Raw genomic sequence first — 57,671 nt, 5'->3', positions numbered from 1 at the left:
ACGCGATCTGCGAAATAGGTTCCTCTGGGCTGTATTCCGATTAATACAGTATTAGAAAAATCGTTGTGGTTCTCAATTAATTGATGACAAAGTCGCTTAATTGTGATTTGGAATTTCTGACCGTCTAAAAGAGTTCTTTTTTGCATTGAACAAGGATTGCGCAAATATAGAGAAAAAGTAGGAAGTAAAAAGTGGAAAGTGAAAAGTTATCCATAAGTCCTGCTAAAGTGTTTGAGTGTTAAATTGTTAGATTTCTTAAAAAGGATAGTTTTATTATTACATAAACTATGAGAGCGGAACCCGCGTAAATTAAACCCGATTGCCGTGGAAATACTTTTTACAATTCCCCTTCAGGGGAGATTATAGGTAAAAAGATTGCAACAGAAAGCGGGGCTACAGATGCTATGAAAAATTGACTTTCGTTTCCAGAAAAATAAATTCATCAAACATAAATCAACATTTAGGGTTATTAGTGTTCTAAACCCTAAACTATGCGAAATACTACGCTCATTCAATATTTTCATTGGTATTACAATGAAGAAGAAAATTTATGGACCAAAGCTCGTAACGAGGCAGATAATTTAGCACAATTAGGTATTACCGGTGTTTGGTTTCCGCCAGCGTATAAAGGCACAAATGGCGGGTATTCTATAGGTTACGATACGTATGATTTATACGATTTAGGTGAATTTGACCAGAAAAATAGCGTTAGCACAAAGTATGGTAGCAAAGAAGAATATTTAGCTGCAATTAATGCTTTGCATGAAAAGGGTATTTCTGTTATTGCCGATACCATTTTTAATCATAAGGCGGGTGGCGATGAGCTGGAGAAAGTTACCGTAAAACGAGTTAATGAAGAGGATAGAAACGAATTTATTTCTGAAAATTTGGAGATAGAGGCTTGGACAAAGTTTACATTTCCGGGTAGGCAAGGTAAATACTCTGAGTTTATTTGGGACTTTAGATGTTTTAGCGGAGTAGATTGGGCCGAAGATTTGAAAGAGGCGTCGATTTTTGCAATCCAAAACGAATATGGAGAAGGTTGGGAAGATGTACCGTCTAAAGAAATGGGTAATTACGATTACCTGATGTACAATGACATCGATTTTAGAAATCCGGCTGTACGCGAAGAGCTTAAAAATTGGGGTAAATGGTATTTCGAAACTGCAAATTTAGATGGCTTTAGGCTTGATGCGGTGAAACATATTTCTACAGAATTTTTAAACGAATGGATTGATGCCATGCGTGAGGCTTGCGATAAGGAGTTGCTAATTGTTGCGGAGAACTGGGTTATAGATGATATAGCGGAGTTGGAAAGTTACGTAGACGCTACTGGTGGCCGAACCCAACTTTTTGATTCGCTTTTACACCATAACTTTTATTTGGCTGCGCAAGCTGGTAAGGAGTATGATTTAACAACAATTTTTGATAATACATTGGTGCAGAACAACCCTTTAGTTTCTGTAACTTTCGTAGATAATCATGATTCGCAACCTTTACAATCTTTGGAGTCTTTTGTTGAAGAATGGTTTAGGCCATTAGCTTACGCCATGATTTTATTGAGAGAAGGTGGAATTCCTTGTGTGTTTTACACAGACCTGTACGATGCTAGTTACGAAGAGGAGGGAAATAAAATTGATTTAAAGGCAGTAGCTAGTTTGCCACAGATGTTAAAAGTAAGAGATTTGTTAGCATACGGTTTGCAACGCGATTATTTAGATCATCCGAATTGTATTGGGTGGACTAGAGAAGGGGACGAGGAGCACGAAAATTCTGCGCTTGCAATTTTACTAAGCAATGGCGAGGAAGGGTTTAAAACGATGGAAGTAGGGGCGAAGTTTGCTGGCAAAACTTTTATAGATGTTTTAGGTTACCGAACCGAAGAGGTGGTGATAAATGAAGAAGGTTTCGGGGAGTTTTTATGCCCTGCCGGAAGTGTTTCTGTTTGGATTCTGAAGGTTTAGTTCGATGTTCGTTTTTCGTTGCTCGTTTAAAATGATAGACGAACAACGAGAAACTAATTTATTTTTTAACAGAATTAACATTTACAAAGCCTACTAACTCATCCCAACGGCCTCCAGGTTTTTTGTAGTAAACCAAAACCTGGTAAGTGTTGTCGGTCTCAAAAAAAGAGCCCTCAAAAATGGTATCGTCATATTTTCCATTTTCGTCAACCCAAACGTACTTAAAATCATATAAGCCTTGTTTTAACTTTAAGTTGGTGTAATAACGTTGCCTGCTGGCATCGAAAGACAGTTTACTGTCGTCTGTTAGCATGTAATTATTAAATCGCCCGGCTAAATAAACATTACCTTTTGCGCTTTGCGGATTTGCTTTTAAGGTGAATAGCACGTTTGCGTAATCACTATCGGTAACATTGTCTCTTCCATCTTGATTGCGGATAAAAAAGTTGCCATTTTCATCGAACTGATTGCTGTATTTACTGTTTCCGTACGGTTGATCGGTAAAAAGAATTACCGTTAAGGCAGTGTCTCTATAAATATCTTGTACATGTTCTGCTTTATACCTAAAACTTCTTGTGTCAAACTTTCTAAATTCGTTGCCGGCCCAAAATTCGTTGGTATTTAAATCGTTGTAAACTAAAGCGCCAGGTTTTACAAAAGCAGGTTTAGTATTTAGTATAGCGGTTTGCGGGTTTGCATTTTGCATTACTACCGCTTTTATATCCATATAAGGGTTGGCAATAGGCATTTGATGAAACACAGAAAAGTTTACTTTTTGTTTGCTGTTTCTGTATTGCACCTGATTACTTGGAACTATGTCTGCACCCACATTTACCGCATTATTACTTACGTAAAAGCGTTGCGTAACTACAACTTGCTTCGGGTTTCCGTTTTCGTAAACCTTTAATATGTAATTGCCGGCAAGTTTTGGTTTTATTTGCTCGTTTGGTAAAGTGAGCTGATAATGCGTAAACTTCTGTAGCGTGTTAAAAGAATACCTATAGTTAAAAATAATATCCTCCTTAAAAGATTCGAGATAATCCATCGCATTAATTTTCGACGGCTTCCAATCGTAAGTACAGTGTTCGATGGTGTAGTTGTAGTTTTTGTTGCCACCGCGTAAATCATCAAAGGCAAAAGTTATGGTTTCGCTACTTTTTAAAGCGATGATGGGAAATGATTGTTCTTTTTTAGAATTATAACACTCAACGGTTTTAATGTTGGGCTGATAGATTTTGTTGTCGTAAACCAAAACTGGATTTTGCGCAAAGCAACTAAGGCTACACAACAGTAATAGAAAGAATCCGAAAAATAACTTATACAATTTACCCATTTTAAATTTCTATATCTACCTACTTATTCGTAATCAATATGGTTGAAATAAAAATGCACAAAGAAATAAATCCGTGTGCATCCTTATATCTTTGGTTAAAACTAAAAAATTATCCCTCCAATTCCATTATTTCATTTGCTAAATCTTCCCAAGTTTTTTGGGCATGATCTAACAATGCTTTTTCGGCCATGTATTTTTTGTTGGCTTCGTCTAATTTATGCTGATTTGAAAAAACTTCCTCCTTAGCCAATTCAGCCTCGGCATCTTTAACGCTTGCTTCAAAAACCGAAATCTCTTCTTCGGCTTTTTTCAACTTATCGTTTAGCTTTTTTAATTGCTGTTGCACATTTGCAGGAGCAGGTTCGGCAGGTTTTTTCTTCTCTTCGGTAGTAGGTTTTACCGGAATCGGTTTTGGCGCAGGAATTACCCTTTTACTGTTCCACTCCTCGTACTCGGCATAAGTTCCTGGATATTCCTTAATTTTTTCTTCTTCTATAAACCAAATTTTGTTGGCCACATTATCTAAGAAATACCTATCGTGAGAAACAGATATAAACGTTCCTTCGTACTGTTGTAAAGCCTGAATTAAAATATTTACCGACTGTATGTCCAAGTGGTTGGTAGGCTCATCCAAAATTAAGAAATTTGAGTCTGTAGTTAACGATTTGGCTAAGGCAACTCTAGATTTTTCTCCTCCAGAGAGCACTTTAATTTTCTTGAAAACATCATCGCCAGTAAACAAGAAACAGCCTAAAATACTACGTAGTTCTGTATCGGTATGTTTTGGGGCAAAGGCTTGCAACTCCTCTAAAATCGTATTGTCTAAGTGCAAAGATTCTAATTGGTGCTGTGCAAAGAAAGTTGTGGTAACGTTATGTCCGGTTTCAATTTTTCCTTGAGCAAAACTTTCAGCTCCAGCAATCATACGTAATAACGTAGACTTACCTTTACCATTAGCTCCAATTAAGGCAATTTTGTCACCTTTTTCAATCAGACCATCGGCGTTTTCCAAAATATCGATATTCGGATAAGCCTTGGTAACATTTTCCACCTTAATTACATGCCTGCCACTTGGTTTAGTAAATTTAAAGCTGAAGTTAACGGTTGGGTTGTCATCATCAACATCCTCAACACGCTCCATTTTATCTAAAGCTTTCATACGCGACTGCGCCATTTTGGCTTTGCTCGCTTTAGCTTTAAAACGTTCAATTAAACGTTCTTCTTGCTTAATCTTAGCTTGCTGGTTTTTAAATTCGCCTTTCTGAATCTCGCCTCTTAAAGATTTTTCTTCAACATAGAATGAGTAATTTCCGGCATAAACAGTCAGTTTACCTTTTCTAGATTCAACTGTTTTACGAACAATTTTATCTAAGAAATACCTATCGTGGGATACGATTACGATTGCGCCTTCAAAACTACCTAGATATGTTTCTAACCATTTAATAGATGGTAAGTCCATGTGGTTGGTAGGCTCATCCAGTAATAAAATATCAGGAGTTTGCAAAAGAATTTTGGCCAACATTACACGCATACGCCAGCCTCCAGAAAAGGTATTTAAAGGGCGATGCTGATCAGCTGTGCTAAAACCTAAACCCGCTAAAATTTCATTAGCTCTGTATTCGATGTTATAGCCATCTAATGCCTCAAACTCTTGCTGTTTATCGCTTAGTTTATAAAGAGTCTCTTCACTGTAGTCGGTCTCAATTTTTTTTAGCAGTTCTTCAATCTCGTCGTGCAATTGATTTTGGCGTTCAAAAGCCTCCATTGCAACGTGTAAAATGGTGTGGTGAGATTCGTACGAAAGTAAATCTTGGTTCAAATAACCAATTTTTAGATCCTTCGCCATAGAAACACTGCCCGAAGAAGGCGCATATTCACCTACAATTATCTTTAATAACGTAGATTTTCCGGTACCATTGGCGCCAATAAGTCCAACTCTGTCGCCCGGTTTAATATGCCAGTTCGCTTCGTCGTATAAGGCTCTAGAGCCAATTAAAAAGGTTAAGTCGTTTATAGAAATCATTTCAGCGCAAAAATACGATTTTTATTGCCGTTTTAAAGGATAAGTTTTTGAAAACGAACCCTAGTAAATTTGGGCAAATCCAATTGCGTTTTATGGAGCAATCTCAAAGGCATGTGTAGCTAATTTAACTAAAGCCGGTTTGGTGAAAGCTGAGCTGTTGCATTTTTTTTTGCTAAAATTCTTCAGATTCGAAAATAACACCTACATTTGTACTGTAATAAAAATAATTACAGAATGAATAACGGAAGATTTGCTATCGCTTTGCACCTATTAACTTTGCTAGATCAAGCAAAAGGCGAGCTCTTGTCTTCTGAATATTTGGCTGGCAGTATTAATATCAACCCGGTTTTGGTGCGTAAAGAGCTAAGCAGTTTGCGTAAGCATGGTTTCGTACAGAGTAAAGAAGGTAAAAATGGAGGCAGTACACTAGCTGTTTCGGCCAAAGAAATTACTTTGGCAGCAGTTTATAATAGTGTTAAGCAACTTTCGTTATTAGGCCACCAAAAAAATACACCCAACCCTAAATGTCCGGTTGGTAAAGACATTAACAAGCATTTAAATAATTTATATAACGATACAGAAAAGATTTTGATTGATCAGTTGAATAAAAAAACACTGGCTGATTTCAGTCAGCAATTCGAATAAAATTTTTTTGATGTAAACTGTAACAAATAATATTACAATTAATTAATTTATAAAACAGATGAGTGAAATTAGCCTCAGAATGCAAATTCGCTTATCGCAATACTAAAAAACATGAAAGTAGCAGTAATAGGAGCCACAGGTTTTGTCGGCAAAAATTTAGTAAACGAGTTAACTTCTCGCGGTCATGAAGTTGTAGCAATAGCTCGTAGTACGGAAAAAATAGAAAATGAAAACGAAAAACTTACGAAGGTAGCGGTTGACGTTTTGGATACCGAAAAGTTGGCGCAAACGCTAAAAGGCGCCGACGCTGTTGTAAGTGCATTTAACGCAGGCTGGACTAATCCAAATCTTTACAACGATACGGTTATTGGTGCAAACGCCATTCAAAAAGGTGTAAAAGCATCGGGTGTTAAGCGCTATATTTTTATTGGTGGTGCTGGTACCTTGCAAATAGATGGAAAGCAATTAGTCGATGGTCCTGATTTTCCGGCCGAAATTTATCCTGGGGCATCTGCAGTGAGAGATTATTTTAATACGCTAAAAGAAGAAACAGAGTTAGATTGGTTGTTCTTTAGCCCGGCTATTGAAATGCACCCAGGCATAACAACTGGCCGTACTGGTAACTATCGTTTAGGCAAAACAAGTCCAGTTTTTAACGAGCAAGGACGTTCGATCTTGTCTGGCGAAGATTTAGCTGTAGCAATTGCCGATGAGTTGGAGAACAATGCCCATCATCAAGAACAGTTTACGGCAGCATATTAGTACCGACGCCATTAAAAATTTTAGAAAAGGCTAGCTCTGCTGTTATTAGACGGCAGTCCCGCTTTTTATTACAAGTCCGCACTCGTAAACTCGTTTGCGGGCTTTTCATTTCAATCGGGTTTAGTTAACACAGGTCATTTTCAATAGGTTGAAGTGAAATCGGAGGTTTTGAAGAGGTTAGCTTTTTTGTCAGTCAGTTTAAGGATGATATTTTTGGTTGCTGGCTCTAATAAGAAAACTTATTTTGAACATAACGACTTGAGTTTACGATACCGGCTTTGTATAATAAACCTTGGCGACGCGGTTATGGCAAGCGTAGCGCCAGCCATTTGAGCAGAGCAAAGGACTGTTTTTGCCATTGATGATGCTGTTGCTTTTCAAAAAAATAAATACTCAAATTTAACTTTTGATTTTTTATTTATCTTCGTGCCATGTATCGCCTAATCAAACCTGTTTTTTTTAAATTTGACCCTGAAAAAGTCCATCACTTTGTGGTAAAACGCTTAAAGTGGTTCAATGATTACTTCCCTTTGGGCAAAACCATTATTAGAGGTAGTTATGATATTAGCATTAAAGGTTTAGAAAGGGAAGTTTTTGGTATTAAATTCAAAAATCCGGTAGGTATGGCCGCTGGTTTTGACAAAAACGGGGAATATGTTGAGGCATTAAGCAATCTGGGTTTTGGCTTTATTGAAGTTGGCACCGTTACGCCGCTCCCTCAGCCCGGAAACGATAAGCCACGTATGTTTCGTTTGCAAGCAGATGAAGCTATTATTAACCGTATGGGCTTTAATAACAAAGGAGTTGATGTGATGGCGGAACGTTTGCGATTGTTGAAAGAAAGCCATCCTCATATTGTGGTTGGAGGCAATATTGGCAAGAACAAAGCTACGCCTAACGAAGACGCGGTGAGCGATTACATTAAATGTTTCGACCGTTTGTTTGATGTGGTAGATTATTTTGTAGTTAACGTTAGCTCGCCAAATACCCCAGGTTTACGTGCTTTGCAAGAAAAGGAACCTTTAATGCAATTGTTAAATACCTTGCAACAACGAAATAAGAAAAATGATATTTCGAGACCTATTCTGCTTAAAATTGCACCCGATTTAACAGACGAACAGCTGGATGACATTGTGGAAATTGTAAAGGAAACCGGTATAGCCGGCGTAATTGCTACAAACACAACAATTGATAGGAATGGACTTTACAGCGAAGAGAAAGTTAAAAACGAAATGGGCGGTTTGAGCGGTAAACCACTTACAAAAAGATCTACAGAAGTAATTAGATATTTAGCAGAAAAATCTAATAAATCTTTCCCTATTATTGGGGTAGGAGGCATACATTCTGCAACAGATGCAAAAGAAAAAATAGAAGCTGGTGCAAGTTTAGTGCAACTGTATACCGGTTTTATTTACGAAGGGCCAGGATTAATTAAACAAATTTGTAAAGCTTTGGTGAACTAAACACCATGGCTTTTCTACTTCTTTTTTAAATTTTCATCCACTCTAAATTTTGTAATTCTTGCAATCAATTCTAAGGGCATAGCTTCCTTTAACGGAAATTGTACCGATCCTTTTCCTTGTTTGTATTTAGATAATTCATTGACAAATGCTTCGTGGCCAGTTGGGGTTGCGTAAAAGCCGATATGGTTTTTAAGTCCTGCAAAATAAACCAATGGTTTTCCGTTTAATTTAAATGCTGGAATACCATAGCTGATACTTTCCGTTGCATCTGGAGCCACTTTCTTAATCGTGTGGTAAATTTGGTTAAGTAGGATTTGTGTTTCCTCTGGAAAGGATTTGATATAATTGGATATGGTTTTTATTGTTTCCATTGTTTGGTTTTAAACCAAATTTAACTTTTTAATCTTATCCGTATTAACCTATCGGGATTTTTTTTACTAGTAGTAATTTGAATTATCGCATAGAAACGTAGCAAAGCTTGAGTTGATTATTTTTTGCTCGCCACGTTTCTATGCGTGTTGTTTTATCCTTCGATATAGTTTTTTAATGCATCGTGCATAAAATAATTCCAGCCTTCTGTAAAGCTTTCTTTTGTAAACTCTGGTCCTGCTTCTGCAAAAGTTTCCAATCCGGTATGGGTTAATCTAAGCAAAGTCTTTTCGCCAACTGGTTTAAGTTCCCAACAAACGGTAGAATTTCCTGGATAATTGTCATATCTCCAAGTGTAAGCCAGTTTTTTTTCTTCCTCTACCTCTGTAACTTCGCAAAGGTGAAAAAACTTTTTCTCTTCGCTACCAGCTAAAAAATCAAATGTAAAACCAACTTTCGGTTCAAATTCTTCAATATCAAAATACCATTCTTTTAATTCCGAGTTGTCGCTAATTGCGCTCCAAACTTTAGCTATAGGCGTATCAAATGTTCGCTCAACCAGTACACTTTCTTTTTTCATAATTATAGTATTTAAGTATAACCTTAGTGTTTTATATAATAAGGAATTTGAGAATGGTTTGGTTTTGATTTTTTCAATAAATCAATTCATTTCTACTGCGGTAGTAAGAAGAAAGTAGAGATTTATAGCTAAAAAAACATTAGCTAAAGCGAGAATTTTAGAAAACCAGGAAGCTTTTTTAGAAATTTAAAAGCATAAAAAAAGCACCTCAAAAATATTTGAAGTGCTTAAAGTTTTTTAAGAAAAATCTAAAACTATGCGCTAGCTACTAATTTAGCTAATACAGCATTGTTTTTAGCCAACTGATCTTTTGTAGATTGTTGAGAACGACTACCTAACTCTAGGTTAGTAGCTAATTTTAAGTTTTTAACTTCTAAACGAGAAACGTTTTTATTGTATCTGTCTTTTCTTTTTAATCTTGTTACTGCCATGATAATTAGCTTTATATCTTTTTTAATAATAATCTGAGGTCGAGAGCGGATTCGAACCGCTGTACAAGGTTTTGCAGACCTCTGCCTAGCCACTCGGCCACTCGACCTTTTAAATTCAAGGTTGCAAAAATAGTAATTAATCTTTATGATGCAAAGCAGAAATGCTTTTATTTCAAATTAATTATTTCCTCTTTTAATTTCGCTACAAAATATTGCAGCAGATACTGCCACATTTAGCGATTCTGCATCTCCAAATCTAGGGATAGTTATCGGTTTGGTAATTTTTTCTATCAGATTTTTGTTTATTCCGTGCCCTTCGTTTCCTAATAAAATAAGTCCTTCGTTACCCCAGTCGGTTTTGTAAATGTTATTTCCTTCTAATAATGCACCAAAAATGGGAACTTTTGTATCAGCCAGAAAACTATTTAAATTGGTATAAAATAAATTAACCCTGCAAAGCGAGCCCATGGTAGATTGTACCGTTTTAGGATTATAGGCTTCTACAGTATTTTCGGAGCAGATAACATTTTTTATTCCAAACCAATCTGCCGTTCTAATTATTGTGCCAAAATTCCCTGGATCCTGTACATCATCCAATACTAAGGAAAAACAGTTTTGCAAACTTTTAGGTTCTAATTTTTGTTTAGCAGGAATATTTACCAGAGCTAAAATACCTTGTGGCGTTTGCAACGTACTAATCTTGCCTAATTCGGCGTTGTTTACTTCAAATAACTTTATATTTGCTGTGTTTTTAGGCAATAAGGGCGCAAATTGTGCGGTATAATATATGCTATGTAATTGGTAATCTGAGTTTATGAATTCTGTGATAGATTTTATACCTTCAATAATAAAAATTCCACTTTCTTTGCGATACTTTTTTTGATGAAGAGATTTTATAAAACTGATTTGAGATTTTGAAAGCATATAAGTTTAACAATAAGCCACAGGTACCATTTATTGCAAAATTACTATTTATTCTTGTTTTCTTGGCAGGATGCTCTTCAACAAAATATATCGAAGATTATCAATCTATAGTTAAAAAGGTTAAAATAGACAGTTTGGACGAAACTTACCAAGAGCAAGCTTTTAATTATGTGCAAAAAGATATACGGCCATCTGGTGGTTTAGGTATTAACGTTGCCATTTATAATATTTTTAACACTAAAGATGGCAAGTATAAAACCAGCAATATAAAGCCATTAGGCTCGCCGCCACCAATTTTAGATAGTGCTTTGGTAGAAATATCTAGAACACAGATAGAAAAATTCTTGAAAAGTAAGGGTTTTTTTATGGCGAAGGTAAAATCTGAAATAAGTGTGGAAGATAAGAAAGCCAAACTACGTTTCGTAGCGCAACCTGGCCCGGCTTTTTTTGTAAATAAAATTACTTATCAAATTCCAGATACCAACCTAAAAGCAATTTACCTGAACAAGAAACCAACTTTTACGCATTTGCGTGAAGGTATGCAGTATGATGAGGATTCGTTGAGCTATGAGCGAGAGCAGATTTACCAGGTAATGCGCCAAAGTGGATATTATGATTTCGTACGTCCGTATGTAAGGTATTCGCCAGATTCTAACCAGAATAATAGCAAGGTAAGCGTAAAGTTAATTATCGATAACCCGATAGATAGTTTAGCGAAAAACCATAAAGTTTATACCATTGGCGAGTCGCACATGGTAATAGCGCCAGACTCAGAAGGCTTTCCTGAAAACCTAAATCTCGACAGTTTAAAAGGCGAGTTTAAAAATTTTAGAGGCTTAACTTTTATGGATATGTCTGGTAAATTTAGACGTAACCCCATTGTGAGGTATAATTTTGTTCGCGAAGGCGAAACATACGATATAAACAAAGAGAAGCTGACCTATGATAGGCTTTATGAACTTAACGTTTTTAAAAACGTTAAAATAGATTACCGCAAAGACCCAGACAGCACCAATACTTTGTTGCCGATTATAACGCTTATTCCTCAAAAAAGAAGAAGTAATAGGATTGAGGGCGAGTTGCCTTTTAATAGTGGTACCATTGGTTTTAACATCAGTAATACTTATACCGATAATAACTTTTTAAAAGGCGCAGAGCGATTTCAATTTCAGATAAAAGGAGGTTTGCAATCTCGTATTTCTAAAAATACTTCTATCTTTTCTGATATCTACCAGCGAGATTTTGCTATGAGTGCAAGTTTATCTGTACCGAGATTAATACTGCCTTTTTCGATTCCGCGTATGGGCAAAAACGGAATGCCTTCTACCACTTTCTCAACTAGTTATTTGTATGCTTTGCAAAAAGATATTGCGGTTAGAAGGGTATTTATAAATTCGGTAACGTACGATTGGGTAGAAACAAAATCTAAACTTCACTCTTTAACGCCATTAAATTTCGAATATCGTTTTGGTAATGTACTGATAGATCCGCAAAACTCAGATGCTAACCAGGAGTCGTTATCAAATAACATATACAACATTCTGCTCTTGGGTAGAAAAGACTTTACGTTAGGTGTTAAGTACGCTTATTCGTTAAACGCAGATAAGCTGTTGGCTAATAAATCCTTTATTTATTTTAGGGGTAATATAGATATGGCCGGTAACTTGTTGCAATTAGCTAATAGAGCTTTGGGTAACATACACGACGCCAAAAACGACGACTTCGGAACGGTTTTCGGTTTGCCGTTTAATCAATATGTTCGTCCGGAGGTTGATGTGCGCTGGTACAAAAGCCTGGGGCCTGATAAACAGTTTATTGCAAGAATTAATACCGGCGTTGGTTTTGCCCATGGAAATTCGGTAACCGTTCCATTTGAAAAGTTATTTTTTGCAGGCGGATCTAGCGGTATAAGAGCTTGGCAGGCTAGAACATTAGGACCAGGAAATTACAACAGAGCTGTTTTGGCTACACCAGAGTTAAGAAATTCGCTTTTTGGATTAGATCAATTAGGTGATATACGTTTTGAGAGCAATCTGGAGTACAGGTATATGTTAAGTAGAAACTTTTTCGGAGGCAAGCTTAAAGGTGCAACTTTTGTTGATATGGGAAATATTTGGAATCTATCTAACGATGATTTACAGAATAACGCAAAATTCAGCCTAAAAGAATTGCATAAACAAATTGCTATTGGAACGGGATTCGGCCTACGTTACGATGTACAGTTTTTCGTATTTAGATTTGATGTTGGTGTAAAGGTTAAAGATCCGCAGTTTACAGGTTCTGAGCAGTGGGTAATTGGCAAGCTTTTAAGTGGAGGAAGAGATTTTAAACGAAACTACGCCATAACTAACGCTCCAGATACCTATCGTTTTCTTCAATACAACTTCGGTATAGGAATGCCTTTTTAACTTAGTATTAATAAGCTATTTTACCTAAGTAGGCCGTGGCGTTTAATTCTAAGTTGTTAGTTTAGATAATGCTTTAAATACCTATCCCTTGCAATGTTTCAAAAGCGCTTTTTGCGTGGTACTATAAACCGGATTGAAGCGGGCACGAAGTAAAGCGTAAAGCCGGACTACAATTGCCGATGCAAACGAACTTTGTTTTTCTAAAAAATCTATACCAAATTCTTAAGGTAATCGAATGTAGTTTCGAAAAACGTAGAAATATTTAAACCGTTGCTATAGCTAAAAATGAAAAATATAACCAGTAGAAATATGGCGATGTAGATGAACTTTTTAAATGCAAAAGCCAAGAAAATTATTAACAAGGGGATAATAATTAAAAAGACACGGCTGATGGTAAAGGGATTTAAGTTTTCGTCTTTTTTGTAAACATAAAGCAGTTTACTATGTGTACCTAAATCGTTGCGGTGTTTAATGTAAACGAAAGTAGATTTATCTACTTGCATAGGTAAAATGGCCACTCCGTTGTTAAAATTAAGTTGTTGGGTAAATCCACTAACACTAAAAGTATATGAACCATTGATACTTTCGATGGGTGTTTCTAAAGAATCGGCAGCAATAATGGCTAACTTGCTGTTTTTTAAAAGGCTTTCTTTTACTATAAAATTATTAATGGCGGCGGTTTGGCTAAAGGCTGTGCCAGATATTAGCATGAAAAAAAGTAGCGTAATGTTTTTCATCGGTTATTCTATAGATCGTTTATTATAAATTAAGTAGCCTAAATGTAGTAATACTCCATGTCTTTTTATAGGATCGTTGTACAAATTATAGCTAAAACTTATGGGGCCAACTGGTGTATGGTAAACTAAACCAGCGGTTCCGGCATAGCGAAACTTGCTAAAAGATTTTGTTAACCTAACAGCTTGTGGTCCGTTTTGTTCAAATTCTTTATAGGGAATAAACGTGTAAGCTTCTAAACGGAAATCGAAATTACGTTTTAACGCGAAGACATTTTTTAAGCCGCCCGCCAAATAACTCGACGCTCTAAAATTTTCTAAAAACAGCGATTTGCTATCTTGCAGTGGGTAAAATGCAGGCGAAGCTAACATAGTTGCATAATAATTTAGAAATAAAGGCTGATTGGAAGCAACGCCTTCTAACAAGTAACCTAAAGTGTAGTTTTTAGTATGGAAGAAATATTGTTCGCTACTTACTTTAACATGTCCCCATTCTCTAAAGCTTCTTTGAACTGGATCTGGATTGGGCAGGGAACCGTTATTAATAAGGATATTGCCGGGAGTAAAGTTTTCTCTGCCGGTATTATAATTTATACTTACTAAAAAATTACGACCTCGGTTAGCATACTGTTTTCTGTTTAACGAGTTTTTCTCGAAGTTTACTCCGATTCTTAGTCCATTAAAAACGGTTCTATCTAACACATCGCCCACAGAAAAAGTATTGGTGGGGCTATAATTATCGTTGTTGTTTATAAAAGCTACATTGGCAATTAAACGGGCGTTTCGGTTAAGCGGCATACCTAACTTTAAGTCTATTTTTCTATCGCCTTGCTCAATATAGGTTGGTTTTGGGTTTTCTATAAAAATTTGGCTGGTATTGTAGTAATTCCAGTGGTTGTATGTAATTTCTGCAGCCAAAAATAGTGGCACACCAGATGGATAGTCTATACGCCCATTTAACTGTGCCGATTCGTAAAACCTGCCCGAATAAACGTTTGCACCGAAGGTATAAGCCTTACGATTTAGGTAGCTGTATTGCAAACCCAAATACACATTGCTAATTGGCCTGGAGGAAATATTACCGCCAAAATCTATTTTAAGACTCTTTTTTGGTTGAGCTACGATTTCAAAAGTATAACTGTCTGATAAAGGTTCGTAGGCGATTTTTGGATAAACTGATTCAAAAGTTTCATCGGCAACAAGCTTATAGAAGCCTCTTCTAATATCGTCTAAGTTAAATGTAAGTTGATCGCTTTTGAAAAGTCGTTCTACGTATTTTTTTTGAGGATTGTTAACGCCAGATACTTTTACGTTACTGAATTTTAAATCGGGTTTTCTTTGGTTAAAAGCCTGCCTTTTTATTTGCAGTTCTTCTGGTGAAACTCTTCTGCTAACCCGAGATTTGATATTTTCCATGTCTGCCATGGTTGCGTCGTAACCCCGTTTTATAAGTTCGGCAACTGGTGCAAAGTTGGTAACACTATAATCAGATAAATCTGGTTGGATGTAGACACCATTTTCGCCAACCAACGTAGAATCTGATTTGGATAGGAACATGTAAACTAATAAGCGATTCATCAAACGATCGTCGTTTTTTGGGTATTCGTTAAAAGTTTTTGATGAAACGTTAGCGCCAATTACAAAGTCTGGTTTAAACTCTGTTTTCATAACATCAGCAGGGAAGTTGTTGTAAAGACCACCGTCAAAAACATATTTGTCGTCTAATTTTATTGGGCGATAAACCAACGGCACTGTCATGGTACCACGTACAGCTTCGGCCAAACTTCCATTTTTCATAGTTATGCTTTTCTGCGATAGAACATCAGAAACCATGCATCTGTAGGGTACAAAAAGATTGTCGAAATTATCTTTAGAAATGGCAGATGCCTGCGAGAAAAGCTCTAGTAAAGCAAAATTTAAAGGTATATCATTTACCAGGTTAGGCCTAAAACTTAAGCGTAAACTGGTATCTATGGCTAATTTAGCAGTTAAAATAGATGCGTTTAAATTGCTTTTTTGAAAGTAGAAACTGTAATCGCTTTCGTACTTACCGCTTACCCAGTTTTGGAAATCGGAACTTAACGCAATTTTTTCTATTTGAGCTGGAGAATAACCGGCCGCATACATGGCTCCAACAATGCCTCCCATAGATGTTCCTGTTACATAATCTATCGGAATGTTGTTTTCCTCTAATGCTTTTAATGTGCCAATATGCGATAGGCCTTTGGCACCGCCACCACTTAAAACTACGCCAACTTTTTGCGCTTTAACTTGTGTGGTTAAAAGCAACAGCATAAAAATCAATAGTTTTTTAGGATAAATCACCCTATAAAAATATTGTTTTTCTTTTAAAATTAATTCAAAATATAAATAGAATAAGTTAAATAAGACGCAAAACTGACCCAAAGTATATAGGGAACAAAAAGCCAACCCGCTACTTTATTTATTTTGTAAAAGTTAACTGCGGTTGCAATTATTAGCGCTAAAAGGATAATTATTTCTACAAGTGCTAAGCCAATTTGTTGCTGGTAGAAAAATAGAAATGACCAACCCAAGTTAAAAACTAACTGAATCAAATATAGCATGGCAGCGGTGTAATATCTAGATGATGTTTTACGCTGTTTCCAAACCAAATAGCTTGCAATTCCCATCAAGATAAACAAACTTGTCCAAACTGGCCCGAATATGCCATTTGGCGGATTGAAAGATGGTTTATTGATGGTAGTATACCATGTTTTAACAGACTCCATAGTTAGCAAACTGCCTACAAAACCAACACAAATTGGGATGGCTATACATATCACAAATGGTAGGAACTGAAATCTCGATTTTTCTGTAGTCATTTTTAAAGAAATATGGACTTTTAACAAATAACTAGTATAGTTGTTTTGCGGTCGAAATACATCCTCTGGAGCAACGCTTTTGAAGGTAGTTTTAAGAGCGAATCTGAAACCTTTCTCTTTGGTTAAAATTTAAATTAAAAAAAGTTTATTTTTAAAACATTAAGCCGATATTGGTGTGTTATTATGCTTTAAAATAAACCTTAGTTTGCCTACGTTAAGCAAAGGTATTTAACCAAAAAAATAAAATGAATTATATACAATTGCAAGATGAAGTTAAAAGTTATGTGCTAAACTACTTTAAACAACATCATGATGCAAGACTTGTTTACCACGATCTAAAACATACAGAAGATGTTGTAGAAGCGACAGTACAAATTGCCAATCATTACCAATTAAGTGAGCAAGATTTTTTTACAGTTTACGCTGCCGCTTGGTTCCATGATACGGGTTATTTCGAAGATATTATTCGACACGAAGAGAAGAGCACGGAACTTGCTGAAGCTTTTTTAAAAGAAAAAAAGGTTCCTGTCGAAGTAATTTCTGATGTAAAGCAGGTTATTCTCTCTACCAGAATGCCACAAAAACCAACTAACCAATTAGAAAGTATTTTGTGCGATGGTGATTTATTTCATCTAGGTTCTGAAAACTTTAGGCAAAAAGGCAAATTAATGCACAAAGAGGCAGAGTTGCTTGGAAAAAAAATAGGTAAAAAAGATTGGCGCAAAAAAGATGTTGAGTTTTTAAGTCAACACAATTACCACACAGATTATTGCAGATTGCTATTAAACGATCAGAAAGCTAAAAATCTCGAAAAACTTAAGGTTAAACTCAATGAAATTGAAAAAGTTGAAGAAATAACGGTAAGTACGCCTGTGAAAATTAAAGACGGCGAAAAACTTTTGAATACAAAAGACAAAGCGAGACCCGATAAAGGTATTGAAACCATGTTTAGGATTACCTCGGCCAACAACCAGCGTTTAAGTGATATGGCCGATAACAAGGCGCAGCTGTTAATTACGGTTAATTCCATTATTTTATCGTTAATTGTGAGTTTGGTTTTAAGGCGATTGGAAGATAATGCATTTTTAATTGTGCCCACTTTTATTTTGCTAATGGTTAGTTTATCTTGTATAATTTATTCCATTCTTGCCACCAGACCATCAATTCCCGACGGTGTTTTTAGCAACCACGATATCGAGAATAAAAAAGTAAACCTGCTGTTTTTTGGTAATTTCTATAAAATGGATTTGAAGGATTACAGTAGCGGAATGATTAAGGTTATGAACGACCAGGAGTTCTTGTACGGCACTTTAATTACCGACGTATATTCTCAAGGCGTGGTATTAGGCAGAAAATACAAGTTTATCCGCACTGCGTACAATATTTTTATGTTTGGCTTAATCGCTGCGGTTTTAGCATACATAATTTCTTACGTTGCCTACGGAAAATTAGATTAAGATGCTAAGCGAAAATCCCATTTTGTTTGATAGAGACCTGAGCTGGCTTTCGTTTAACGAAAGAGTTTTAAATGAGGCATTGGCCGATGACGTTCCTTTGCTTGAAAAAATCAATTTTCTAGCTATTTATTCGAGTAATCTCGATGAGTTTTACAGAGTTAGAATGCCAGTTTTGCTAGCTCTTGATAAGCTGAGTAGAAAAGACAACAACGAAATTTCTATTGCCGATGACTTACTGCTTAATGCAAACGAAGCAATACATGAACAACAAGAAACCTACGGGAAAATTTTAAAAGAGATAATAATTCCTCAACTGCACCAAAACAAAATCGATTTTATTTACGGAAAGCCTATTCCTAAATCGCTTGCAGCAGAAGTAAGCTCTTACTTCCTTAGTCAGGTTTTAGCTTTCCTCCAACCGGTCGACTTAAGCAATGGCAATGAAGCGTTTTTTCCAGAAAACAATGCGCTATATTTTGTTATTAATTTAACCCAAGGCGACGTTGAAAAAACAACCATTTTAAACATACCATCAAATCATTTATCCAGGTTTTACAAAATAACCAAAGGCGATAATCTTGTTATAATTTTTCTGGATGATATTATTAAAGCAAATTTGAACCTGTTGTTCGCAGATACAAAAATTAATAGCTGTTGTAGTTTTAAAATTACTCGTGATGCAGAAATTGATCTAAAGGACGAGTATGCAGGTAATCTTGCAGAGCAACTAGAAAAGCAATTGCAAAAACGCGATTTTGGCTTAGCTACAAGGTTTTTGTATCAGCCAGGCTTGCCAGAAGAAACGTTAAGCTTAATTATCGAAAAATTAAACCTTAAAAAAGCCAATTTGGTAGCCGGAGGCAATTACCATAACCTAAAAGATTTGGCAGATTTTCCTGTTAAGGAAGCAAAATTGTCAAATCCTAAGTGGGAAAAAATAAGCTATCCAAAATTGATTGTCGGTAAAACCTTAAGCGAGCAAATCCATAAGAAGGACATTTTAATAAATACGCCATATCAATCTTACGATGCCATTTTACGTTTTTTTAACGAGGCCGCTACTAATCCAAAGGTAGAGGAAATTTATGTTACGCTTTATCGTGTTGCCAGCGACTCTAAAATTGTTAACGCATTAATCAGCGCAGCTAAAAATGGTAAAAAAGTATCCGTTTTGGTAGAGCTAAAAGCACGGTTTGACGAAGCCAACAATATCAAATGGGCTAAAAAGATGAAAGAGGCTGGGGTTAAAATCAGCTATAGCGTAACTGCATTAAAAGTACATGCAAAAATTGCGCTGGTAAAAAGCAAAGAGGGGTTAAGGACTTCGTACGTAGGCCTGTTGGCTACCGGCAACTTTAACGAAACTACCGCCAATTTTTACACCGATCATATTCTGATGACGGCCGATAGCGATTTGCTTAGAGAAATGGAGTTGCTTTTTATTTTTCTCGCCAAGAGGGTAAAACCTTCAGACACGGATTTTATACAATTCAATCATTTGCTGGTTGCTCAATTTAACCTGCAGGAAACATTTTTAGCATTAATAAGTAGGGAAATTGATAATGCACTTGCTGGAAAAGAAGCTTCGATAACTATTAAATTAAACAATTTAGAAGAGAAGGTTTTAATCAGCAAATTGTACGAAGCATCTAACGCTGGCGTAAAAGTTAATTTAATTGTAAGAGGTATCTGTCGTTTAGTTCCCGCCGTCGAAAATCAAAGTGAAAATATTACCGTAACCAGAATTGTTGACAGGTATTTGGAACATGGAAGGATTTTTGTATTCCATAATTTAGGTGAGCCCAAAATATATTTGGGTTCTGCAGATTGGATGAATAGAAATATCTATCGCCGAATCGAGGTTTGTTTTCCGTTGCGAGATGAACAAATAAAAAAACAACTTCTGGCTATTTTGGATTTGCAAATGCAAGATAATGTTAAGGCAGTTAGATTAGACGGAAATTTAAAAAATGAACCAATTGTTAACAAAAACGAGCCAATACAGTCTCAATATCGTATATGTCAATTATTAAAAGATGAGAAAGATGAAAAATAACATATCCCACCTACCAAATCGTTACTTTATTTTGGTGGTTTTTGCACTCGTAATTAGTCTTTCGAGTTGGTCGTGTGCCGAGAAAAAAGCTGTAGCGGCGCAAAATCCTAAAGGCTATGATTTAGAAAATCCGAAGCGTTATAGTATGCCAGATATTTTGCAGGAAATTTCCGGTATTGCGTTTAACAAAGGCGACAATAGTGTTGTTTACGCCCAACAAGACGAAGACGGCGTATTATTTAGTTTGCCATTGGGCACTAAGGACGATAAAGCAACTAAATTTGGCAAAAAAGGCGATTATGAAGATGTTGCGGTAGCGCAAGGTTGGGCTATCCTTTTAAAAAGTAATGGAACTTTCTACACATTTCCATTAACGGAAACGAGCAAAGAAGAAGTTGAAAATGTAAAGGAAACCAAAGATTTAATACCGAAGGGTGAGTACGAAGGTATGTTTGCAAATGAAACAACTGGCGATGTTTATGTACTTTGTAAAAACTGCAAGGTTGACAAAGACACCAAAAAAACAAGCGGTTACGTATTAGCTTTACAAGCTGATGGTTCGTTAAAATCAAAGGGCACCTTTCAGATAGACGTTAGTAATTTAGATAAAATGAGCGGAAAGAAAAAGGGCACCTTTCATCCATCTGCACTCGCTATAAATCCACTTACAAAGCAATGGTTTATCGTATCTTCGGTAAATAAAGTGCTTTTAATTGCCGATGAAAAATTCAACGTGATTAGTACGCACCACCTTAGTTCAAATACTTTTAATCAGCCAGAAGGAATTGCTTTTGATAAAGATGGGAACTTATTTATCTCTAATGAAGGTAGTGAAACTCAAACCGGTAATATTTTAAGGTTCGACTATAAAAAACCTTAATTTTGTAATTATCTAACGTTCAAACACGGTATGTTTAAAAAAATATCCATTACGCTTACGCTACTAATTGCCTATTTTGGTAGCTTTTCGCAAGAATCAGTAAAATACCGTGTTATTCTTATCGGCGATGCCGGAGAAATGAATACCGGGCAGTTTGAATCTTTGAAAGACGCTGCCAAACACGTAATTAAAGGCAAAACCACTACGCTTTTTCTTGGTGATAATATTTACCCAAGCGGGATGGCAATTCCTGGTTATGGAGATTTTTCCGAAACCAGTAACATTTTAAACTCTCAGTTTAAGCCTATGCGTGATGCTGGCGCTGCGGTTTACTTCGTTCCCGGCAACCACGACTGGGATAAATCTGGTCCAAATGGTTTAGCGAAAATTAAGGCGCAAGGCGATTATTTAGCTTCTTTTAACGATCCGCTTTTAAAGCTTCTTCCTGCAAATGGCTGTCCAGACCCCGTAGCTATAAAACTTTCTGATAAATTAACTTTAATTGCTTACGATAGCGAGTGGTGGTTGTTTCCATACAAAAAAGATAACCCGGGTGCCGACTGCGATTGTAATACCAAAGACGAGGTAATTGCGAAAATGGAGGATTTAATGGAGCAAAATAGAGATAAAGTTATCTTGTTAGCTTCACATCATCCATTTCAAAGTTATGGGTCGCATGGCGGATATTTTACCCTACGTAACCACCTTTTTCCGCTTACTTCGCTAAACAAAAAATTATACATTCCAATGCCAGTTATTGGCTCGCTTTATCCGTTTTTACGTTCAACTTTTTTAAGTCCAGAAGATTTGAATCATCCGGCTTACAAGGATATGATTAAACGCGTAAACGCTGTTTTTGGAGATAGGCCAAACGTTATTTACGCTGCTGGGCATGAGCATGGTTTGCAATTAATTAAAAGCAAACAATTACAAATTGTAAGTGGTGCAGGTGCGAAAATGAATCCTAATAAAAAAGGGAAAAATTCGCTTTACCAAGATTTTAACCAAGGTTATGTGGTGGCAGATCAGTTGCAAAATAACGACATGCGCTACGAGTATTACAACTATACCGATACAGGCGTGGTAAAGGTTTTTACTTACAACCAACCGTATAAAGAAATAAAACCACCTAAAATAAATGAGTTAAAGGTGATAAAGGCCGATAGCATTTTGGTAAAGGTTCATCCTTCTTATGATAGCGTTGGCAAATTGCACCGATTTTTATTTGGCGAAAATTATCGTAAGGACTACGCCATGGAAACTAAATTTCCGGTATTGCGTATTTCTGAAATTAAAGGTGGCTTAAAACCAACACAGTTGGGTGGTGGTAACCAATCTCGTTCTTTGCGTTTAGAAGATAAGGATGGAAAAGAGTATGTATTAAGAAGCGTAGAAAAATTTCCAGAAGTTTTGTTGCCACAAGGTTTGAGAGAAACTTTTGCAAAGGATATTTTAAAAGACAATATGTCTGCGCAACATCCTTTTGGGGCATTAGTTGTACCTACTTTGGCCAAAGCGGTAGATGTGCCGCATTCAACACCAATTATAGGTTGGGTTTCGCCGGATAAAAATTTCGGCGACTATGGTGCTTCCTTCGCTAATACACTTTGTTTGTTAGAAGAGAGAGAGCCTATCGGCGATTCGGACAATACCACTAAAATGTTTGAAAAGCTGGATGATGATAACGACAACACTTATGATGCTGGTGTTTATTTAAGAGCCAGAGCTTTAGATATCTTAATAGGCGATTGGGATAGGCACGAAGACCAATGGAGATGGAAAACCGATAAGACAAAAAAGGGGAAAAACTATATTGCTGTTCCTAGAGACAGGGATCAGGTTTTTTACGGATCTGATGGGTTTATACAGCGTTTTGCTCAAAGTTCGTCGCTTTTGCCGATGATGCAAGGCTACGAACGTGAAATTAAAAACATAGATTGGTTTTTGTGGGAGGGAAGAGCGATGAACAGCAGGCTTTTATCACAGTATACTGAAGCTGAATGGGATGCTGCAGTGAAAGATTTTTGCGATAAACTGACTGACGATGTGTTTGAAAAGGCATTAAAACATTTGCCAGAACCGAACTACACTTTACGCCACGATCAGTTTTTAACACGTTTAAAAGAGCGCAGAGCGTCATTGCCAAAATTGATGAATGATTTTTATCACTTCTTTAATCGTATAGTCGATATCCAGGCAAGTCATAAAAACGAAAAAGTTGTTATTACCGATTCTACCGGCGGTTATTTAAAGGTTCAGGTAAATAAAATTTCAAAAGAAGGTAATATCAAAGAGGAGATTTTCAGTAATACCTTCGACCCAAAAATTACTAAAGAAGTACGTTTATATGTTAAAGATGGTAATGATAGTTTATATATCGATAACAAAACATCGAACATAAAACTTAGAATAATAGCCGGAGCAGGTAAAAAAGTTTACGACGTACCAAATGCAACTAAAGGTATACAGCTTTACGGTCGTAAAAATGGAAATTCTAAGTTTGAAGGCGATGACGAAAATATGCTGAGAAAGAAATTTGCCGTAGATACTTCAAACGTATCATTCTATAATAAAGATATGTACGGCAGAAGTTCTATTAATTTAAGTGCTGGTTATAATTTAGATGATGGAATCCTTTTAGGATTAAATTACAAGGTTACAAACCCCGGCTTTAGAAAAGAGCCTTATGGTAACTCGCAGTATGTTTCGTTTCTGCACGCTTTTGCTACCGAAGCCTACCGTTTTCATTATAAGGGAGATTGGTTGAAATTAATTGGCAAAGCAGATTTGACTATCAATGCAGATGCCTATGCACCTAACAATACGCAAAACTTCTTTGGCGTTGGTAACGAAACCAAGTTTGATGATAGAATTAGGTACTACAGATCTAGATTTAGTTTGTACAATGTAGAAACTGCACTGAGATGGCGTAGACCGAAATCTAGTTTTAGCATCGGCACAAACTTGCAGTTTTATCAATTAGACTTAGATGATAATGCTGGCCGTTTTATTGCTATCCCTTCAGAATTGCATTCGTACGATAGTTTAACGGTTGATAAAGACAAGTTTTTTGCAGGTTTGGTAGTTAAGTTTAGCAACAATACCCGCGATAACGATTTACTGCCAACTCTTGGCAGCTTTGTAGATTTTAAATGGACAGCAAATAAAGGATTGAATAGCAATTCTAATTCTTTTGGACAGTTTACAGGAAATATATCACTATATAAAAATCTTGATGGACGTGCGAAATTGGTGCTTGCCAACCGTTTTGGTGGCGGTATAACTGTTGGAAAACCAGCTTTTTACCAAAGTTTATTCTTAGGCGGACAGGGTAATTTGTTAGGTTATCGTCAATTTCGATTTGCTGGTCAGCATACTTTCTATAATAATGTAGAACTTAGAGCCAAATTAGGAGATTTTGTAAGTTACGTTTTACCTGGGCAAGTAGGATTGATGGGATTTTATGATGTTGGAAGGGTTTGGGCGAGTAATGATAGGTCAGACAAGTGGCATCATGGAGTTGGCGCAGGTTTATATTTTGCTCCAGCATCATTAACGGTTTTCAGATTTGTAATGGGGCACTCAACCGAAGGTTGGTATCCGTACGCATCTATGAGCTTTAGATATTAATAAACAGAAAAGATGAATACAAGTGTTATAAAGATTAACGGAGATGTGTGTGTAGCTTGTCAGGTAGAGTATACCCTATCTTTTAGACCATTAATAGCTTACTTAAAGGGCAGACTTAAAACAGAACAAACTTTAAAGGCCGAATTTTACCGCTTTTTATTAGAAAAAATAGAGCGTGAAGAAGCGCTTAACAATGATGTTAAAGTAGAAGATTTAGCTAAATATAAAGATACGCTCGAACTGATCTTCACTATTTTAACGCCATTAATGGCTAACGAAAAAGATTTATATTGGGCAATGAGCACGCCTGTGCCCGAAAGTATATTTTTTAGTACTGATGCATTTTACGATTTTTTCAGCCTACACCAGGAAGAAAAAAGAATAAATGGTTATAAAGAAGAATCTAAGGAAACTAAACAGCTGCAGTTTATTTATAAAATGATATTGCAAAGATTTTATAACTACACATCTATTTCTGGACACGAAATATTGTATGCTTATAAAAACCCAAATACCCATTTAACTACTTATTATAATATTATTCCGGATACGCAATTTGTTGATATAACTTTCGACGGCGAGTTACCAGAATTAAATTTTGAGCTTGTTTCTGCAAAAATTCAGGAAGGTAACGAGATCGAGTTGCTTTCGGAACTACTACCATTAGAGAAATTTAAATTTGATGGCTTTTGCGTTATTACCTTAACCGACGTAACCTTGCAACATGCAATAGATGGTATTCGCAATGCATTGGTTAATCACACTTACGAAAAGGAGGCTTATGATCACGTAATTCAAGCCTTAAAAACCTTAGCAGGTAACGGACATATTGAATTTGGCTTGTTACCGTTTCTAATGGTCAACAATAAGTTTGTGTTTGATAATGATTTAAATTCTCAAAGTATCCTTCTTGATTCGGCAAAAAAATACGACATAGAAGAAGAGACATTTTTTGCTTTAGTAAACGAATATATTGATCATCCACGTCCGGTATTTTTTAATAACCTAACGGACGAGAAAATTGAGAAATTTCCATTTTTGGATATCTTAAGAAAGAACGGAGTAAATTCCTATTCGTTTGTGCCAATTTTTTATAATAACCAGCTTGCTGGGATAATGGAAATTTATTCAGAGCAAAATTTAGTGGTAGATGATAAATTATTATCGAGATTTCATTCGGCCTTGCCTTTACTAGGTCAGCTTTTGCAATACAGAATAGAAGAGTTTAATTTTAAAATGGACGATGTGCTTAAGGACAAATTTACCGCCTTACAACCCTCTGTTCAATGGAAATTTAACCAAGTGGTGTGGGATTATCTAAAGAAAAGCAAGAATAAAAAGAAAACGCTTGAGATAGATACGGTAACATTTAAAGGATTGTATCCGCTTTTTGGAGCGGTAGATATTAAAAGTTCTACTATAGAACGTAACTACGCCTTAAAAGAAGATTTAAAGGTTCAATTAGCTAAACTAAATGAGACCTTGTCTGAATTAAGAAAGATTGTAAGGCTGGATTTACTGGATAAAATTCTATTCAACTGTGGCGAATGGGCAAAAAAAATAGATGATTTTATTAGCTCCAGCGAAGAAGCTTTACTAAACGAGTTTTTAGAATTGGAGGTTTATCCAATGCTTAAACACATAGAAATCGGCCACCCTGATGCAAGTTTAATTGTTAAATCTTATTTCGAAAGTATAAATCCGCAAACTGGCGAAGCCTTTGCAAATAGAAGAACTTTAGAAACTTCTATGCAGTTTATAAATACATCCGTTAGCGAATACCTTGAAGATGCGCAACAAGGCTTGCAAGAAACCTATCCTTGTTATTTTGCCAAGTTTAGAACTGATGGTGTAGAGTACGATATTTACATAGGGCAGGAGATAGCACCAGATGTACCGTTCGATCTACTTTATTTGAAGAACATTCGTCTTTGGCAACTTACGGCAATGGTAGAAGTTGCCCGTTTAACCAATAGTTTGGTTAGCCAAATGCCTAGGCCATTACTTACAACACAGTTGATTTTTATCCACTCAAACCCGATCGATATTAGTTTTAGAAACGATGAAAGGAGATTTGATGTTGAAGGAGCCTACAACATTCGTTACGAGGTAGTAAAAAAACGTATCGACAAGGTTTTGATAAAGGGGACCGACGAACGTTTAACGCAACCCGGCAAAATTGCGATGGTTTATTTTAATGCCTACGAAGCAAATGAGTATCGAGAATACATCAAATATTTGCAGGAACAAGGCTTTTTACAAGACGATTTAGAGAATTTGGAGTTAGAGGAATTGCAAGGCGTGAGTGGTTTAAAGGCTTTAAGAGTAGGGGTTAATTATCTTTCTTGCGATTTTTTTGATGAACAATGGATGAAGCTAAAAAAAACAATTACCAGACGCCCGTTTAAGAAATTGGATAAAGCCCTTTAGGGTATTAGTTCCTTTTTTTTCTATCTGCTAGTGTCTTCACCTTCTGAAATTAGATATAAGCAACGCTTGTTATTCAAAGCAAAGCGAAGAATCTGCAGATTAGATTACGAAGGCAGATTCCTCTAATGTCGGAATGACAGGCTAATGCACTATCAGCCGGCAACTCCAACTGCCGAAACTAATAAATGATTATAAGCCTAGCCATCAAATAGTATCAGAGAACTTGCTTTTTAAACCCGGTTGAAGTGGAAATCCTTTTTGTGTCATTCTGATCGTAGTCGAGGAACACAAAAAGATTGTCACGGAAAACGGGACTGAATTATCTGAATTGCAGTGCAGGTGCTTTTCTGAAAAATTAAAAATTCGTTCAAGCAAAAAACATCGTTAGAACCAATTTAAACCAATATAAATTTTATCTGACAAACAGATGATACGCAAATCCAAAACTGTTTATACATTTGCTTAACGGTGTTAGATTATTATACAGCACTTAACTATGGGAAGTAAAGAAAGAATTCAGCGTCAAAAAGATGATACTCGCAAGAGTATTTTAGATGCGGCTTTACAAATTGTAAAACAAGAGGGATGGCCAGCACTTAGTATGCGCAAAATTGCGGATATGATAGAATACACTGCCCCGATTATTTACGAATATTTCTCTAATAAAGAAGGTATTTTATTTGAACTCACCAGACAAGGATATATCCTTTTAGGCGAAAAAATTAAAGCTGCCAGAGACGGCAAGACAAATGCTGAGGAACAATTGGAAGCAATGTGGCTTGCCTATTGGGATTTTGCATTTGCCGAAAGCGAATTTTATCAGCTAATGTATGGCGTACAGGTAAACTGTTGCGAAATGTACAAGAAGATGCCAGAGGCCGAATATACAACTGATCTATTTTATGATGCTATAGAAAAGTTGCTTACCAAAGCTCCAATATCAGATGATGATGTTAATTTAAAATACTACACCTTTTGGTCGTTAATACACGGACTAGTTTCACTTAACTTAGTTCAAAAAGGGGCTAATGACGCAATAAATCAAGAAATTTTAAGGAGTGCCATAAAAGCTATCATCAAATCCATTAACGATTAAAAATTTTTTGCTCCAAAATCTAACACTGTTAAATTAATTATAAACGTAAAGTAAATACTTAAAATCCCAATAATCATGAATTATATGCCAGACTTCACACCAAAATCTAACAATGTTAGATTATTTAACGCTTTAATAATATCGCTGGTTACCGCTGCAGTTTTATTTTTGTCGAGCTGCACCTCAACTCCAGCGCAAGTTGCCGAAACTCCAGCAATGTCTTTACCGGTAGCAACGGTAAACGAAACCTCACAAGAAACTTTTATAGATTATCCTGCAGCTATACAGGGTGCTTCCGACTTAGAAATTCGCCCTCAAATTGCCGGAACGATTGATAGGGTTTTAGTAAACGAGGGTCAGTTGGTACAAAAAGGACAATTGTTATTTCAAATTTCTGAACTTCCTTTTAGAGCACAATTGAACAGTGCAAAAGCAGCCTTAAGTGCTGCCAAGGCTGCGGTTTTAAACGCTCAATTAGAAGTAGACAAGGTTACGCCTTTAGTGCAGGCAAAAGTTGTAGCTCCTTTTCAATTACAAACTGCAAAAACTACGCATCAAATTGCATTAGCAAATGTTGAGCAAGCTAGCGCAGCGGTAAACAGTGCGCAAATTAATCTAAACTACACACAAGTTAAGGCACCTATTAGTGGCTACATTGGCAGGTTACCTAAAAAACAAGGCAGCTTAGTTAGTCCAACAGATGTTGACGCATTAACAAAACTTTCTGACGTACATGAAATACATGCCTATTTCTCGTTGGCAGAAACTGAATTCATCAATTTCAATAACAAGTACCAAGGAAACTCTGTGGCAGACAGAATTAAACATTTGCCAGCCGTTTCGTTGGTTTTGGCGGATGCAACGGTTTATCCTTTACAAGGCAAAATAGATATGATTGACGGGCAGTTTGATAAAACTACTGGCGCAATTACGCTAAGAGCCAGTTTTCCAAATGCTAAAGGTTTATTAAGATCTGGCAATACCGGAAAAATTAGATTAGGCTTAGCCCACGAGCATACCATCGTGATTCCGCAATCGGCCACGGTTGAAATGCAAGATAAAGTTTTCGTTTTTGCTGTTGGTAAAGATAATAAGGTAAGCCGAACGGCTATATCAATAGATGGCAAAACCGGAACAAATTATCTGATAAAAGACGGTTTAAAATCTGGAGATAAAATCGTATTGAGTGGTTTAGATCGCCTGCAAGATGGCCAGCTTATTCAGCCCGACAAGAAAGTTGAAAAAGTTGCTCAGTTAATCTCTAAAAAATAATAACAAAAACAATGTTTAAAATATTTATACAAAGACCAGTACTTTCTACAGTTATATCCATTTTATTGGTAATACTTGGTGTACTTGGTTTAACAAAATTACCGCTACAACAGTTTCCTGATATTGCACCGCCATCTGTTTTGGTTACTGCTGTATATCCAGGGGCAAATGCCGAAACAGTTTTACGATCGGTAGCACCATCAATAGAAGAATCTATTAACGGTGTAGAGAACATGACTTATATGAGTTCAACCGCTAGTAACGATGGATCTTTAGCAATTACTGTTTTCTTTAAATTGGGAACTAACGCAGATCAGGCGGCGGTAAATGTTCAAAATAGGGTAGCACAGGCTACAAGTCAGTTGCCAGCAGAAGTAGTTCAGCAAGGTATTACAACTGCTAAGCAACAAAATAGCTTTATTATGGCTATTGGCATGTTTACCGAAGATGAAGCCAAATACGATCAGACATTTGTAGCCAATTATGCACAGATCAATATCATCCCAGAAATTAAGAGAATACCCGGTGTTGGTGCAGCAAGTATTTTTGGCGGTGTAAAAGATTACTCTATGCGTGTGTGGCTAAATCCAACGCAAATGGCAACTTATAAAGTTTCGCCCAACGAAGTAATGAGAGCCATTCAAGATAAAAGTTTGGAAGCTGCGCCAGGTAAATTCGGCGAACGCAGTAACGAGGTTTTTGAATACGTAATTAAATATAAAGGCAAATTAACTAAACCAGATGAGTATGAAAATATAGCTATCAGATCAAATCCAGATGGTTCAATTCTACATTTAAAAGATGTAGCAAGGATTGAACTGGGCGCTTATTCTTATAACAGTTTAACAAGGTTGAATGGCAAAAAAGGAATTGTGATTGGTGTAATTCAATTAGCTGGTTCTAACTCTAACGACATACAGATTGCGATTAATAAGTTGTTGATAAAAGCATCGAAAGATTTTCCGAAAGGTATTAAGCACAATGTGTTTTACAGCACTAAAGTAGCTTTAGATCAATCTATCGATCAAGTAATACACACATTGCTAGAGGCATTTATATTAGTATTTATTGTAGTGTTTATCTTCCTGCAGGATTTTAGATCTACGCTAATTCCGGCAATTGCCGTACCGGTAGCAATTTTGGGAACGTTTTTCTTTATGCAACTGTTTGGGTTTTCAATAAATCTGTTAACCTTGTTCGCTTTAATTTTAGCAATTGGTATTGTTGTAGATGATGCAATTGTTGTTGTAGAGGCTGTACATGCTAAAATGGAACACAAGCATTTAGGTCCGAAAGCAGCTACGCATGAAGCAATGGGCGAAATTACTGGTGCCATTATATCGATTACATTAGTAATGGCCGCGGTGTTTTTACCGGTTGGTTTTATGGAAGGTTCAACCGGATTGTTCTATCGTCAGTTTGCTTTTACCATGGCAATTGCCATTATTATCTCAGCAGTTAATGCGTTAACATTAAGTCCGGCGCTTGCAGCATTATTTTTGAAAGATAATCATGCTAATGCAAAAGACGAAACCGTAAAACGAGGATTTAAAGAAAAGTTCTTTAGTGGATTTAATAGCAGTTTTAACGCCATGACGAACCGATATGTGGGTGGTTTAAAGTTTTTGGTTAAACACAGATGGTTAAGTTTAGGCGGATTAGCTTTGATTACTTTAGTTACCATTTGGATGGTTAAAACAACGCCAGCTGGTTTTATTCCGACAGAAGATCAAGGTTTTATCGCGATATCTGTTTCAACGCCATCTGGAACTTCTTTAGATGTAACGCAAAAAGTGATGACCGAAGCAGAAAGTGTACTGAGTAAACTCGATGCGTCAAGGGATGTTACCGCTATATCGGGTTTCAATTTATTAACCAATTCTACCAGCCCATCATCGGCAGTGGTTTTCGTGTTGCTTAAACCAACAGAGAATAGAGGCAAGGTTAAAAACATAGATGAGATTATGAATGAGGTACGCGGCAAACTTGGTGCAATCTCTGGCGGTAGTTTCTTTGTGTTTAGTTTTCCAACGGTACCTGGTTTTAGTAACGTAGAAGCCTTGGATATGGTTTTGCAAGATAAAACTGGCGGTAAATTGGATAAATTCAGTGGTATCTCTCAGAATTTTATTGGCGAGTTAATGAAACAACCTGCAATTGCGGTAGCTTTTACTAGTTTTAAAGCAGATTATCCTCAATTAGAATTAGATATAAACGACGAAAAAGCGGATCAATTAGGCGTAAGTGTTAAGGATGTTTTACAAACAATGCAAACCTACTTTGGGAGTGCGCAAGCATCAGATTTTAACAGGTTTGGTAAATATTACCGTGTAGTTGTTCAAGCAGACGTGGCCGATAGGGCGGATCCTTCTGCAATAGACCGAGTTTTTGTTAAAAACAATAGGGGAGAAATGGTGCCGATAAACACTTTGGTAAAACTAAACCGCATTTACGGTTCTGAAACTGCCTCTCGTTATAATTTGTTTAATTCAATTCAGATAAATGCAATTCCAAAACCTGGTTTTAGCTCTGGCGATGCCATAAAAGCTATTGAGGAAGTTGCTGCAAAACAATTGCCCGCAGGTTACAGCTACGAGTTTTCTGGTCAAACGAGAGAGGAAATTTCTTCTGGCGGACAATCGACTGTTATATTTTTATTGTGCGTAGTATTTATCTATTTCTTGCTTGCCGCACAGTACGAAAGTTATCTATTACCATTAGCGGTTATTTTTTCTATCCCGGTAGGTGTGTTTGGAGTATTTGCGGCAATTGGTTTAGCAGGTATCGAAAACAATATTTATGTGCAAGTTGCATTAATCATGCTCATCGGTCTATTGGCAAAAAATGCAATTTTGATTGTCGAATTCGCTCTGCAAAGGAGAAGGGCTGGTAAACCGTTAATAGCGGCGGCGTTAGAAGCGGCAAAGTTAAGGTTACGACCAATTATCATGACGTCTCTTGCGTTTATCGTTGGTTTAATCCCAATGATGTTTGCTACAGGTCCATCAGCACAGGGTAATCATTCTATTAGTATCGGCGCTGCCGGAGGAATGCTTTCTGGAGTTATTTTAGGCCTATTCATCATACCAGTGCTTTATATCATCTTCCAATATTTGCAAGAAAAAGTATCGGGCAAACCGGTAGAAATAGAAGAAAATCACCAGAAAAATTTAGCTCCACATGGAAACTAATCCAGCATCGCAAACACAAGATGCAACAGTTAATGAGTTTGTACCCATTATTGCTGCATGGTTAAGGAAATGGTACAATTAATCAATATAAAAATGAAAACAATTATAAACAGTTTTTTTGCAGTTGTGCTTTTAATATTAAGTAGCTGTGGACTAACAAAGGATATTGCAACGCCCTTAAAAGATGTGCCTGTTAATTTTAGAGGTGTAGAAACAATTAATGATAATGCTAGTATAGGCGCAATTCCCGTTAAAGCATTTTTTAATAATCCAGCTATACTTAATTTAATTGATAGTGCATTGTTAAGGAATTTCGATATACAAATAGCCTTAAAAAATATAGATGCCGCAGAGCTGATGCTAAAAAGAGCTAAGCTTGGAAACATCCCTCAGTTAAACTTGCAGGTAACGGCCAACTCTAACCGACCATCGGACAATAGCTTAAACGGTTTAAGCACATCGCAGTTTTTAGGAACAAAACACCTCGAAGATTTTAATGCAAACTTGTCGCTAAGCTGGGAAGCAGATATATGGGGCAAAATTGCTAAACAGAAAGATGCCGCTTATGCAGGTTATTTACAGTCTGAAGAGGTAAAAAAAGCCGTTCAAACGCGAGTAGTTTCACAAGTAGCTTCTGGGTTTTATCGTTTGTTGATGTTAGATGCGCAATTGAAGGTTGCTAACAGTAATGTAGAGCTAAATAATAATACCCTTAAAATGATTAAAATGCAGTTTGATGCTGGTCAGTTAACTTCCCTGGCTATACAACAAGCAGAAGCACAGCAACTAAAAGCTACGCAACTTATCCCTCAAATTAAACAAGAGATTAGCATACAAGAGAATGCGCTTAGTTTTTTAAGCGGTAAATTTCCATCTGCTATTGAGCGTGCAACAACGCTACAGCAAATTACTATTTCAGATCAGCTTGCAGTTGGTGTTCCCTCAACCATGTTAAGCATTAGACCAGATGTAAAGAGTTCTGAATTAGATTTAAGAATTGCGAATGCCAAAGTTGGCATTGCGAATGCTCAATTATATCCTTCTTTAATTATAACTGCTTCTGGAGGCTTAAATTCATTTAAAGCTAGCAACTGGTTCAATATTCCGGCTTCTTTGTTTGGCGTTGTAGGTGGTGGCATTACACAACCAATATTCAACAGAAAAGAACTAAAAACACAATTTGAATTAGCCAAAGTAGAAAGAGAGCAGTCAGTACTTTTATTTAGGCAGAAAGTTGTAGCTGCAGTTGCCGAAGTTTCTGACGAGCAGAGTAAAATAGTTAATCTAAAAACTGAATACGCTATTGCGCAAAACAGAGTTGCAACGCTACAATTAGCGGTTAAAAATTCAGATTTACTTTTTAAAAGCGGTATGGCAAATTATTTAGAAGTAATTACAGCGCAGGGCAATTTATTGCAGGGCGAATTAGATTTAACGAGTTTAAAAACCGCACAACTAAATGCTGGCGTGGCTTTATATAGAGCGCTAGGCGGTGGTTGGCAATAATATAAAATTGAGGGTGTATCGGAGTGATTTTAAAAGTAAAATGAGAAAATAATTTTTTGAAATTCATCATTCCAATGAAACAGGGATGGTAATGCAGTAGAAAGGATTTAATAGCCAACTAATGCATTACGATGCCCTTTGGGGCTGGGCATGACGAAATCGCAGACTTATATTCTCAAAGAAATTTTAAATTTCTAATGCCGATACAACCCTTTTTAATGTTGTGGAAGACGGACTTCAAATCTTGTTCCTTGTCCTTCTATCGAGGTTATTTCCATGTTACCATTAAGACCATCAATCAGGTGCTTAATCATGGTCAGACCAAAACCATAGCCCTTTTCGCCACCTGTGCCGTCTGATGATTTTATGCCACCTTCCAAAATGGTTGCAATTGTTTTATCACTTATACCAATTCCAGTATCTGTTACTGCTATACTTAGCGCAAGTGTGTCATCAATCGCTTTTAAATCCAGGTCAACCGTAACATTACCTCTCTCGGTAGTAAATTTAATCGCGTTAGAAATTAAATTTCCGGCAATTTGTAGCACTTTGTTTTTAGAGAAAGGAATGGTTTCGTAATTAGCATTGGTATTAACCACAAAACTGATGTTTTTATATTGCGCTTGCGGTGTATATAGTTTAACTAATTTATCTTTCAGCAAAAGCAAATTGAAATCATCCTCAGTTAACGGCTTTTTAATTCCTTTTTCTGATAAAATTTCATCAGCTAAATCTAAGATAGATTTACCACCTCTATGTATCAGATTTACCATTTCTAAAATATCGCCCATCTTACTGTCAGTGCCTTGATTGTTGATAAGCTCAGAGATGCCAATAATACCAGAAAGCGGACCTCTAATATCATGAGCAACCTTTTGACTGGTTTCTTTTTCTACCTTTAGTTTGTTTTTAAGCTCGTGAACCAACTTTATAGAGCTTAACCTTGTAATTATCTCGTTGGCAACAATTTTTAGAAGCTCAATTTTTTCAGGCGATAGTTTTTTAAGGTTTTTATCTAAAACACATAAAGAGCCGATATTGTAACCAGTATTCGTTCTTAACGGTATACCGAAATAATATTTTAAGCTCATCGGTTTGTCTACGTAAGCCTTATGCTTAAATCTTATATCGGCAGAAAGATCTTCCACTTCAAAATGATCACGCTCTAAAATCGTATACTGACAAATCGTTTCTTCTCTAGGAACTTGGTCTACATCAATACCAAAGTTTGAAATAGACCATTGGGTGTAAGAATCTATGAGGTTTACCAAAGAAATTTCTGTTCCAGATATTTTGGCTGCTAGATAGGTTAAATCTTTAAAATTATCTTTTAGGTTAGAATAATCTAAGTCAAATTCGTAGAGACTAAGTATTCTATCCATTTCATTAGATGGAATAGGTGCTATATCAGAAGACATTAATAAAAACAATTAGGTGCGATAAAGTTAAAGCTTTTAATTATTAATTAACGCCCGAAACACATTCTTATTGGTTAAAGAATTATTAAGCCACAAAAAAAGCCGTTCAACAACTTAGTTTACGGCTTTTTTCTTGTGTTAAATGTGCTCCCGACGAGATTCGAACTCATATCGATGGTACCGGAAACCATAATTCTATCCATTGAACTACGGGAGCAGTTTGCAAATATAGAAAAAGATTGTTGCTAAGGTATTACACTTAAAAGTTAAATTAACTGAGGTGAAAAATATTTCAAGCTCACACAAAATCTAATTTAGATTGGTTTTTACCAATAAAAAAGGGCACTTTTGCACAAATTAAGGAAACGCATAAAGGCATGTAAACAAATTTTTGGTTATGGAAGAACTGCTGGTAGACGAAGTATTGCAATTGTTAGAAAACGAAAGTGACCGGCAGTTAAAAAATTATTTAAATGAGCTTAATATTTCAGATGTAGAGCATTTAATTGATGAACTTCCGCAATATGCCGTTAAATTCATAGAAACACTTTCTATAAAAAGAGCAGTAAACGTTTTTCGTATCCTCGATTTTCCTACGCAAGAACGTATTATAAAAAAACTGCAGAGTAATAAGCTTACAGAAATTATTAGGCAGTTGCCACCAGATGATAGGACAGCTTTGCTTGGCGAACTCAAAGGTGATGCTGTAAAACGATTGCTCATCCTTCTTCCAGATAATGATAGGATAGAGGCCCTACATCTTTTAGGCTACAAAGAAGATAGCGTAGGCCGATTGATGACACCTGATTTTATTGCCGTAAAAACAGATTGGACGGTTAATAGAGTACTTTCCCATATTCGCCGTTACGGTAAAAATTCAGAAACTATCGATGTGGTTTATGTAATTGATAAAGATGGCGTTCTTTTAGACGATATAAGAATTAGGGAAATTTTACTGGCAGATCCGGAAATTAGAATAGGTGACTTAACTGATAACCGACTGATTTCTTTAAAAGTAAACGATCCGCAAGAAGAGGCGATTAATGTTTTTAGAATGAATAATCGCGTGGCTTTGCCTGTTGTAGACGATGGAAATATTTTGCTCGGAATTGTAACCGTAGATGATATTTTGTGGATTGCCCATGAGGAATATACGGAAGATATCCAGAAAATGGGTGGTACCCAAGCCTTAGACGAACCTTATCTTGATGTTCCGGTTTTTCAGCTTTATAAAAAACGGGTGGTTTGGTTAATTGTGCTATTTTTTGGCGAGTTGCTAACCATTGCTGCCATGTCTAACTTTGAGCATGAAATTGACAAAGTAGTTATTCTGGCGCTATTTGTTCCGCTAATTATATCAAGCGGCGGCAACAGTGGTTCGCAAGCAGCAACGCTTATTATACAAGCTATGGCGCTAGGAGAGGTAACCATTAGAGATTGGTGGAATGTATTGCGCAGAGAAATTTTCTCTGGTGTATTTTTAGGTTCAACGCTGTGTTTGTTAAGTTTTAGTGTAATAGCTATTTGGCACATCGTTATGCCATCTTTTAGCGATCACCCAGTTTTGATAGGCTTGGTTGTTGGCTGTTCGTTAGTTGGCGTGGTACTCTGGGGAACTTTAATGGGCTCGATGTTACCTTTACTGCTTAAAAAACTGGGTGCCGATCCGGCTGCGTCAAGTACGCCTTTTGTAGCAACTTTGGTAGACGTAACCGGACTAATTATCTATTTCTCTTTCGCAATGTTATTTTTAAAAGGCGTTTTGCTTTAGATAATCTCGTCATTGCGAGGTAAGAAGCAATCTTTTTCGAGAACTGTATTTTAGAAAAGCAGTTACGTAATTCTTCGGCAAGTTCAGTCCCGTTTTTCGTTGCAATCTTTTACCCCTAAATCCCGATAAATCGGGACTCTTGTAAAAGGATTTCCACTTCACCCGGGTTTAAGGAGCAAGTTTTCTGCTGCTATTTAGGCTTAAGGGTATTAATTTGGCCATGCTGAGCGCTTACCTACCGCAGGCAGGTAGGCGAAGCATTTGCTAGCGTGACCTCGAGGCAAAATGTAATTAAGTTAACCGTTGGCGGGGACGCCAACTCTGGAGTGCTCATATGTTCGAGCCCTGCCAACGTTATAAACAATCCTTAAATTAATGACATTGCCCGAGCGTCAGATTCCTGGTTTCCCGGAATGCCAAATATATGCTTATAGGCACATGCAATCCTAAATAGTATAGCAACTGTTAGTTTAATAAACGGGATAGTAGCGAAAATCCTTTTTGCTCGTTATTTCGAACGAGCTCTTCGCGAGGAGAAATCTGTGTTTTTAAACTTCTTGCTTCAGTTTCTTGCTGATGTTGTTTATCTGCATTACAGCGTACAAAAAGATTGTAGCGCATAGGCCCGACTGACATTAAAAAAAATTACTGCCTCTGCTTTTCAAATCATAAAAAAGATAATTCGAAAAATGTGCTTTGAATTATAAAACTTATGTGGATGAGATTACAGTGCTTAAAGGTGTATGTTATTGGCCTCAATTTGATTTGCTATGATTTCTACAGGTGCGAAATTGAGCTTAGCTCTACTTTATTACTTTAACAAGCATATTGCCATTTTTATTATATCTTGCTAACCACCGCTTTAACGCAGCTTGAGCTTGCTCTAAAGTTTCGTACGTGTTAAAATCGCCAGTGCTTCCAGAGTCGTTGTTAAACTCTTGTTCTACCTTGGCATAAATTTTATCATTTACATTCTTCAATTCTTTTTGGGTGCCGGTTACTTCTCCAATATCGGTATGTAAAATAGTTTTGTTTTGTGATGATCCAATATCAGTCCGTGGTCTAGAAAAATAGAAATAATAATATTTTTTTGCCTCTGGTTTCTCATCCTTATAAACAACCACTTCATTTGTTGGTAAACCAAGAGTTGATGCTACGTTTCGATAGGTATCAACATTGGTTAAATATTTTTCACGCAATAGAGTGTATTTAGCTTCATCGGCTACCGCTTGACTTAATGTTTTTTCGAAAAAAATATAATTCGTTTTTACTGTTGGCGACTTTAGTAACAGATTCATCCATTTCCACATCTTCTCTTCACCAATCTCTTTTTCGATAGCTGAAAAAAGGAGTGGTGAATAATAATAAGAATATAACTCACGATTCTTGTAGTCGGCTTTAGATAGGATGCTTTTTACAGGTGCTGGCATTAAATTGCGCATAGCATTGGCCTTCATTTTTAAATTTTCTTGGTAAAGAGAATCACTCATAAAATCTCGTGTGATACGCATCGCTAAAAACTCCGCAAAACCCTCAGATATCATATCTCCAATTTCTGAGTTGAAGGCACGAACTGTTCCAAAATAGTAATGAGAAAGTTCATGAGCCATATAATGCAAGAAACCAGGGCGTTCTTTCTTGTCTTGAAAAGATTTCATCCCGTTTTCCCAGCCAACTTTTATGATAGAAGGATAGGAAACAAAAAACCAAGAATTATTTTTAGATACAGGCGTAGTTTGAATATAAACAGTTTTTCCTTTATAGGGTATATTTAATTTTTTCTGTAAATATTCTTGATAGGTATAAAGCTCTTTTTCTAAGTCTTTTAGCACAACTTCATCTGCATCTGGATTTAAAAAATATTTGTCGTTTATAACTGTCGACTTAAAATCGCCAGCAAACATGGTTAAATCTTGTGGTAAATTACTTTTAAGATTGGCACTCGTGCTATTTACAGGACTACTACCATTCAAATAAATCACTTTACAATCATCGCAGTTGATATTTAAGTCATAAGTAACCTTTTCATATCTCGTATCAGTTTTGATATTGTAAAGTATCGGATACCAAGCACTTTGTAATCCATCTACTCTAAGCGATGTGCCATTAAATGCTATATTTCCCCGCCAATCAGAAACACTAGATGTATCAGTGATGACAGGGAACATTCCGACATAATTAAAACGAACTGTATATGGCAGGTATTTTCCAGATTTTGACCATGAAGGTATATAATATGCAGATGATTCACCAGATGATAAGGTATCTTTTAGCGATTTTTCATAGTCAAGCGGCAACATATTTGGTTCAGCATTTTTGATATACCGAATGTTCATGCCAGAATTAAGTCTGAAAAAATAATCTTCTAAACGAGGCATATTTGATACGACCAAATCACATTCGAATGTTCCTTTTTTAATAGAAATCGTGATGTTTCCCTTTACATGGGGGATTGTATCTTGTGCACGGGTAAAAATCCAAGGTAAAAACATAAGTGCAGCAATAACAAAGAATTTTTTCATCGTATAGGGGGTTGTAAACGCTTTAAATTTCTGAAATTCTAAATCGAATTACAATTTTATTTCTTCCGTTTTTTCTCCAACCCTTAATAGAATTTTAGACCGAAGTTATTTAAACGGGATAGTAGCGAAAATCCTTTTTGATCGTTATTTCGAACGAGCTCTTCGCGAGGAGAAATCTGTGTTTTTAAACTTCTTGCTTCAGTTCCTTACTATTGTTGTTTATCTGCATTACAGCGCACAAAAAGATTGTAGCGCATAGCCCGACTAACATTGGTAAAAGCTACAGAAATTGCTTTTCTAATAAAAAAAGCTACCTCAATTAGAAGTAGCTTCAATTTTATTTTAATTCCCTTTTTGGTGATTTAAGGGTTAAACGTTAAACCTAAAGTGCATTATGTCGCCGTCTTCTACCACGTAAGTTTTTCCTTCAACACCTAATTTACCGGCGTCTTTACAAGCATTCTCTGAACCTAAAGTTACAAAATCATTGTACTTGATAACTTCAGCACGGATAAATCCTTTTTCAAAGTCTGTGTGGATAACGCCTGCTGCCTGTGGTGCGGTAAAACCTTTTGTAATAGTCCAAGCTCTAACTTCTTGCACACCGGCAGTAAAGTAAGTGTACAAGTCTAACAAGCGGTAGGCTGCTCTAATTAATTTATTAACTCCAGATTCGGTTAAGCCTAAATCGGCCAAAAACTCTTGGCGCTCTTCGTAGCTTTCTAGCTCGGCAATCTCAGATTCAATTTTAGCAGAAATTACTAAAACCTCAGCGTTTTCTTCAGCCACAGCTGCTTTAACCATCTCAACGTATTTGTTACCGTCTACAACAGAAGCTTCGTCAACATTGCAAACGTACATTACTGGTTTCTGCGTTAGTAAACCTAGATCTGCAATAAAATCGAAATCTTCTTGCTCTACTTTAGCAGTACGAATAGGTTTACCGGTTTCTAAATGCGCTTTAAATACAGTAAGAATATCAAATGTTTTTTTTGCATCCTTATCTGTTTTGGCCATTTTTTCAACCTTTTGAATACGCTTTACAACAGTATCCAAATCCTTAAGTTGTAATTCGGTATCTATAATCTCTTTATCTCTGATAGGGTCAACAGAACCATCTACGTGTATTACGTTACCATCATCAAAACAACGTAAAACGTGAATGATAGCATTTGTAGCTCTGATGTTTCCTAAAAACTGGTTACCCAAGCCTTCGCCTTTTGAAGCGCCCTTAACTAGGCCAGCAATATCTACAATTTCTATTGTGTTAGGTTGTACCTTGTTAGGTTTAACCAATTCTGCCAATTTTGTTAAACGATCATCTGGTACGGTAATTACACCAACGTTCGGCTCAATAGTACAGAAAGGAAAGTTTGCTGCTTGCGCCTTTGCGTTTGATAAACAGTTAAATAAGGTTGATTTACCAACATTTGGTAACCCAACTATACCACATTGTAATGCCATTTATATTTTAAATTAGTATTTAGTAATTAGATTTTAGTATATAGAATTAATCCTTGCTTTTTTCGTCTATCGTCTTTCCGCTTTCCGCTTTTCGCTTTCCGCTTTCCGCTTTCCGCTTTCCGCTTTCCGCTTTCCGCTTTCCGCTTTCACCTTATTAAAGGGCGCAAAGATATTATTTTTTACAGCCTTTACCTAATATGTTTATCTTTACGAAACTAAATTTAATACAGAGCATGGATAACATTGAAACAGCGCAAGAGCAAGAACCAGCACATGGTTTAATTATAAGTGAAGAAATACGTAGCTACCTTTACGATTTGGCAAAATGGGCCAATTTTTTGGCCATTGTTGGTTTTGCCATAACAGGGTTAATGGTTATTAGTGCATTTACAGTTGGTGCTGCAATGACTACTAGTAAAGAATTGCAAGCCATGTCTATGCAAATGGGCGGTTTGGGTGGACTAGGTTTTACTATATTTTTTCTGATTTACGCCTTTTTGATTTTCTACCCAAGTTTGTTAATGTTTAAATACGCAACAAAAGCGAAAATTGGAATTTTGTACGGCGAGCAGGAGAACCTAAACGAAGCAATTTCTAAGCTAAAATCTTTGTTTAAATACTGGGGTATTTTGGCAATAATTGTTATCTGCCTTTACGGGATGCTAATTATCTCTGCAGTTTTGGGTGGCATAGCCGGAGCGTAATGAATAAAAAAATAAGCATAAAAAAAATCTCCCGACAATTGTTGGGAGATTTTTTTTATGCAAAGTAGCTAGAAAGAAAAATCGTCGCTACCTGTTTTAGTGTTTTGGTTATATTCAGCATTTTCAGAATATTCGTAGCGTTTTTCTACTACTTCCTGATGTGATTTAATGTATTCGACTGTTTCGGTTAAACCTTCAGTAAACTTCTCGAAATCTTCTTTGTATAAAAAGATTTTATGTTTTACAAATACACCATCCTCTAATCTCTTTTTACTCTCTGTTAGGGTTAAGTAGTAATCGCCTGAACGTGTAGCTTTTACGTCGAAAAAATAAGTACGCTTACCAGCTCTTACCTTTTTAGAAAAAACCTCTTCTCTCTCTTTGTTGTCAAAATCTCCCATTGTTGTGTATAGTATTGGTTTAAGGTTGCGGTAAATATAACAGAATATATGTCAAACTTCAAAATAGTTAACCTTATGATTTTCTAATTAATTAAAAAATTATACTATCCATGATGTTTTTAAGTGTTTTCTTCCTCTAATAATTGATTTTCGTACATTTCTGCATAAACTTTTTGGTTGTTTAGCAGTTGCTGATGGGTTCCTTGCTCTATAATTTCACCATCTTCCAAAACAATAATTTTATCAGCGTTTTTAATGGTGCTAATTCTATGGGCAATAAGGATGCTGGTTTTGCCTTTCATTATTTTGCCCAAATTGCCAAGTATTTCTTCTTCTGTTTTAGTGTCTACCGCAGAAAGACAATCGTCGAAGATTAAAATTTTAGGTTCTTTAATTAAAGCTCTGGCGATGGAAACACGTTGTTTTTGTCCGCCGGAAAGTGTTATGCCACGCTCGCCCAACATGGTTTCAAATTTAAGGTCAAAATCAACTATGTTATTGTAGACGGCTGCATTTTTGGCCGCTTGTTCAACTTGGTCGCCTTTTATTTCGCTTAAGCCAAAGGCGATGTTATTTTTAATGGTGTCAGAAAAAAGGAAAACTTCTTGCGGAACGAAACCAACCTGATCGCGATAGCTGGATAAATTGATGTTTTTTAAATTCAGTTCATCAATTTTTATTTCGCCTGCATCGGTATCATACATACGCATAATTAAGTTTGCTAAAGTTGATTTCCCAGAACCTGTTCTACCAATAATAGCTACAAACTGACCTTGTTCTATGTCAAAACTTACATTCTTAATGGCATTTATCCCCGTATCTGGATAAGTAAAACTCACGTTATTAAAACTGATTTTACCATTTACATTTACTTTTTCTTGATTTCCGGAAACAATATCAGGTTTAAGCCCTAAAAACTCGTTAATCCTTTTTTGAGAAGCCGCCGCCCTTTGCACAAGCGTAGTTACCCAACCCAACATGGTAACCGGAAAGGTAAGTAAATTAATGTAGATGATAAATTCTGCAATATTGCCAGGCGTAATTGCGCCATCTATCACTTGTTTGCCACCAATGTAAATAGTTAGGATGGTACTAATTCCCACCAACAACAACATGGTAGGGAAAAACAAAGCTTGAACTTTAACCAAGTCCATAGATTTGTTTTTGTAACTGATACTTTCTTCAGCAAAAATATCTTGTGCTTGTTGTTCTCTAACGTAAGATTTTACTACCCTAATTCCCGAAAATCTCTCCTGCACAAAACTTGATAATCGAGAAAGTTGCGCCTGAATTTGCTCGCTTTTTTGGTTAATTAAAGTATTCACATAATAAACAATCACTACTAAAATTGGTAAGGGAAGGATGGCGTAAAAAGCCAATTTTGCGTTTACCGAAAACATAAAAAACAAGGCAACAAAAAATAATATTACCGTGTTTGTAGTGTACATAATTGCTGGGCCAACGTACATTCTTACCCGGTTAACATCTTCTGTAGCTCTATTCATTAAGTCGCCAGTATTATTTCTTCTAAAAAAGCCTAGGCTTAATTTCTGGTAATGCGCATAAATTTCATTCTTTAAATCAAACTCTATATGTCTGGACATAAGGATGATCGTTTGCCTCATGAAAAACAAAAACATCCCCCTTAACATATAAATAAATAGAATTAAGGCGCCGAAAAATAATAGATTGGTACTGAAAATATCGTAAATAATTTGCTGACGATCGAAACCCGCAAACATTTGATAAATAGCAATGTTTTCGGTTATTAGATTAAAAGCATGACCAACAACAGGCGCCTGCAGAATCTGAAAGATGATAGAAATGATGACGAAGGTAATCCCAGGAATCATCCGCCATTTATATTTATAGAAGTATTTGTTTAAAAAGAGTAGATGTTTCATCAGCTTGTAAAGTTAGCCAAAAGAGTTTCGTTTTTTTATTTATTTCCATAAAAACTAAGTAAAATAATAGTTTTTTTATCGTAATTTTGCCGACATCAATTCAACAATTTTGTATGTCTGGTAATAGTTCTATGGTTACTTCCGTTTTAGATCAATTGAGTGCTTCTGGGCACAAAAAAGTTGTTTTTTGCAACGATCCCGATACAGGTTTAAAAGCCATTATTGCTATTCACGATACTACATTAGGCCCATCTTTAGGTGGTACAAGAATGTACAACTATAACTCTGAGGCCGAAGCACTAGAAGATGTTTTGCGTTTATCAAAAGGAATGACTTACAAAGCTGCCATTACTGGTTTAAACCTGGGTGGTGGTAAAGCTGTTATTATTGGCGATTCTCGTAAAATGAAAACCGAAGCTTTAATGCGTAGTTACGGTCGTTTTATTAAAAACCTTAACGGCGAGTTTATTACAGCAGAGGACATGGGTACAACTACTAAAGATATGGAGTACATCCGCATGGAAACTAGCCATGTTACAGGTGTGCCCGAATCTATCGGTGGTGCCGGTAATCCTGCTCCAGTAACTGCAAGAGGCGTTTTTTTAGGTATTAAAGCTTGTGTAAAAGAGGTTTTTGGCACCGATATGTTGGCCGGAAGATCGGTCGTTGTACAAGGTATTGGTAACGTAGGCGAGCATTTGGTTGAATTGTTAAGGCAAGAAAACGTAGAAGTTTACGTAAGCGATATCAACCAAGATCGTTTGCAGGAAGTAGCTAGAAAATATAAAGCCAAGCCAATTGATGCAGATAGAATTTTTTCTATAGATGCTGATATTTATGCGCCTTGTGCTTTGGGAGCAACCGTAAACGATAAAACGATAAAAAACATGAAGTTTGCAATAATTGCAGGTTCTGCTAATAACCAACTGGCAGATGAGCAGGCTCATGGTCAACTATTATTAGATAAAGGCATTTTGTATGCGCCAGACTACTTAATTAATGCTGGCGGTTTAATAAATTGTTACTCTGAATTAACTGGTTTTGGTAAAAAACGTACCATGCAACTTACCGAGAACATATACGATGCTACTCGTGAAGTAATAAAACTATCTAAAGCAGAAAACATCCCTACAAACCTGGCAGCTAGCCGTATTGTAGAAAAAAGAATTAGCGATATCAAAAAAATAAAATCATCATATTAATTACAATTTTTAAACGGTTTAATCACCACTCGTTCTTACATTCATGTTAAACAGAAGGCACCTAAGAATTAAAGCTTTGCAGAATATTTATGCATGGCACATGACAGAAAAAAAAGACACTGTAAGTAGTCAGAAGCTTTTAATGGAAAGCATAGACAGTGTTTACGAAATGTATATCCGCATGTTGGCCTTACTGGTAGACGTGACCGAATACACAGCTATTGACGCTATTGAAAGAGCAAATAAACATTTGCCCACTGCCGAAGATTTGAATCCAAATCAGAAGTTATTACACAATAAATTTATTGAAGTATTAAAGAAAAATCCTGAATACAGCGCTTTGGTAAATAAATACCAAGTTAACTGGCATGCCGATCCTGATTTGGTTAAATCTATTTTTATCAAACTTAAGGAAACTAAAGAGTATGTTGCTTATTTGGCCGAAGAAGGAGAAACTTTAGAAAGTTCTAAAGAAATCATCAAATTTATTTTCCGTAAGGTATTATTGAAGAATCAAAATATCATTCAGGCATTTGAAGATAAATTTATTAACTGGCCAGTAGATAGCGAGGTTATGAAAGGTATGATTGCAAAAACCTTAAAGAACTTTACTAATGAAGATCCATTTAAAAACAAATTAACGCCTATAAGTGCCGATTGGCCAGAAGACAGTGCGTTTGTGAAAGACTTATTTGTTCATACTTTAAAAAACGATAGCAAATACCAGGAATTAATTGGCGAGCGTACCAAAAACTGGGAGTCGGAAAGGATTGCATTAATGGATACTATTTTGATGAAAATGGCTATCTGCGAGATGATGAACTTTACTTCAATACCAGTTAAGGTAACTATTAACGAATATTTAGAATTATCAAAAGATTACAGTACACCGAAAAGTAACTCGTTTATAAACGGTATATTGGACAAAATTTTAAACGATTTAAAGCGAACGAATAGTATTAAAAAGATAGGTCGCGGACTTATTGAAGAATAATTACGTTTAAGTAAATAGTATGAAAAAATTATTAATGATGGCGCTTGTTGCAACTGCTTTTGCAGCATGTCAGCAAACTTCTTCGCAAACTGTAGAAGAAAAAGCAAATGAAGTTAATGTAGCTGGAGCACCGGCTGTTTTAGCAGAGGATGCTCCTCAAATGAAATTTGAAAAGGCAATTTTTGATTTCGGCGTTATAACAATGGGGGAGAAGGTACATTACGATTTCAAGTTTAAGAATACAGGAAAAACGCCGTTAATAATTACAAATGCAGAAGCTACTTGCGGATGTACGGTGCCAGACTATCCTAAAACACCGATTAAACCGGGAGATGAAGGGATTATTAAAGTAATTTTTGATAGCGAAGGTAAAATGGGCATTCAAGACAAACAAATTACTTTAACTACTAATGCAAATCCGATAGCAGAAAAACTGCACTTGGTAGGCGAAATTAAAGAACGTAAATAGGGTAAAGATCTCCTACGGGATTTTACATTAAAAGATTAATAAAAAACAATTTAACCGCTCAAATCCATCAAGGGCTAGGGCAAAATCTTATAATAATATACAATGATATCAACAGTAATTTTACAAGCAGCGGGTAGCCAACTTTATAGCACTATAGTACCAATGATTTTAATTATGGTGGTTTTCTATTTTTTTATGATTAGACCACAAGTTAAAAAAGCAAAAGATCATAAAAAGTTAGTTTCTGAATTAGGTATTGGTAACAAAGTGGTAACTACAGCAGGTATTCATGGTAAAATTGTAGGTGCAAACGAAACTACTTTTTTAATTGAAACAGAAGGTGGCGGTAAAATCCGTTTTGATAAATCGGCTATTTCTTTAGAAGCAACAAAGGCGGCTACAGCTCCTGCTCCAGCACCTAAAGCTTAATTTTAAAATTATATAAAGGCCGCTCTTTCGTAATTTCGGGAGAGCGGCTTTTTTTTGCTATTTTTACAATATGCCATTTATCAAATTAACTAAGGTAGAACGCAAACGCTTTCTAATGCTACTAGCTTGCTTGTTGTTTGCAATTGGCGCTTGGCTGTTTAATGCTTTAAATAATAAATATAAGTATACCGCCAGAACTGAACTGATTTACAAAGACGAACCACAAAATAAGGCATTTAAGCCATTGCAGCCTGATTTGGTAGATTTAACTGTAGAAGGCACGGGTTGGCAATTGCTGTTTTCGCGTTTGCGGATAAAACCACAATCTATTACAGTGAGCTTGGCCCAGTTAAGCAGACGGAGTTATGTGTTGTTCTCTGAGCAATTAGATCAGGTAAATAAACAGCTAGAAACATCGCAAAAAATCATCTCAATTTATCCAGATACGCTTTATTTCGATTTTTCTAAACGAACCAATAAACGTGTGCCTATTAAATTAGTCCAAAATTTTACTTTCGCAAAACAGTACGGTGTTTCTAATCCTATTTTGCTAAAACCTGCTTACGTAAATATATCTGGTCCACAAGAAGAGCTTACTAAAATAAGCGAATGGTATACAGATACTTTAAAATTGGATGATTTACAAAATACATCGAAAACAAGAGTTGCAATAAGGCAGAATAATTCCAATAACATCACTATTTACCCTACTAATATTGGCGTAACCGTTCCGGTTGATGAATTTACGGAGAAGACGGTTGAAGTTCCGCTTAAAATCATCAATAATGTAAATTTCTACGATATTAAACTCTATCCTAAAAAGGTAGCCGTAACTTTTATGGTAGCTTTGTCAAGTTATCAAGAAGTTGACGAGGATTTTATTGAGGCAGTGGTGGATGCAAACGACTGGCGGATTTTAGGACACGATAAACTGACCGTGAGAATTAAACGTTTTCCTAATTATTGCAAGTTGCTTAAAATCGTTCCGAGTAATGTTGATTTTATTATAGAAAAGTAATGCTTAAAATAGGAATAACCGGCGGTATAGGAAGTGGTAAAACCACAGTTTGCAAGGTTTTCGAAACTCTAGGTATTCCCGTTTTTTATGCTGATACCGTAGCTAAAGAAATTATGGTTACCGACCAAGTGCTGGTTAAAGGTGTTAAAGCTGCATTCGGCGAAGATAGCTATATCGAAGATGGTACATTGAATAATAAGCACATTGCAAATATCGTTTTTAACGATAAAACAGCATTGGCTCAATTAAATGCGCTCGTACATCCAGCAGTTTTTAGGGCGTTTGATGTTTGGGAGAAGTCTGTTTCGCCTAATGTTCCTTATACCTTAAAGGAAGCAGCTCTACTGTTTGAAAGTGGATCTTACAAAATGTGCGATAAAAATATCTTAGTAACTGCGCCGTTGCAAGTTAAAATTAATAGGGTTACTAGTAGAGATAAAGTAACCGCAGAGCAAGTTAAAGCTAGAATGGATAAACAGTTTACCGACGAGCAGAAAGCTGATATGGCGGATTTTTTTATCCAAAACACAGAAAATAATTCTATCATTTTACAGGTCTTAGAAATGCATCAAAAATTTCTGGCACTGTAAACTCAAATAACTAAATGTCTAATACAAAAAATATATTAAACGATTTTATCGTTCAAACATCAATTGGTTTATTTTGCAGCTATGGTAATTTTTACCTAGATCCAAAAGAGCCGGTAATTAATGCAGTAATTTCTCATGCGCATGGCGATCATGCAGTTGGTGGTAATCAAAATGTTTATTGCACAAAAGCTACTTCCTTATTTATGCTGCATCGTTATAAGAAGTTCGCGGCAGTTAATTTTTTAATTAAAGGTTACCACGAAGTATTCGACTTAAACGGCGTTAAAATTAGTTTCTATCCGGCAGGCCACATGCTTGGTTCTGCATTGGTACTGTTGGAGTTTGGAGGTGTAAAATATCTCTACACAGGCGATTATAAATTGGAAGACGACGATACTTGCGAGGCTATAGAATTTGTTGAAGCAGATGTGCTAATTACAGAAACAACTTTCGCAAATCCAGAAACCGAACATCCTGATGCGGTAGGAGAGATACAAAAATTGAATGATGTAGAAGCTAATATTATGTTGGGCTCTTATGCATTGGGCAAAAGTCAGCGTATTATTTCTCTGCTTAATAAATATTGCCCGCAAAAGCGGATTTTGGTGCACCATAGCGTTATGCCCTTTGTTAAAATTTACGAAGAAATGGGTATAAACCTTGGTAAGTATGAAATGTACGACAGGAAAGTGATGAAGAACAATCATACTAATATGATTTACATTGTGCCGCCAATGGTTTACAGAAGTTACATAAGAGCAATAAACGTTGTTCGGGTTTTTGCCACAGGGTGGAAACATTTGCAAAGCAACAACGAAGTGCAATTATATATATCAGACCATGTTGATTGGAAGGCAATTTTAAAAACGATTGAGAATGTAAAACCGAAAGAGGTTTGGACTACACATGGTAGCGGTAAACAATTACAGGCTCATTTTGAGCCGAATTTGGTAGTTAAATTGCTTAACTAATGGTTGAGGGGATTGATTATTATTTCAACGAAGAGGGCTTAATGGTTTTTACGGCCGAATACCACCTTAATAGGGGTAAATGCTGTAAAAATGTTTGCAAACATTGTCCGTGGAATTTTGGGAAATCTGATAATCAAAAATCCTCAGTTTTAAGCAAATCTAACCCAAATGGTAAAACTACAAAAGGAAGTTAAAACAACTAAATTCGAAAATGTATTTCAGCAATCGCTGGTAAACTTAATTTTCACCTATCACTGGAGCAACCAAAAAGTTAAGGACATACTTTCTCCTTTCGACATAACTACACAACAATATAACGTTCTACGTATTCTAAGAGGCCAATACCCAAGTCCTTCTACCGTTAATTTAATTAAAGGGCGTATCCTTGATAAAATGAGTGATACCTCGAGGATTGTCGACAGGCTTATCCAAAAAGAATTAGTAGAGAAAAAAGTTAACGGTTACGACAAACGTGCGGTAGATATCATCATTTCTGATAGGGGCTTGGCTCTGCTCAAAAAGATGGATAAGGAAGTAGATTTCTTAACTTTTATTGCGCCAAATCTAACTTCGGAAGAAGCGGAACAATTGAACGTTTTGCTTGATAAAATGAGAGGATAGAGATAGAAAATAAAGCTGGGTGCTTTTAATGATTGTGCCCAGCACTATAAAATCCTATCAACGCAACTCCAATTCCCAATAAAACTGCAAGCATCTTTTTCTTGTTTATCTTATGGTCTGCGCTAGATTCGAATAAAATAGTAGTGGATATATGCAAGAAAATACCAATAACGATTCCCATCACCTTGTTGTAATATGGTTCCATACCGCTTATGCTTCCGTTACTTAAGCTTAGGCTAAAATAATATCCGGCAGGTGCCATTAAGGCAAAAATTACAATGTAGCCAATAATAGGTGCTTTTTTAATATGGTTTTGGATTAAAATGCTAGCTAAAGCGAACGCCGCGGGAATGTGGTGTAAAGATATGCCGAAAATTAACTCGTTATGCTGGTCTTTTGCCAGAGGCATTCCCTCTAAAAAGGCGTGTAAGCATAAGCTTATCATAATTCCCCATGGAAAAGAATGACTATGATTGTGTTTATGGATATGGCCATGTTCTACTCCTTCAGAAAATTGCTCTAAGAAAACTTGCAAAAGAAAACCGATTAAAATAAAAATCCCTATCTCTGCTTTGTCTGTTCCGCTGTAAGCATCTGGTATAAGATGCAAAACCGTAATGGCAAAAAGGTAGGCGCCGCTAAAAGAAAGTATTAGTTTTAGCAGCTGAGATTTATCATTTTTAACTAAAAAAATAGAAACACCTCCTAAAAAAGCGCAAAAGAATAAGACTAGAAATTTCCAGATTTCCATTATACGGTAGGTTGTATTTTTCTAAAGATAAAATAAGTAAAAAAGCCAAGTAGGGTGCCTAAAACGGCGCCAAATATGGTGTCTACGGGGTAGTGAACGCCAACATAAACCTGGGCAAAGCTAATTATAAATGCCCATGCTAGGCCCAGAGGCAATATCCAACGCCATTTTCTATAAAAGATGCAAATCAATAACACGGCAATTCCAAAATGGTTAGTTGCATGGGAGGAAGGAAAACTTTTTCCTCTTCCGCAAGGTACGCGACGAATAATTTGATCGCTTAGCGCAGGTTCGTTGCAAGGCCTTAATCGCCCAACATTAGGTTTAATTAATTTAGATGAAATACCATCGCCTAAAGCAAAGGTTAGTAAAATCATAGCGATGATGTATACGCCGGTTTTTCTGTACTGCTTAATGCAAAAGATAACAATGAAAAGGTAAAGTGGCGACCAAAAGAAACGGTTGCGCACCAGAGGCAGTATCCAATCGAAAAAGTCGTTGCTTAAACCGCGATGTATTTTTAAAAACAGCTCGGTATCCCACTGTAGCAATTCGGTTATCATGCCTTTTTACACACCAAAATTAGTCGATCAGATTTTATTTCGTCAAAGGGGTCTAAACCGTAACTTCCAAAAGTTTCGGTTATTACCAAACCACTTTTCTGTAACATTCTTTCAAAATCGGCTAAGAAAAAAGCTTGCACACGTTCTTCGAAAGCGTAAGACTTTAACCTATGCTCAAAATTGATGTGTTTTATAATTTTCCCTTCAGCCACAAATTTGTGCAGATGAAACTCTATACCGTCAATTGTTTTGGTTTCTTGGCTGGTTAGGTTTTTAATAATCTTTTGCGTGTTAAAATAATCGATTACTAAAGTTCCATCTTCTTTTATAGATTTTCTAAAGGCTTTTAAGGCATTTACATGATCTTTTTCCGAATCGAAATAACCAAAGCTGGTAAAAAGATTTAAAGCGATATCGAAATAATTGATGAACGATAGTTTGCGCATATCGTGCACAAAAAAGTGCAGGTTTTTTTGTTCAAACTGTTGCGCAAATTTTATGTTCTGCTCAGATAGGTCAATGCCAGTTACGTCATAGCCTTTCTTGTTTAAATAAACAGAATGCCTACCTCTGCCACAGGCTATATCCAATATCTTACTATCTTTCTTAGGAGTTAAATAGGCAGAAAGGTTGTCGATTAAAAACTCAGCCTCCGCATCGTTACGCTGACTGTAAAGGATGTGATAATAAGGAGAGTTAAACCAAAATTGAAACCATTTTCTTTGCATTATCCGCTTTTTATAAAGCAAATATAGCATTTTGTATTTCAACCCATATCATTTTATTTACAATAGATGCAACAAGTGTGCATTTAAAAATTACGTTTACATGTGCTTAAATACAATCCTTTCTTTAAAATTTTCTTATTTTTGAAAAAATAAAAATAACTTGACTTTAATAAAATCTATTTCTGGAATAAGAGGTACCATTGGCGGAAAATCTGGCGATGGTTTAACCCCAATTGATATTGTAAAATTTACTGCTGCTTACGGCTCATGGGTAATTAATCGAACCCAAAATAAAAAAATAGTTCTCGGTCGCGACGCCCGCATCTCTGGCGAAATGGTTAATAACCTGGTTATTGGCACGTTGCAGGGTTTAGGCATAGAGGTAATAGACTTAGGTTTGTCTACCACGCCAACTGTAGAAATTGCTGTACCAATGGAAAACGCTGGTGGTGGCATTATTTTAACCGCAAGCCATAACCCAAAACAATGGAACGCTTTAAAACTGCTTAACGAAAAAGGCGAGTTCATTAGTGATACAGATGGTAAAGAAGTTTTAGAACTTGCAGAAGAAGCGTCATTTGAATTTGCAGATGTAAACGAACTAGGAAAAGTTGTTACAAACGATACTTATCTTCAAAAGCATATCGACGTAATTTTAGCACTGCCTTTGGTAGACGTTGAGGCAATTAGAAAAGCAAATTTTAAAATTGCTATCGACTGTGTAAACTCAACAGGTGGTATTTTTGTGCCGGCTTTGCTTAAGGCTTTGGGCGTAGAAACTGTTTACGAATTGTACTGCGAACCAAACGGACATTTTCCGCACAACCCAGAACCGCTTCCAGAAAACCTAACAGAAATTGCTAAAGTTGTACAAGACAAAAGAGCAGACTTAGGTATTGTGGTAGATCCAGACGTTGATAGACTTTGTTTTGTTAACGAAGACGGGACCATGTTTGGCGAAGAATATACTTTAGTAGCAGTTGCAGATTATATTTTAAAAAACAATCCGGGTAACGCAGTTTCAAACCTTTCATCTACAAGAGCATTGAGAGATGTAACCGTTAAGGCTGGCGGAGAATACAACGCAGCCGCAGTAGGAGAGGTAAACGTAGTTAACCAAATGAAAGCCACAAATGCTGTTATTGGTGGCGAAGGCAACGGCGGTATTATTTATCCAGAATTGCACTACGGTAGAGATGCCTTGGTTGGTATAGCTTTATTTTTAACACATTTAGCAAAAGAAGGCACAACAATTTCTCGCTTACGTAGCACTTATCCGTCTTACCATATCTCTAAAAACAAAATAACGCTAACACCAGAAATGGATATAGATGCTTTGCTTTTAAAGGTTGAAGAAAAATATAAAAACGAAAAAATTAGTACGATTGACGGGTTAAAAATAGATTTTGCGAACGAATGGGTTCACCTGCGTAAATCTAACACTGAGCCAATTATTCGTATTTATAGCGAAGCTGAAAATGAAACAGTTGCTGAGAATTTGGCGAAAAAAATAATTTCAGACATTAAAGAAATACTACAACTCAACTAATTTAATCATCCCAAACGTTAGCCTTACATTAGTGTAAATTTATATTATGAAAAGAGTTTATTTAGACAACGCCGCAACAACGCCTTTAGATGCCGAAGTTATTGCCGAAATGACCAACGTAATGCAGAATTTCTACGGAAATCCGTCTGCCATACACGCTTTGGGCAGAGAAGTGAGAACGCTGGTAGAAAAGGCTAGAAAAACGGTTTCGGGATTGTTAAACGCATCGCCTTCAGAAATATTTTTTACATCTGGCGGTACAGAGGCTGATAATACAGCTATCCGTTGCGGTATTGCCGCGTATGGGATTAAACATGCCATTACTTCTAAAATCGAGCATCATGCGGTAGAACACACTTTAGCGATGTTGCTTAAAGATGGCGTTATTAATAAACTGAGTTTTGTAAATATCGACGAAAAAGGCAACATAGATTACAATCATCTAGAAGAGCTTTTGCAAAACAACGAGCGTAGCTTTGTATCGCTAATGCATGCCAATAACGAGCTTGGTACTTTAACCGATATGGAAAAGGTTGGAGACATTTGCGAAAAATACGATGCTATCTATCATGCAGATACAGTACAAACTATGGGGCACTATAGGCACGATGTGCGTAAACTAAAGGCGCATTTTATTGTTTGCGCTGCGCATAAATTACATGGCCCAAAAGGTGTTGGTTTCCTGTATGTTAACAGCAATATAAAAATTCCGCCAATGATTTATGGTGGTGCACAAGAACGAAATATGCGTGGTGGTACCGAGAATGTTTATGGCATTGTAGGTTTGGCTAAAGCGCTAGAGGTTGCTTATGGCGAAATGGAGCAACATCAAACTTATATACAAGGTTTAAAAGATTACTTAAAAGCGCAACTAATTGCCGAAATCCCTGGTATTGCATTTAACGGCGAAACGGAAACAGATAAAAGTCTTTACACGGTGTTAAATGTTTCTTTCCCAGAAATGGACATGGCGGATATGTTATTGTTCAATTTAGATATTAACGGCATTTGCGCATCTGGCGGTAGTGCTTGTTCTTCGGGCTCAAACATTGGCTCTCACGTACTAAACGCTATAAAAGCAGATCCAAATCGCCCATCTGTGCGTTTTTCTTTTAGTAAATATACTACCAAAGAAGATTTAGACTACGTTTTAGAAAAAGTTAAAATGGTAGTTAAACAAAATGCTTTAGCATAGAATCATCATTGCGAGAAACAGCTTGCCCCGAACTTTTCGCGGGAGCAATCTTGTTCATAAAATATCAAGCCTCGGCATTTTTGCTGAGGCTTTTTAATTCGTTCTCCTCGTTGATAATAAAATCTTCCTTTGTAATTTAAATTCTGGCGAACAATCTGGCTTCACTAAAAAATTAAAAATATAATTTTTGGAAAAGCAGGGCCAGTAAATGTTGGATACTTCAGTCCAGCTTTTCGTTTCAATCTTTTTTGTCTGATTATTATGCTAACTCGTCAAAGCATCTGAACAAAAAAGGATTTTCCCTTCAATCTGGTTTATTTTACAGCGTCTGTAGTTGTTGGCAATTGCTAGGGGCAAACCTAAATAGCTGCAAAAGCCAGTGTAGTCCAAACCTGACAAACGTGGAAATCTTTTTGCGAGAATTGTGCTTTGGGTCACGGGGCAAAAAATTGAAACATTGGCAGGGCGGAAAGTTAATAGTTGCGGAAGTTTTGCTTTTCAAAAACATTCAAAAAAACAAAATCGCTAAAACCTTGTTTTTTAACTGATCACCAAAAACATTATATCATGGAAAATCACGATGAAAAAAAGAAAGACGTTAAGGTAGATTTAATTGACGTTGACACTGAAAAAGACACGCCTCGAAACGAAGAAAATATAGAGAAAAATACATCCTCTAACCCAACAAGTAAGTTCGAGAAAAAACATGGCCGTACTAATAATGCATTTGGAACAGGCCACGAACCTGGAACTACACCGGGTACGGGAGTTTAACAAAAAAACACTAAATTTAAACCACGGGACATCTCGTGGTTTTTTTATTTTGATATCATGCAGAGAAGAAAATTTATTCAAAATTCGGCAATGGCCATGGCGCTACTGTCTTTCTACAAATCTGAAGCTTTTGCACGCAATTTTGTTAAAGCCTACCAATTTAAAGCGCTTAGAAACGATGTTGGCGTTTTTATGGAGCAGGGTGGAACCATTGCTTGGTTAAATGGATCTAGCGGATTTGTAGCAGTCGATTCTCAATTTCCTGCTTCGGCTGCGCATGTAATAGAAGAACTTAAGAAATTGGGCGATAAGCCTTTTAAATATTTGCTAAATACGCACCACCACGGCGACCACACTGCTGGTAATATTGCCTTTAAAGGGTTGGTTCAAAATGTGGTGGCGCATCAAAATTCGTTGGTTAACCAAAAATTGGCAGCCGAAAAAGCTAATAGTTTAGATAAACAGTTGTTGCCAGATACTACTTTTGGCAAAGGCTGGAAGGCTCCCGTAGGCAAGGAGAAAATAAGCGCATATTATTACGGCTCAGGCCATACTAACGGCGATGCAATATATCATTTTGAGAATGCCAATATTGTGCATGTAGGCGATTTGGTTTTTAACCGTCGTTTTCCGTACATCGACAAAGAAAATGGTGCTCATATTGGTAATTGGATTACTGCGTTAGACAAAATCTACAATCAGTTTGATAAGGACACCATTGTGATAACCGGCCATAGTTTAGATCCAGAAAAGGTAGTAGGCGATAGAGAGAATGTGAAAGCTTTTAAAAACTATTTAGAAAGTTTAATGGCTTTTGTAAAAGCAGAGATGAAAGCAGGTAAAACAAAAGAAGATATTTTAAAGGCAACCACAATCCCCGGTGCACCAGAATGGCAGGGCGATGGAATTGCAAGAAGCTTAACGGCAGCCTATACGGAGTTAACTGTTGGTTAGTATTGAGTCTTGAGTAAAAAGTAATAAGTAAAAAGTTTTACGTTCTACGTATGTGCTCTTTACTCTTACAGTAAGTTTAGTAATAGGTTTTAAGTAATATGTAATAAGTTTTAAGTAAAAAGTAAAAAGTAATAAGTTTTAAGTAATACGTCAGTACTCGTTATTCTGTACTCCTTGATCCTTTTTCTTTATTCCTTGTTCTTTGCTCCTTGTTCTTTGTTCCTTGTTCTTTATTCCTTGCTCCTTGTTCTTTGCTCCTTATTCCTTGCTCTTTGCTCCCGAGCTAATCTCCAAATCTTTAAATAATTTATAAACGTTCCATATTAAAAATTTCTCCGCTATTTCGCTGATGGCTAATTAAATCCATTTTCTATCGGGTATATTTGCTGTAATTCAACTCCCGTTGTTATGGATGATTTTTTAGCTGCTCGTTCGCAAATGGCCCTTTCATTAGGGTTCCATATTATTTATGCCTGTATCGGAATGGTGATGCCTTTTTTTATGGCGGTATCTCATTTTAAATGGCTAAAAACCAATAACGAAGTTTATAAAAATTTAACCAAAGCATGGAGCAAAGGCGTTGCAATTTTCTTTGCAACCGGGGCCGTTTCAGGCACCATGTTATCGTTCGAATTGGGTTTGCTATGGCCTAATTTTATGGAACACGCCGGGCCAATATTCG

General features: G+C 36.4%; 48 protein-coding genes and 2 tRNA genes (2 of these 50 cut by a window edge). 30 read left to right on the top strand and 20 right to left on the bottom strand.

The window, feature by feature from the left end; all coding sequences use genetic code 11:
- On the bottom strand, positions 1 to 146 hold the 5' portion of the coding sequence (pyrR, locus tag DUT69_RS18835; protein ID WP_113654831.1) for a bifunctional pyr operon transcriptional regulator/uracil phosphoribosyltransferase PyrR. The gene continues 400 nt to the left of window position 1, outside the view; 146 of the gene's 546 nt are visible here — the first part of the coding sequence; its start codon is at positions 144 to 146; its stop codon lies beyond the left edge, outside the window.
- A 345-nt stretch (positions 147 to 491) separates the two neighbouring features.
- On the opposite strand from pyrR, the gene DUT69_RS18830 reads away from it, so the two are divergent.
- Positions 492 to 1,964, top strand: coding sequence for an alpha-amylase (locus DUT69_RS18830; protein WP_113654830.1), 1,473 nt, complete (start codon positions 492 to 494; stop codon positions 1,962 to 1,964).
- A 58-nt stretch (positions 1,965 to 2,022) separates the two neighbouring features.
- Here DUT69_RS18830 and DUT69_RS18825 read toward each other — a convergent pair whose 3' ends face one another.
- Together DUT69_RS18825 and DUT69_RS18820 are read right to left on the bottom strand one after the other, a co-directional pair.
- Complete coding sequence (locus DUT69_RS18825) at positions 2,023 to 3,288, bottom strand: type IX secretion system plug protein (protein WP_240186767.1); 1,266 nt, start codon at positions 3,286 to 3,288, stop codon at positions 2,023 to 2,025.
- Positions 3,289 to 3,406: 118 nt separating this feature from the next.
- Positions 3,407 to 5,320, bottom strand: a complete 1,914-nt coding sequence (locus DUT69_RS18820; protein ID WP_113654828.1) for an ABC-F family ATP-binding cassette domain-containing protein — start codon at positions 5,318 to 5,320, stop codon at positions 3,407 to 3,409.
- A 234-nt stretch (positions 5,321 to 5,554) separates the two neighbouring features.
- Between DUT69_RS18820 and DUT69_RS18815 the strand changes: the two genes are divergently transcribed.
- From DUT69_RS18815 to DUT69_RS18805, 3 genes are all read left to right on the top strand, one after another.
- On the top strand, positions 5,555 to 5,965 hold the full coding sequence (locus tag DUT69_RS18815) for an Rrf2 family transcriptional regulator (RefSeq protein WP_113654827.1): 411 nt from the start codon (positions 5,555 to 5,557) through the stop codon (positions 5,963 to 5,965).
- Between the two features lie 93 nt (positions 5,966 to 6,058).
- Positions 6,059 to 6,727, top strand: a complete 669-nt coding sequence (locus DUT69_RS18810) for an NAD(P)-dependent oxidoreductase (protein ID WP_262511046.1) — start codon at positions 6,059 to 6,061, stop codon at positions 6,725 to 6,727.
- Between the two features lie 431 nt (positions 6,728 to 7,158).
- On the top strand, positions 7,159 to 8,190 hold the full coding sequence (locus DUT69_RS18805) for a quinone-dependent dihydroorotate dehydrogenase (protein ID WP_113654825.1): 1,032 nt from the start codon (positions 7,159 to 7,161) through the stop codon (positions 8,188 to 8,190).
- A gap of 14 nt (positions 8,191 to 8,204) precedes the next feature.
- Here the strand turns inward: DUT69_RS18805 and DUT69_RS18800 are convergent, their stop codons facing one another.
- From DUT69_RS18800 to DUT69_RS18780, 5 genes are all read right to left on the bottom strand, one after another.
- Positions 8,205 to 8,561, bottom strand: a complete 357-nt coding sequence (locus DUT69_RS18800; RefSeq protein WP_113654824.1) for an iron chaperone — start codon at positions 8,559 to 8,561, stop codon at positions 8,205 to 8,207.
- 152 nt (positions 8,562 to 8,713) lie between these two features.
- Complete coding sequence (locus tag DUT69_RS18795; RefSeq protein ID WP_113654823.1) at positions 8,714 to 9,139, bottom strand: SRPBCC family protein; 426 nt, start codon at positions 9,137 to 9,139, stop codon at positions 8,714 to 8,716.
- Positions 9,140 to 9,393: 254 nt separating this feature from the next.
- Positions 9,394 to 9,570, bottom strand: coding sequence for a spore protein (locus DUT69_RS18790; protein ID WP_113654822.1), 177 nt, complete (start codon positions 9,568 to 9,570; stop codon positions 9,394 to 9,396).
- Between the two features lie 36 nt (positions 9,571 to 9,606).
- Positions 9,607 to 9,677 (bottom strand) — tRNA-Cys (locus DUT69_RS18785).
- A gap of 70 nt (positions 9,678 to 9,747) precedes the next feature.
- Complete coding sequence (locus DUT69_RS18780; RefSeq protein ID WP_113654821.1) at positions 9,748 to 10,494, bottom strand: TrmH family RNA methyltransferase; 747 nt, start codon at positions 10,492 to 10,494, stop codon at positions 9,748 to 9,750.
- Here DUT69_RS18780 and tamL point away from each other — a divergent pair.
- Entirely contained in the window at positions 10,485 to 12,902 is a 2,418-nt protein-coding gene (tamL, locus tag DUT69_RS18775; protein ID WP_240186766.1) for a translocation and assembly module lipoprotein TamL, read from the top strand. The two genes, DUT69_RS18780 and tamL, sit on opposite strands and share 10 nt — an antisense overlap.
- A gap of 209 nt (positions 12,903 to 13,111) precedes the next feature.
- Here the strand turns inward: tamL and DUT69_RS18770 are convergent, their stop codons facing one another.
- From DUT69_RS18770 to DUT69_RS18760, 3 genes are read right to left on the bottom strand one after another with little or no spacing between them, the layout of a single operon-like run.
- Positions 13,112 to 13,639 carry a hypothetical protein gene (locus DUT69_RS18770; protein ID WP_113654819.1) on the bottom strand — a complete coding sequence of 176 codons (528 nt, stop codon included), beginning with the start codon at positions 13,637 to 13,639 and terminating at the stop codon, positions 13,112 to 13,114.
- Positions 13,640 to 13,642: 3 nt separating this feature from the next.
- A complete protein-coding gene (locus tag DUT69_RS18765) occupies positions 13,643 to 15,931 on the bottom strand; it encodes a patatin-like phospholipase family protein (protein WP_113654848.1) in 2,289 nt (762 codons plus the stop codon).
- 59 nt (positions 15,932 to 15,990) lie between these two features.
- Positions 15,991 to 16,479: a TspO/MBR family protein gene (locus tag DUT69_RS18760; protein ID WP_113654818.1), complete on the bottom strand. Its 489-nt coding sequence runs from the start codon at positions 16,477 to 16,479 to the stop codon at positions 15,991 to 15,993.
- A 245-nt stretch (positions 16,480 to 16,724) separates the two neighbouring features.
- Here DUT69_RS18760 and DUT69_RS18755 point away from each other — a divergent pair, with 245 nt between their 5' ends.
- The 9 genes from DUT69_RS18755 (at position 16,725) to DUT69_RS18715 (ending at position 33,997) form a co-directional block, all read left to right on the top strand.
- A complete protein-coding gene (locus DUT69_RS18755; protein ID WP_113654817.1) occupies positions 16,725 to 17,936 on the top strand; it encodes a Pycsar system effector family protein in 1,212 nt (403 codons plus the stop codon).
- Position 17,937: 1 nt separating this feature from the next.
- Complete coding sequence (gene ppk1 / locus DUT69_RS18750; protein ID WP_113654816.1) at positions 17,938 to 19,992, top strand: polyphosphate kinase 1; 2,055 nt, start codon at positions 17,938 to 17,940, stop codon at positions 19,990 to 19,992.
- On the top strand, positions 19,982 to 20,872 hold the full coding sequence (locus tag DUT69_RS18745; RefSeq protein WP_240186765.1) for an SdiA-regulated domain-containing protein: 891 nt from the start codon (positions 19,982 to 19,984) through the stop codon (positions 20,870 to 20,872). Before ppk1 ends, DUT69_RS18745 begins: the two co-directional genes overlap by 11 nt.
- Before the next feature lie 30 nt (positions 20,873 to 20,902).
- Positions 20,903 to 24,502 carry a BamA/TamA family outer membrane protein gene (locus DUT69_RS18740; RefSeq protein ID WP_113654815.1) on the top strand — a complete coding sequence of 1,200 codons (3,600 nt, stop codon included), beginning with the start codon at positions 20,903 to 20,905 and terminating at the stop codon, positions 24,500 to 24,502.
- 12 nt (positions 24,503 to 24,514) lie between these two features.
- Positions 24,515 to 26,932 carry a GAF domain-containing protein gene (locus tag DUT69_RS18735; RefSeq protein WP_113654814.1) on the top strand — a complete coding sequence of 806 codons (2,418 nt, stop codon included), beginning with the start codon at positions 24,515 to 24,517 and terminating at the stop codon, positions 26,930 to 26,932.
- A gap of 496 nt (positions 26,933 to 27,428) precedes the next feature.
- Complete coding sequence (locus DUT69_RS18730; protein WP_113654813.1) at positions 27,429 to 28,028, top strand: TetR/AcrR family transcriptional regulator; 600 nt, start codon at positions 27,429 to 27,431, stop codon at positions 28,026 to 28,028.
- An 84-nt stretch (positions 28,029 to 28,112) separates the two neighbouring features.
- Positions 28,113 to 29,300 carry an efflux RND transporter periplasmic adaptor subunit gene (locus DUT69_RS18725; protein WP_205314307.1) on the top strand — a complete coding sequence of 396 codons (1,188 nt, stop codon included), beginning with the start codon at positions 28,113 to 28,115 and terminating at the stop codon, positions 29,298 to 29,300.
- 11 nt (positions 29,301 to 29,311) lie between these two features.
- Positions 29,312 to 32,491: an efflux RND transporter permease subunit gene (locus DUT69_RS18720; RefSeq protein WP_113654811.1), complete on the top strand. Its 3,180-nt coding sequence runs from the start codon at positions 29,312 to 29,314 to the stop codon at positions 32,489 to 32,491.
- Between the two features lie 93 nt (positions 32,492 to 32,584).
- A complete protein-coding gene (locus DUT69_RS18715) occupies positions 32,585 to 33,997 on the top strand; it encodes a TolC family protein (protein WP_113654846.1) in 1,413 nt (470 codons plus the stop codon).
- A gap of 215 nt (positions 33,998 to 34,212) precedes the next feature.
- On the opposite strand, the gene DUT69_RS18710 is transcribed toward DUT69_RS18715, so the two are convergent.
- A complete protein-coding gene (locus DUT69_RS18710) occupies positions 34,213 to 35,415 on the bottom strand; it encodes a GAF domain-containing sensor histidine kinase (protein WP_113654810.1) in 1,203 nt (400 codons plus the stop codon).
- A 145-nt stretch (positions 35,416 to 35,560) separates the two neighbouring features.
- A tRNA-Arg gene (locus DUT69_RS18705) sits at positions 35,561 to 35,632 on the bottom strand.
- A 180-nt stretch (positions 35,633 to 35,812) separates the two neighbouring features.
- On the opposite strand from DUT69_RS18705, the gene mgtE reads away from it, so the two are divergent.
- Positions 35,813 to 37,186, top strand: a complete 1,374-nt coding sequence (gene mgtE, locus DUT69_RS18700) for a magnesium transporter (protein ID WP_113654809.1) — start codon at positions 35,813 to 35,815, stop codon at positions 37,184 to 37,186.
- 803 nt (positions 37,187 to 37,989) lie between these two features.
- On the opposite strand, the gene DUT69_RS18695 is transcribed toward mgtE, so the two are convergent.
- Both DUT69_RS18695 and ychF read right to left on the bottom strand, forming a co-directional pair.
- Positions 37,990 to 39,708 carry a hypothetical protein gene (locus DUT69_RS18695; RefSeq protein ID WP_113654808.1) on the bottom strand — a complete coding sequence of 573 codons (1,719 nt, stop codon included), beginning with the start codon at positions 39,706 to 39,708 and terminating at the stop codon, positions 37,990 to 37,992.
- 369 nt (positions 39,709 to 40,077) lie between these two features.
- Positions 40,078 to 41,172: a redox-regulated ATPase YchF gene (gene ychF, locus DUT69_RS18690; protein WP_113654807.1), complete on the bottom strand. Its 1,095-nt coding sequence runs from the start codon at positions 41,170 to 41,172 to the stop codon at positions 40,078 to 40,080.
- A 233-nt stretch (positions 41,173 to 41,405) separates the two neighbouring features.
- Between ychF and DUT69_RS18685 the strand changes: the two genes are divergently transcribed.
- Positions 41,406 to 41,876, top strand: a complete 471-nt coding sequence (locus DUT69_RS18685) for a DUF5362 family protein (RefSeq protein WP_113654806.1) — start codon at positions 41,406 to 41,408, stop codon at positions 41,874 to 41,876.
- A 68-nt stretch (positions 41,877 to 41,944) separates the two neighbouring features.
- Here the strand turns inward: DUT69_RS18685 and DUT69_RS18680 are convergent, their stop codons facing one another.
- Positions 41,945 to 42,277, bottom strand: a complete 333-nt coding sequence (locus DUT69_RS18680; RefSeq protein WP_113654805.1) for a DUF3276 family protein — start codon at positions 42,275 to 42,277, stop codon at positions 41,945 to 41,947.
- Between the two features lie 119 nt (positions 42,278 to 42,396).
- Positions 42,397 to 44,181, bottom strand: a complete 1,785-nt coding sequence (locus tag DUT69_RS18675) for an ABC transporter ATP-binding protein (protein WP_113654804.1) — start codon at positions 44,179 to 44,181, stop codon at positions 42,397 to 42,399.
- Between the two features lie 113 nt (positions 44,182 to 44,294).
- Here DUT69_RS18675 and DUT69_RS18670 point away from each other — a divergent pair, with 113 nt between their 5' ends.
- The 9 genes from DUT69_RS18670 (at position 44,295) to DUT69_RS18630 (ending at position 50,475) form a co-directional block, all read left to right on the top strand.
- Positions 44,295 to 45,383 carry a Glu/Leu/Phe/Val family dehydrogenase gene (locus DUT69_RS18670; protein ID WP_113654803.1) on the top strand — a complete coding sequence of 363 codons (1,089 nt, stop codon included), beginning with the start codon at positions 44,295 to 44,297 and terminating at the stop codon, positions 45,381 to 45,383.
- A 43-nt stretch (positions 45,384 to 45,426) separates the two neighbouring features.
- Positions 45,427 to 46,377 (top strand): transcription antitermination factor NusB, encoded by a 951-nt coding sequence (gene nusB, locus DUT69_RS18665; protein ID WP_113654802.1) that lies wholly within the window; start codon positions 45,427 to 45,429, stop codon positions 46,375 to 46,377.
- Positions 46,378 to 46,396: 19 nt separating this feature from the next.
- A complete protein-coding gene (locus tag DUT69_RS18660; protein ID WP_113654801.1) occupies positions 46,397 to 46,846 on the top strand; it encodes a DUF1573 domain-containing protein in 450 nt (149 codons plus the stop codon).
- A 102-nt stretch (positions 46,847 to 46,948) separates the two neighbouring features.
- Complete coding sequence (gene yajC, locus DUT69_RS18655; protein WP_113654800.1) at positions 46,949 to 47,275, top strand: preprotein translocase subunit YajC; 327 nt, start codon at positions 46,949 to 46,951, stop codon at positions 47,273 to 47,275.
- Between the two features lie 115 nt (positions 47,276 to 47,390).
- Entirely contained in the window at positions 47,391 to 48,293 is a 903-nt protein-coding gene (locus DUT69_RS18650) for a CdaR family protein (protein ID WP_240186764.1), read from the top strand.
- Positions 48,293 to 48,883 (top strand): dephospho-CoA kinase, encoded by a 591-nt coding sequence (gene coaE, locus DUT69_RS18645; protein WP_113654798.1) that lies wholly within the window; start codon positions 48,293 to 48,295, stop codon positions 48,881 to 48,883. The genes DUT69_RS18650 and coaE overlap by 1 nt, the downstream gene beginning before the upstream one ends.
- Before the next feature lie 14 nt (positions 48,884 to 48,897).
- On the top strand, positions 48,898 to 49,854 hold the full coding sequence (locus DUT69_RS18640; protein WP_113654797.1) for an MBL fold metallo-hydrolase: 957 nt from the start codon (positions 48,898 to 48,900) through the stop codon (positions 49,852 to 49,854).
- Positions 49,854 to 50,048, top strand: a complete 195-nt coding sequence (locus DUT69_RS18635) for a DUF5522 domain-containing protein (protein WP_113654796.1) — start codon at positions 49,854 to 49,856, stop codon at positions 50,046 to 50,048. The genes DUT69_RS18640 and DUT69_RS18635 overlap by 1 nt, the downstream gene beginning before the upstream one ends.
- Positions 50,023 to 50,475 (top strand): MarR family winged helix-turn-helix transcriptional regulator, encoded by a 453-nt coding sequence (locus DUT69_RS18630; protein ID WP_113654795.1) that lies wholly within the window; start codon positions 50,023 to 50,025, stop codon positions 50,473 to 50,475. Before DUT69_RS18635 ends, DUT69_RS18630 begins: the two co-directional genes overlap by 26 nt.
- Before the next feature lie 25 nt (positions 50,476 to 50,500).
- Here the strand turns inward: DUT69_RS18630 and DUT69_RS18625 are convergent, their stop codons facing one another.
- From DUT69_RS18625 to DUT69_RS18615, 3 genes are read right to left on the bottom strand one after another with little or no spacing between them, the layout of a single operon-like run.
- The gene (locus DUT69_RS18625; RefSeq protein ID WP_113654794.1) at positions 50,501 to 51,226 is read right to left on the bottom strand and encodes a ZIP family metal transporter; all 726 of its coding nucleotides are present in this window, start codon (positions 51,224 to 51,226) and stop codon (positions 50,501 to 50,503) included.
- A complete protein-coding gene (locus tag DUT69_RS18620; RefSeq protein ID WP_113654793.1) occupies positions 51,226 to 51,789 on the bottom strand; it encodes a phosphatase PAP2 family protein in 564 nt (187 codons plus the stop codon). Before DUT69_RS18620 ends, DUT69_RS18625 begins: the two co-directional genes overlap by 1 nt.
- A complete protein-coding gene (locus DUT69_RS18615) occupies positions 51,786 to 52,517 on the bottom strand; it encodes a class I SAM-dependent methyltransferase (RefSeq protein WP_113654792.1) in 732 nt (243 codons plus the stop codon). The genes DUT69_RS18620 and DUT69_RS18615 overlap by 4 nt, the downstream gene beginning before the upstream one ends.
- Positions 52,518 to 52,677: 160 nt before the next feature.
- Between DUT69_RS18615 and glmM the strand changes: the two genes are divergently transcribed.
- The 5 genes from glmM to DUT69_RS18590 form a co-directional block, all read left to right on the top strand.
- Complete coding sequence (gene glmM / locus DUT69_RS18610; protein ID WP_113654791.1) at positions 52,678 to 54,066, top strand: phosphoglucosamine mutase; 1,389 nt, start codon at positions 52,678 to 52,680, stop codon at positions 54,064 to 54,066.
- 46 nt (positions 54,067 to 54,112) lie between these two features.
- The gene (locus tag DUT69_RS18605; protein WP_113654790.1) at positions 54,113 to 55,261 is read left to right on the top strand and encodes a cysteine desulfurase family protein; all 1,149 of its coding nucleotides are present in this window, start codon (positions 54,113 to 54,115) and stop codon (positions 55,259 to 55,261) included.
- A 567-nt stretch (positions 55,262 to 55,828) separates the two neighbouring features.
- A complete protein-coding gene (locus DUT69_RS18600) occupies positions 55,829 to 56,035 on the top strand; it encodes a hypothetical protein (protein WP_113654789.1) in 207 nt (68 codons plus the stop codon).
- A gap of 57 nt (positions 56,036 to 56,092) precedes the next feature.
- Positions 56,093 to 56,989, top strand: a complete 897-nt coding sequence (locus DUT69_RS18595) for an MBL fold metallo-hydrolase (protein WP_113654788.1) — start codon at positions 56,093 to 56,095, stop codon at positions 56,987 to 56,989.
- A 408-nt stretch (positions 56,990 to 57,397) separates the two neighbouring features.
- On the top strand, positions 57,398 to 57,671 hold the start of the coding sequence (locus DUT69_RS18590; RefSeq protein ID WP_113654787.1) for a cytochrome ubiquinol oxidase subunit I. The gene runs 1,064 nt beyond the window's last position; the window shows 274 of its 1,338 coding nt (coding positions 1–274); the start codon lies at positions 57,398 to 57,400; its stop codon lies beyond the right edge, outside the window.

This window comes from Pedobacter namyangjuensis, from assembly GCF_003313325.1.
Lineage (GTDB): Bacteria > Bacteroidota > Bacteroidia > Sphingobacteriales > Sphingobacteriaceae > Pedobacter > Pedobacter namyangjuensis.
This window is presented reverse-complemented; position numbering and strand designations above follow the sequence as displayed.

Bases quoted from the DNA above. Each gene is read 5' to 3' on its own strand.
- mgtE (WP_113654809.1), top strand. From the start codon at position 35,813: ATGGAAGAACTGCTGGTAGACGAAGTATTGCAATTGTTAGAAAACGAA.
- DUT69_RS18770 (WP_113654819.1), bottom strand. From the start codon at position 13,639: ATGAAAAACATTACGCTACTTTTTTTCATGCTAATATCTGGCACAGCC.
- DUT69_RS18765 (WP_113654848.1), bottom strand. From the start codon at position 15,931: ATGCTGTTGCTTTTAACCACACAAGTTAAAGCGCAAAAAGTTGGCGTA.
- DUT69_RS18725 (WP_205314307.1), top strand. From the start codon at position 28,113: ATGCCAGACTTCACACCAAAATCTAACAATGTTAGATTATTTAACGCT.
- DUT69_RS18615 (WP_113654792.1), bottom strand. From the start codon at position 52,517: ATGCAAAGAAAATGGTTTCAATTTTGGTTTAACTCTCCTTATTATCAC.
- DUT69_RS18625 (WP_113654794.1), bottom strand. From the start codon at position 51,226: ATGGAAATCTGGAAATTTCTAGTCTTATTCTTTTGCGCTTTTTTAGGA.
- DUT69_RS18620 (WP_113654793.1), bottom strand. From the start codon at position 51,789: ATGATAACCGAATTGCTACAGTGGGATACCGAGCTGTTTTTAAAAATA.
- DUT69_RS18735 (WP_113654814.1), top strand. From the start codon at position 24,515: ATGAATACAAGTGTTATAAAGATTAACGGAGATGTGTGTGTAGCTTGT.
- DUT69_RS18650 (WP_240186764.1), top strand. From the start codon at position 47,391: ATGCTACTAGCTTGCTTGTTGTTTGCAATTGGCGCTTGGCTGTTTAAT.
- DUT69_RS18820 (WP_113654828.1), bottom strand. From the start codon at position 5,320: ATGATTTCTATAAACGACTTAACCTTTTTAATTGGCTCTAGAGCCTTA.
- DUT69_RS18805 (WP_113654825.1), top strand. From the start codon at position 7,159: ATGTATCGCCTAATCAAACCTGTTTTTTTTAAATTTGACCCTGAAAAA.
- ychF (WP_113654807.1), bottom strand. From the start codon at position 41,172: ATGGCATTACAATGTGGTATAGTTGGGTTACCAAATGTTGGTAAATCA.
- DUT69_RS18795 (WP_113654823.1), bottom strand. From the start codon at position 9,139: ATGAAAAAAGAAAGTGTACTGGTTGAGCGAACATTTGATACGCCTATA.
- nusB (WP_113654802.1), top strand. From the start codon at position 45,427: ATGTTAAACAGAAGGCACCTAAGAATTAAAGCTTTGCAGAATATTTAT.
- DUT69_RS18595 (WP_113654788.1), top strand. From the start codon at position 56,093: ATGCAGAGAAGAAAATTTATTCAAAATTCGGCAATGGCCATGGCGCTA.
- ppk1 (WP_113654816.1), top strand. From the start codon at position 17,938: ATGCTAAGCGAAAATCCCATTTTGTTTGATAGAGACCTGAGCTGGCTT.
- DUT69_RS18730 (WP_113654813.1), top strand. From the start codon at position 27,429: ATGGGAAGTAAAGAAAGAATTCAGCGTCAAAAAGATGATACTCGCAAG.
- DUT69_RS18695 (WP_113654808.1), bottom strand. From the start codon at position 39,708: ATGAAAAAATTCTTTGTTATTGCTGCACTTATGTTTTTACCTTGGATT.
- DUT69_RS18660 (WP_113654801.1), top strand. From the start codon at position 46,397: ATGAAAAAATTATTAATGATGGCGCTTGTTGCAACTGCTTTTGCAGCA.
- DUT69_RS18760 (WP_113654818.1), bottom strand. From the start codon at position 16,479: ATGACTACAGAAAAATCGAGATTTCAGTTCCTACCATTTGTGATATGT.
- coaE (WP_113654798.1), top strand. From the start codon at position 48,293: ATGCTTAAAATAGGAATAACCGGCGGTATAGGAAGTGGTAAAACCACA.
- DUT69_RS18745 (WP_240186765.1), top strand. From the start codon at position 19,982: ATGAAAAATAACATATCCCACCTACCAAATCGTTACTTTATTTTGGTG.
- DUT69_RS18630 (WP_113654795.1), top strand. From the start codon at position 50,023: ATGGTAAAACTACAAAAGGAAGTTAAAACAACTAAATTCGAAAATGTA.
- DUT69_RS18680 (WP_113654805.1), bottom strand. From the start codon at position 42,277: ATGGGAGATTTTGACAACAAAGAGAGAGAAGAGGTTTTTTCTAAAAAG.
- DUT69_RS18715 (WP_113654846.1), top strand. From the start codon at position 32,585: ATGAAAACAATTATAAACAGTTTTTTTGCAGTTGTGCTTTTAATATTA.
- DUT69_RS18740 (WP_113654815.1), top strand. From the start codon at position 20,903: ATGTTTAAAAAAATATCCATTACGCTTACGCTACTAATTGCCTATTTT.
- DUT69_RS18790 (WP_113654822.1), bottom strand. From the start codon at position 9,570: ATGGCAGTAACAAGATTAAAAAGAAAAGACAGATACAATAAAAACGTT.
- DUT69_RS18635 (WP_113654796.1), top strand. From the start codon at position 49,854: ATGGTTGAGGGGATTGATTATTATTTCAACGAAGAGGGCTTAATGGTT.
- DUT69_RS18720 (WP_113654811.1), top strand. From the start codon at position 29,312: ATGTTTAAAATATTTATACAAAGACCAGTACTTTCTACAGTTATATCC.
- yajC (WP_113654800.1), top strand. From the start codon at position 46,949: ATGATATCAACAGTAATTTTACAAGCAGCGGGTAGCCAACTTTATAGC.
- DUT69_RS18670 (WP_113654803.1), top strand. From the start codon at position 44,295: ATGTCTGGTAATAGTTCTATGGTTACTTCCGTTTTAGATCAATTGAGT.
- DUT69_RS18830 (WP_113654830.1), top strand. From the start codon at position 492: ATGCGAAATACTACGCTCATTCAATATTTTCATTGGTATTACAATGAA.
- DUT69_RS18710 (WP_113654810.1), bottom strand. From the start codon at position 35,415: ATGTCTTCTGATATAGCACCTATTCCATCTAATGAAATGGATAGAATA.
- DUT69_RS18600 (WP_113654789.1), top strand. From the start codon at position 55,829: ATGGAAAATCACGATGAAAAAAAGAAAGACGTTAAGGTAGATTTAATT.
- DUT69_RS18640 (WP_113654797.1), top strand. From the start codon at position 48,898: ATGTCTAATACAAAAAATATATTAAACGATTTTATCGTTCAAACATCA.
- DUT69_RS18780 (WP_113654821.1), bottom strand. From the start codon at position 10,494: ATGCTTTCAAAATCTCAAATCAGTTTTATAAAATCTCTTCATCAAAAA.
- DUT69_RS18685 (WP_113654806.1), top strand. From the start codon at position 41,406: ATGGATAACATTGAAACAGCGCAAGAGCAAGAACCAGCACATGGTTTA.
- DUT69_RS18675 (WP_113654804.1), bottom strand. From the start codon at position 44,181: ATGAAACATCTACTCTTTTTAAACAAATACTTCTATAAATATAAATGG.
- DUT69_RS18605 (WP_113654790.1), top strand. From the start codon at position 54,113: ATGAAAAGAGTTTATTTAGACAACGCCGCAACAACGCCTTTAGATGCC.
- DUT69_RS18815 (WP_113654827.1), top strand. From the start codon at position 5,555: ATGAATAACGGAAGATTTGCTATCGCTTTGCACCTATTAACTTTGCTA.
- DUT69_RS18800 (WP_113654824.1), bottom strand. From the start codon at position 8,561: ATGGAAACAATAAAAACCATATCCAATTATATCAAATCCTTTCCAGAG.
- DUT69_RS18755 (WP_113654817.1), top strand. From the start codon at position 16,725: ATGAATTATATACAATTGCAAGATGAAGTTAAAAGTTATGTGCTAAAC.